This window comes from Arthrobacter globiformis NBRC 12137, assembly GCF_000238915.1.
Lineage (GTDB): Bacteria > Actinomycetota > Actinomycetes > Actinomycetales > Micrococcaceae > Arthrobacter > Arthrobacter globiformis.
This window is the reverse complement of record NZ_BAEG01000113.1, coordinates 55,066-104,579: the sequence shown is the minus strand read 5'-3', so window position 1 is coordinate 104,579 and position 49,514 is coordinate 55,066. Positions and strand designations below refer to the sequence as shown.

The following is a 49,514-nucleotide window of genomic DNA, read 5'->3' as shown; positions in this document are numbered from 1 at the left end:
GCCGTCAACCAGATGCTCATTGCCTGAAGGACCGCTCCGCCGCGGTAGGTAAGGGCGAGTTTGTCGTAGCGGGTCGCCAGGGCTCGCCACTGTTTGAAGATGTTGAAGTTGCGTTCGACGACGTTGCGACCTTTGTAGTCCTCTTTGTCGAAGGCCGGGGGTCGGCCCCCGGTTGATCCTTTTCAACTTGGACGCCGATCACAGTTCCGAGATCGACGAGGTTCGCCGAGCGGACTTGGACGAATAGATCCGTCCCCAAATCATGGTTACCGGTCTGAACAGGGCCCCACTGGAGCCGCTGAAAGAACTCGCGGTATCGGTGATCTCAGCACGGGGGTATTCGTGTTACCTGCTTGGGCGCGATGTGAGACCCAGGGTAGAAGCGCAGAGCGGCCTACAGCAGCGTCTCGGCAATGAGTTCGCAGTAGATGTGGCCAGTGCGAAAGACTGTTGCCGTGAGCAACTCTCCCCGCACCGGTAGTCAGACCCGCCAGCGCACCGGCCTTGCCGTGGCAGGCCTCAGCCTGGGCACGTCGCTGAACCCGCTGAACTCGTCGATGATCGCCGTCGCCCTGGTGGTGCTGCGCGAGGACTTCCGGCTCGACGTCGCCACAGTCACCTGGGTGATCACCGCTTTCTACATCACCTCGGCAGCGGGCCAGCCCCTGATGGGGCGGCTGGCCGACCGGTTCGGGCCGCGGAAACTCTTCATGCTCGGCATGGGGCTGGTTGCGGTGTCCTGCGCGCTGGCGCCCTTCTCACCCAACTTCGTGTTCGTCTGCGTCGCCCGCGCGCTCATGGCATTGGGGACGGCGACGGCGTACCCGAGCGCCGTCGTCATGGTCGGCACCCTCGCCAAACTGGCCGACACGACTTCAACAAGGCCGCTGGGCCGCATCCAGATGGCCAACACCTCCGGGGCGGCGGTGGGCCCTGTGGTGGGCGGGCTGCTGGTGAGCCTGGTCGGCTGGCAGGCGCTGTTCCTAATCAACGTCCCGCTCGCACTGGCCGCACTGCTCATCGTGCGGAAGGCCGCCCCACCGGACGAGCGCAGGGAACAGGGAAAAATCGCCACCCTGCTGCGCGATTCCGACATCCCCGGCATCCTCGCGTTCACGGGCGGTATGGTGCTGCTGCTCATGGGCCTGCTGAATGCACTGCCCGGGTCCCGCTGGTGGCTGCTGGGAGGAGCCATGGTGCTCGCAGTGCTGTTTGCCTGGCGTGAGCTGCGCTTCGACCGCCCGTTCCTGGACCTGCGGCTGCTCGGCAGGAACCGCCCTCTGCTGATGGTCTATCTGGGCTTCACGGTGTTCAGCGGCGTCTACTACTTCGCGTTCTTCGGCCTGCCGCAGCTGCTGCAGGAGGCTGCGGGCTACAACCCGGGTGTGGTGGGAGTGCTGATGCTGCCGCTGGCGGCGATGTCCGTCGTCGTCACGCCGCTCGCCGTGCGGGCGATCGACCGGTTCGGTGTGCGGCGGGTGCTGATTGCCGGCGTCGTACTTTTGACCGTGGCGGCAGCGGCACTGTGGCTGCTGACGGCGTCATTCGCCGTCCTGCTGGTGCTGGTGCTGACGGCCCTGATGGGCGTGCCGTACGGGTCGGTCAGCATCGCCTCCAACCAGGGGCTGTACCTCTCGGCCGCGCCGGAGGACAGGGGAGTGGCCGCCGGGATTTTCCAGACCTGCCGGTACGTCGGCGCCATCAGCGCCACGGTGATGATCGGCATCTTCTACGGCACGGGCGTCACCCAGGAGAACTGGGGCCGGATGGTGCTGGTGATGCTGGGCCTATGCGCCGTGACGTTCGTGGTGTCGTTGATGTGGCGGGAGCGGAAGGCGGCGTAGGGAAACGACGGTGGCAGGTACCGTTTGCCCCGTCGATCTAGTCACCCGGCAGGCGGTCGAACCCGGCGTGGAAGTCCCGTATAACGACCGTGGCGTCGCCGAGGAGCCTCGCCTTGGCCTGAAGCTGTGAGACGAGATCCTCGGTCGGGCGGCCAAACACTTCGATGGACCGCATCTTGACGAACGGGGCAATGGGAGGGAATTTGGGCCCTGCCACCTGCATGTGAAACTCCAGTGACGCCACGTCCGGATGAAAGTGCAAGACGCTCATCGTCGAGCCATCCGCGGAGAAATAGACGCGGTAGGCGAGGATCCGCGGCTCATTCAGCTCTACGAACGCGGCCAGATCAGCCATGGCCACCTTGAGCTCCTCAAGCTTCCCGGCCTGGACCTCGGATGTGTCCAGATAGGCGATGAAGTCGTCCATGGCAGGCCCTTTAGTGCCCCAGACGCCGGATGCGGGCCAGCCGCGCCAGCCGGCTGAACGCAAGGATGAAGACCACCTCGACCAGCACCATCAGCCCGAGCATCAGCCAGTGCCCCTGGGCGATGAACACCACGGCACCGGTGAGGACCAATATGCTCCCCAGGATCAGGGCATATACCGCGAACCCGAAGGCCACCCGCACGCTGCGTACGCCGGTGCGGAAGCCAAAGCCCTCTGGCTGTCCGCCGGGCAGTCCCGCGACGCGGTCAGGACCTGCGGGCGGGAGCCGGTCGAACTCCTGCCACAGATCCCAGTCGTGTTCCCTTTCGGTCATGCCTCCATTATCCGCGCGCCGCCGGTGGCGCCTGCTGGCGTGGAGTGCGGGCCGCCGTCGGCGATGCGGAGGGTGGGCGCAATGAGGACTCTTGTCTCCCGGTGCCCGTCGAGCAGCTACTTCGGGCCGGCTATGGCCGTTGTGGCGGTGCGGGCGGCAACGGCCAGGGTGAAGGCTGTGGCGAGGCCGAGAACCGTCCAGGCGTAAATTTCCCGGCCGGGGAGGTCGGTCGCCGCAAGCCAGCGAATGGCATAGTTCGTGGTTGCACCGACGGGAAACGTGAACACCCAAAACATTTGCGTGAAGGGAAGCTTGCGGTACTCGGGAAGGAGCATGACCTGCAGCAGCACCATGATCAGCAGCACGCCTGTCAGACCCAGCTGGACTGCCCCCAGGGGTCCTGGATGTGACACCATCCAGGCGATGTTGGCCGTTGCGGGCGCAGCCAGATAGGCGGACAGTCCGGTCTTGGCGGCTGCTGGCAGCTCGCCGCCGGTCATCAGGCGGACGGTGACGACGGTTCCTACGACCAGCCAGAAGAACGCGCCAATGCCGAACGCGGCGATGGCCGCATCGTGGGCGTGGATGCTTGAGAATCCGATGCTGGCAACAAAAGAGCCGGCCACGACGGGCAGCAGGTAGCCGGGATGAATGGACTGCATGGACACGCCGCCGGTGACCCAGTGGGCGAGGAGCTGCGCGGCGACGAGAGCAAGGGCGGCAATGAAAGCCATGCACAGCCAGGCGCCCCATGGCGGCAGGTACTGGCTGTAGTGCGCCGAAAGCAGGATCCCCACTAACGGGATGAAGGACGCGAAGGGCCCTGCCAGTTCGTGTCGCAGGTCGGCCCGGAATGCTCCTTTCCGGCGAAGGCCCCGGAACACGTAGACGGCCGTCATGATCAGCCACAGAGAGCCGGCCGCTCCGTACAGGATCTCCTCCGGCCACGCCGGGGATCCGAGTGTGCTCCTCGCGGCGGACCAGCCGCCGCCAAGGCCGGCCAGCCCCAGGGGAACGCCGAAGCGGCTCAGCGCCGGCATTCCCGAAGGTGCGGCCGGGGGCAAGGTGCGGTCCTAGGCGGCAGGCGGCAAGGCAACAGGGGTGGCGGTGTCAGTCATGTTGTCGGTCCGCTCTGTTGGTGGGTGAAGATGAGCAGCGTGCTCGTCGCGGTGGCGAGGAGTTCTCCGCTGGCGGTGCTCAGGCGGCCTTCGGTGAAAACCACGCGCGGGCCGGCTTTCACGACGGACCCCTCCGCGCGAAGAGCGCCCGTCCGGAGCGTGATGGGCCGCAGGTACCTGACCGCCAGGTCGATGGAGGTGTATCCGACCCCTGCTTCCAAGGTGGTATGTGCTGCGCAGCCGAGTACCGTGTCGAGGAGTGTGCAGGCCAGGCCGCCGTGCACCATTCCGAGGGGGTTGTAGTGGGCTTCTCCCGGCGAGCACTGGAACTCGACGTGTCCGTATTTCGCATCGACGAGATCGAAATTCATCAGGGAAGCGATCGGCGGGGGCGGGATGCTGCCGTCGCGGAGGCCGGAAAAGTAGTCCAGCCCCGACAGCCGTGGCAGCTGTTCGAGCGCGATTGCCGGATCCATCCAGGTAAAGGTTTCCGAGCGTTCCGCCGAGGCGTTGGTTGACACCGGTGTTTCCTCCTCAGGCTCTCTGCAAGGGTTCGTCGCCGTCATGCCCGGGCATTGGATGCCAGGGCCGGGTACAGATCCGCGATCGGGCCGGACAGGCCGAGCTTCACGCCGGCGCTGATGTCGTCCACGATGACCTCGTAATCACCCTGCTCGAGGCCGTCGAACGACTTCCGTGCCACTTCCTTGGGGGAGGCCTTCGGGGCATCGACGCCCTTGGCCATGGCGGTGTCCATGTAGCCGACGTGCACACCCGTGACCTGTGTGCCCTGCGGGGCCAGTTCCACGCGGAAGGAGTTGGTGGCCGACCACAGCGCGGCCTTGGATGCGCTGTAGGCGCCGGTGAGCGCGATCCAGCTGAGCACCGAGTGGATGTTGAGGACCGCTGATGTCCCGCTGGCGGCGAGTACCGGTGCGAATGCCGTGGTCAGGGCGACCGGTCCGAAGAAGTTGGTCTCCATGACCTCACGCAACTGATCGTCGGAGAGCGACAGGAAAGCGTCCGATTCGACGCTCGTGCCGGCGTTATTGATCAGCACGGTGACGTCCTGGGCCTGGGCAGCGGCGGCCCGAATCGAGTCTGGGTTGGTGATGTCGAGGGCGAGGGGGACGATCCGGGAGTCGTTCCACTCTTGCGGGCGGCGGGCTGTCGCGTACACCTTCGCAGCACCCCGGGCGAGGGCCTGTTCCACGAGCTCGCGGCCCAGTCCTCCGTTCGCGCCGGTGACGAGGACTACGGCGCCAGATAGCAGTGGCATGGATTCTCCTGATGTCGGATCGGGCGGCGACGCGGTTGTCGCGGCCTCAGAGCATCAGATTAGCTGAGTCGGTTGGATTTTCCAACTGACCTGTATACTTGGGGAAGAGCAGCGAAAGCAGGTGAATGATGGATCGGCCGACGGATAAGGCACTAGATGCGCCGAGGGCGTGTTTCATCGCGGCGGGCCTGGACGTGTTGGGGGAGCGGTGGGCGCTGCTGGCGCTTCGCGAAATGTCGTTGGGTGTTCACCGGTTCGATCAGATCGCGCGCAATACAGGCGCGTCCCGCGACATCCTGACGGGCCGGCTCCGCACACTCGAAAGCCGCGGCGTGATCGAGCGCGTCCAGTACTCCGAACGCCCCGCGCGCTACGAATACCACCTCACAACTTCCGGAGCCGAAGTCGCGCCCATTCTCATTTCACTCGCGGCGTGGAGCAGTACATGGATGCGCGACGAGACGCCCCGTGCCTCCTACAAGCACAGTTGCGGGGCTGACCTGAAACCGCTGGTCTTGTGCGCGGAATGCGGTGAGGAGTTCAAGCCGGGAAGTTTGATGCTGGGACCGCTTGTGTCAACGGCCGGCACGGACCCGGCGTCCGCCGCCCAGTAACCAGAGAACAGACAGCGGACGACGGCGTTACGTCCCGCCGTCGACCGCCGCAGCCCGCTCACCCCACCGGCACCACAGGAGCACTCAGCCTGCCGTCCCGCATCGTGGCGACGGCGTCGGTGAGGGGCACGAACTCGGTGTCGTGGGTGACCATGACCGTCGCCACCCGGAACTGGTCCGTGACCCTGCGCAGCAGCCGGACGACCGATTCGCTGCGCTCGTGGTCCAGGGCCGCCGTCGGCTCATCCACCAGCAGCACACTGGGGTCGCCCATCAGGGCGCGCGCGATGTTGACGCGCTGGCGCTGGCCGCCGGACAGCTGGTGCGGGCGCTTGTCCGCGCTCGCGGCGAGCCCGACGACGTCGAGCAGCTCGGCCGCTTTCCGGCGTGCGGCCTTGAGGGGCTTCCGGCGCAGGTGGTCACCGATGATGAGCTGCTCGGCGGCGGTCAGGGACGCGAGCAGGTTGGGCTGCTGGAAGATGATGCCCACCCTGTCGCGGCGCAGCGCCGTTCGTTCCCTGTCCGGCAAACCGGCAACGTCGGTGCCGCCGATGGCCACGAGCCCGTCCGTGGGACGGGTCAGTGTGGCGGCGACGGCCAGCAGGCTCGACTTGCCGGACCCGGACGGTCCCACCAGCGAGACCATCTGGCCGGCCTGCACAGCGAGGCTGACGGAGTCCAGGGCTCTGACCGTGCCGTCGCCGTCGGGGTACTCAAGTGTGACGCTGGCCAGGTTCAGGGGGAGGGGACGGGAAGCGGAAGGTACGACGACGGCGGCCGGCAGGGCGGGGAACGTGGAGGACATGCTGTGGTTTCCTTTGTCGAGTTTGGGCTGGTCAGGAGTGCTAGTTGCCGCCGAGGGCGATCAGCGCGTCCACCTTGGTGACGCGCCGGACGGCCAGTGCGGCGCCGGCCAGGCCGAGGACGATAATTCCGAGCACCGGGAGCAGTGTCGTGGCGGGAGTCAGCAGGAACGGCGCGGCCTGGGCTGCGAAGGAACCGCCCAGGATGCCGAGTGCGCCGCCGGCGCCGGCGCCGGCCAGCAGGACGATGGCCGCCTGCGTGAGGGCGTCCCGCAGGACGTAGGAAACGGAGCCGCCCAGGGCCTTCAGGACCGCGACGTCGCGGGTGCGCTGGACGGTCCAGACGGTCAGGAAGGCCACGATCACCAGCGCGGAGATGCCGTATAGGAAGGCCTGCATCAGCATCAGTGAGCCGTTCTCGCTCTTGAAGGAGCCCAGCGCCTGGAAGGAGTCCGTGCGTGATGCGGTGACCGTGCGGGCTGCGGCGTTCGCCGCGGACTCGTCGACGCTGCTGCCGTCCCGGTAGCTGACGGCGAGGACCGTGCCCAGCTGCTGCGGATCCGTAATGTGCGCCAGACGGGACCAGTCGGGAAGGGCCGTCCACACCACGCTGGTGTGGGAATACCACTGGTCCTCAACCACGCCGCTGACGGTCAGATCGCTGCCGCCGACGCTGGCCGTGTCGCCCACTGTGAGTTCAAGGTCCCGGGCCACGGTACTGCCGACCACCACGGTGCCGGGCGCGACGGCGGCCGGCGCCAGCCCGCCGTCGGCCGCTACGCCGAACACCGCAACGTTCGCGGTGCCGCCCGCGGCGGACCCGGAGCCGCCGGCCTGCAGACGGGCCTGGCTGATCCCGACCGCCCCGGCGGCGTCCACGCCGGGGACGCGCTTCCACACGTCCAGCTGCGCCGCGGTGACCGCGCTCTCGGTGTAGGACGCCTTGGGTTCGCCGGCGCCGGGGGCGCCGAAAACGATGGTGTCCACCGGCTTGGATGCGCCGCCGGTGCCGGTGCCCAGTTTGGCGATGGCCGACGTCGACTGGTCGCCCAGCCCGGCAGTGAGCCCGGAGAGCATGACCAGGAGCAGCGTAATCAGGGCGACGACGCCGCCCATGAGGGCGAAACGGCCCTTGGCAAAGCGGATGTCGCGGAGAGCGAGGAACACGGTGACTCTTTCTTTCGGTGGGCGGCAGCGGGGCGAAGAGGCTGCTGCTTCCACTCTCCGGTGGGGGCAAGCCGCCGGCATGGGGGAGAAGGATGATCCGCGCGTGACGGGCGGTTGATTCCGGAGTCAACCGATCGGTTGATCCGGCCCGGTAGGCCGCGGCATATGCTGAAACAATGTCTGCCCCGCCGTCCGGTACCGCGATCCTGCTCTTCCTGCGGGTGACCCTCCACGTCGGCTTCGCCGTCCTGCTCGGGGTGGCCACCCTGGGGCTCCTGGCGGGCGGCGGCGGTCCCGGCGGCAGCCGGTACGGGTGGGTGGCAGCCGCCGCGGCGCTGGCGGGGGTTTACCTGGCCGGCACCCTGCTGGAGAAGCGCTTCGCCGCTGGCAGGTCCGGCTTCGACCCCCGTCGGTACGCGGTGCTGTGGCTGGGGATCGTCACGGTGCTGTGGGTGGTGCTGCTGGCCGGCAGCGCTGACTTCTCCTGGCTCGCGTTCCCGCTGTTCTTCCTGCACCTGCACGTTCTGCCGCGGCCTGTTGCACTGGTGACCATCGCGCTGCTGACGGCGGCGGTGATTGCATCCCAGTGGGCGGCGAGCGGCCAGGCCGCCCCGCACGTGGCCATGGTGCTGGGGCCGGTGGTCGGTGCGGCCTTCTCCGTGGTGACAGGGCTGGCGTACCGGGCGCTGTACCGGGACGCGGAGAACCAGCGCCGCGTCGCCGATGAGCTGCGGCGCACCCGCGCGGACCTGGCCAAAACCCAGCACGACGCCGGTGTGCTGGCTGAGCGTGAACGGCTCGCCCGGGAGATCCATGACACCCTGGCGCAGGGGTTGTCCAGCATCCTGCTGGTGGCCCGCGCCGCCGAGAAGTCACTGCGCGACGGCGACACTCCCGCAGCCGGGGACCGGCTGGCTTTGGTGCAGCAGACCGCTGCGGAGAACCTGGCGGAGGCGCGCCACTTCGTCCGCGGCCTCGCCTCACCGCAGCTGCAGGAATCCTCCTTGGTGGAGGCACTGCGCCGGCTCTGCAGCGAAACCGAGGCGCTCGCCGCCGCCCGGGGATCGGGACTGCGGTGCCGGCTGCAGGTGGAGGACGTCCCGGCGGAGCTGCCGCAGCCGTACACGGTGACGCTGCTGCGGGCGGCGCAGGCGAGCCTGGCCAACGTGAGGGAGCACGCCCACGCGGGTACCGCCGTGGTCACCCTGGCGTTCCTGGGTAACGAAGTCACGCTGGACATCTTTGACGATGGTGTCGGCTTCGACCCAACGGAAAAGCAGCCAGCGCAGGACGGGAGGACAGGCAGCCGGCCGGAGGGGCGGCCGGACGGGCGCGGATTCGGGCTGCGCTCGCTGCGGGAACGCGTGGCCATGCTGGGCGGCTCGCTCGACTTGGAGTCGGCGCCGGGTGAGGGAACAGTCGTGGCAGTCCGGCTGCCGCTGGATCCTGCTGGGACCGGTTCGGAGAAGCCGGCATGACGGGCGATATCCGGGTGCTGCTGGTGGACGACCACCCCGTGGTCCGCGCCGGCCTGCGGGCGATGCTCACGGAGTTCGACGGGATCTCGGTGGCGGCCGAGGCAGCCCACGGCGAGGCGGCGCTGAAGGAGCTCGCGCGCCTGCACGCCCACGGCGAGCGGGTGGACGTGGTGCTCATGGACCTGCAGATGGGCGCCGGCATGGACGGCGTGACGGCGACGTCGAGGATCCGGCTGCTCGATAAGGCGCCGCCGGTGCTCATTCTGACCACCTACGACACGGACGCCGACATCCTCGCTGCCGTTGAGGCCGGTGCCAGCGGCTACATGCTGAAGGACGCGCCGCCGGAGCAGATCCGGCAGGCGGTGATCGCCGCCGCGGCCGGGCAGACGGCCCTCGCCCCGAGGGTCGCCGCGCTGCTGATGGGCCGGATCAGTAGCCCCGCCCCCGCTCTCACGCCGCGGGAGGTGCAGCTGCTCGAGCGGCTGGCCACGGGGCTGTCCAACCGTGCCATCGCCAAGGAGATGTTCATTTCGGAGGCCACGGTGAAAACCCACCTGGTGCACATCTACGAGAAGCTCGGCGTGGACAACCGCACGGCAGCGATCGCCGTGGCAGCGGAGCGGCGGATCATCCGGGGACGGGGTTCGCGGTGACGTCGGTGGTTGAGCCTGCCGGAACCTGGCCGCGGTGCCAGCCCGTTCAGAAAGCCAGCCCGTTCAGAACGGCAGCGCCACCAGGGCTATCAGCGGAGGGACGGTCGAACCGAGCGTGCCGGGGATGCTGTCACCCTTCCTCGGGTAGTGGCCCAGCCAGTCCGCCAGCCCCATGGTGGCGCCGCTGAGCACCATGTTGGCGCAGCAGTACACCACCAGGGTGTAGCCCACCACCACGTGGCCCGTGTTCACTGCGACCACGCCGGCGATGTTCCCCAGCCCGATCAGGAGGTTGCGGAACCCGGTGGGGATGGCCCACATCATCACGGCGGGCACGTTCTGCGCGGGGGTGCTGAGGAATTTCTGCGCCGCCGGGTGCCGCAGGAAGAAGCTTTCCAGCGGGAACACCACGATGTAGATCAGGGCGGCCAGCACCGCGAAGAGCTGGGATACGGCGTTCATGGGGGAAGAGTACGACGGCGGCGCGCGCCGCCGCGATCCCCTCACCAGGGGTTCCGGGAGACTTCCTCAATCCCCGGTTTGGGGGATTGCGGTCCGGCCTACCGGCCGGATACTGGACGTATGTGGGAGGAACGCGCCGAGCGTGCCCGCCGCGAGATCGCGGACCTGGCCGGCGGCGGACTGGACCTGGCTGAGCTGTACGCCGCGGCGCTGGCGGTGGTACGGCGGTCGGTGCCGTTCGATCAGGGCTGCTGGGCCGGCGTCGACCCGGACACGCTGGGGATGACGTCCGTGACCAATTGGCGGCCGTGGCCGGTGACGGACGAGTATGCCGCCCGCTTCGCCGAGACCGAGTACACCGGTGCCGAGCCGAACACGTTCAGGGAGCTGCTGCGGCGGCCGCGGCCCGTGGCCAGGATTTCTGACGCCCCGCACCGGGACGTGGTCCGCAGCGTCCGGATCAACGACCTGCTGGCTCCCCAGGGTTTGCATCATGAGCTGCGCGCGGCGTTCCGGGTGGACGAGGCGTGCTGGGGTGTGGGAAGCATCTTCCGGCAGGCCGGGCAGGACTTCTCGGACCGTGAGGTGGAATTCCTGGATGCCGTCACCGCCACGTTGGCTGCTGCCACCCGGGTGGCGGTGCGGGTGCAGCGCGGGGCTCGCCCGGCGGCGGGTGGCCCGGTGATCGTGATCGCCGGGATCCATGGCGAGCTGCGGGCGGCCACCCCCGCTGCGGTCCTGTGGCTGGCGGAGGTGGAGGATGCGGCGCCGGGCGGTTTCACCATGGTGCTGTATTCCGTGGTGGCACAGGCCCACGCCTCCGTCTCCGGCACGGCCCGGGCCAGGATGCGTGACGCCACCGGAAACTGGGTGGTGCTGCAGGCCAGCCGTCTGATCGCGGGCGACGATCCGGAGCAGATGGTGGTCACCGTGGAGCCGGCCGGCTCGCACGACGTGGTCAGCCTCCTGCTGGCGGCCTACGGGGTCTCGGCCCGGGAGCGGGATGTCTGCCTGGAGGTCCTCTCCGGGAGTCCGACGGCGGACATCGCCCGGAATCTGTTCATCTCCCCGCACACGGTGCACGACCACCTGAAGGCTCTCTACGGAAAAGTGGGCGTCGGCAGCCGCGGGGAATTGGTGGCGAAGCTGCTGGTTTAGCCTTTTGTGGTTGAGCCGTCGGTGGTTGAGCCTGTCGAAACCCGAGAAGGGCAAACACCATTTACCGCGTCCCCCGGAAGAAATAGGATCGGGCCGTAACTTACGGCACCGAAGGAGACCGCCATGGAGTGCATCGTTTGGTCTGCCCCGGTTCTGCCCGGCAAGCTGGAGGCCTGGAAGGCATTCGCCCAGGGCACAAAGACGGGGGAGGACTATGACCGGCAGCGCAAGCGCATGGGAATAGTCCGGGAAGTTGTATCACTGATGCAAACCCCGGCGGGTGACGTCGCCTGCATCTTTCAAGAGGCCAAGGATCTCGCCAGGGCCTTCCAAGTGCTCGCCCAGTCGGACGATCCCTATGACGTGTGGTTTCGGGACCAAATTATGGAGCTCCATGGACTGACACCGGAAATGCTGCAGGCACCCCCGCCGGCGATCGTCGCCGTCGACTATCACAACGACGAGGGCTAACCGACGCTTAGGGCCCCAGGCGCCGGATGCGGGCCAGCCGCACCAGACGGCGGAACGCAAGAAGGAAGACCACCTCGATCAGCACCATCAGCCCGAGCATCAGCCAGTGCCCCTGGGCGATGAACACGACGGCTCCGGTGAGGACCAGCACGCTTCCCAGGATCAGGGCGTAGACCGCGAACCCGAGGGCCACCTTTGCGCTGCGCACGCCCGTGCGAAAGCCAAACCCCTGCGGCAGTCCGCCAGGCAGTCCCTGAACGCGGTCGGGCCCTGCGGGCGGGAGCCGGTCAAACTCCTGCCACAGATCCTCGTCGTGATCCCGATCGGTCATGCTTCCATTATCCCGCGCAGTAAGGGAGTCCGCTGCTCCGCGCGCAGGCCCAGCCGGCTGTTGGGCCGCGAGGGTGACGCCCCGCTTCCGGGGCATCTAGGCCCTCCCGCTTACGGCGCTTGCTTGGTCGGCCCGGCCGTATCGGACGGACCGGGCCAAGGATTGGATCGACTCCAATGAGTATTGGCGGCAGATGTACCCTCAGTGTCCGTATTCGACCCGCACCGTGTCGTTATCTGGCAGCACCACAACGGTCCCGTTCTGAACTGTCCACCCGTTGGGCAGGAAGAACAGGCGCCCGCCGCTGACATCCAGGAGGCGCAGCCCGTCGTAGCGGTAGACCGGCGCGGCGTCAGTGCCAAGCTTGGCTTCGGTAACGGCCGGCGCACCGATTGCCAGAGGCTTGAAGCTGTACAGTTCCACGCGCGGGAGAGCAGCGAGGTTTTGCTCGATATCCAGGGCAGCTCGCCGGCCGACAGCGTCGGCGTGGTCGCCCGCGCCCCAAAGCAGCAGCAGTGTTACCAGCCCGGTCAAGAGCGCGCCTTGGCCTACGCGATGTCCAATTGACAGAGCCTCTGGCTTGCCTGGATGGGCAAGCCAGTGCAGCCTCATTGCGCACGCGGCGAGCAGCACGCCGGCGGCGATCACGTAGGGGGCATACAGGACGGTCCGGCCGGGCTGGAGCACCACCACCAGCAGCGCGATGCCGGCTACCAGGACGCCGACGACGGCAACGGCGCCGGCTGCACGGCGCACGGTAGGGCCGTTGCCGGTCTCGATGCGGCGGCGCAGCCACCTGTCTAGCCCCATCACGCAGATGCCTACGGCGAAAAGGCATGTCAGAGGGGTGAACAGGTTGCCCACGCTGAACCGGATATAGTCCTGGTCGGTAAAGCTGAACAGGGCCACGTTCAAGCCCATGTACTTGGCCAGGGCAGTGGCTTGAGACCAGCCGAAATAGGCCAGGACCGCGCTGATGACGGCGATCGGCGGCCCGATGGACGCGATGACGTCTAGCAGGCGGGGCTTCGTTCTGCCCCCGGCATCTGTTGTCTGCGTCACAACACTCCTTCCTGTTCAGGTCTGACCGATCCGCGGGACCGGGGAGGACCGGGCTGGCGGGTCGGCAGAGGGCCTGCGACCGGGCTGGAGCTGCCTCCGGCCACGGCTTCGTCCGGGGCTCTGTCCGAGGGGCTGATGTGCGAGCTGCGGAGGCCCACTCCCGGCCGGCGCCGCTAGGGCCCGGCGCGCTGCAGTGGTGGGGCGGTCCACTGGCCGGTGAGCGCTTCGTCTTTCGGCCAGTAGAGGCGCATGGCCATCATGAATGGCCCGGTGGGGGCGGGCAGCCAGTTGGCTTCGTGGTCCGGGCCCGGGGAACCATGTTGAATTATCAGGGTCAGGCCACCGTCGGGATCCTGCGCCAGCTGGGGCAGCATGGCGGAGTTGATCAGGTAGCGGTCCAGCTGATTGGCTACGAGCAGGCTTTGTGGCAGCTCGTACATCGTCACTGACCAGAACGCGTTGACCGGCGGCAGCCCGCCGGGGGCGAAACGCAGGGCGTAGCGGTTGGCGCCGTCCAGCGGCTGGCCTTCAGCGTCGGTGCCGTAAATCGGGTACATTGCTTCCGCTTTTGAATTGCCAAAGATGCCCAGCTTCGCGGCTGCCATGCGGTAAAGATAGTTGTTGTGCAGGTACTCCCGGCTGCCGAACAGCTGTCCTGAGGTGACTTCTCCCGCGTCCACCTGATTCTTCAGTTCGGCGAAGTCCTGCCAGGCGTCCTGGATGCCTTGCTCAAGTCCTTCCCTGACGTCGGGGTCCAACGTGTTGAAGTCAGTGCTCCGGCCGGGGGCGATGCCGATCCGGGCGAAGCGCGACCTCAGTTCCACTTCTGACGGGTGCGTTGGAGAAAATTGCAGGAGGAAGCTCAAAAGGTTGAACGCCTCCAGTGAAGTCTTCTCCTCCTCGGCCGTGAGCGGTTCGAGGAAATCGATGGGAAGCGCGGCCGGAGTCGAGGTCTGGCCAAGGAACGCGGAGAGCGGCCGGGCGTTGTAGCCGCTCTGGACCTGCTTGACGTTGACAAGGTCGTCCGGGTTAAACAGCTGGGTGCGGTAAATAGCGAGCGCAAGCTCGGTTTCCACGTGGAACACCGCGGTGATGCCGCCGGGGGTTTCGCCCGCCCAACCCGGTCCCGCGATCAGGAAATCGCCGCCGCCGTTGCTAGTGGCGCGGGTGCCAATGTAGGCGAAGTTGTGTGTATACAGGTCGATCAGCTGGATGCTGAAATAGCGTTCCTGCTCAATCTTCGGCACGCTGAGCACCAGTGGTTCGGCGCGTAAGTCCAGACCAAGCATCGAGTAGGGCGTGTCCGAGTTCGGCGTCTGTACCGCCGTGTCCTCCGGCGTGTACACCCGCGGTATGTTCTTGAGCTGGTTCCAGGGTGCCTTGAATTCCGGGCTCCCGCTGTCGACGAAATAGGCGTGCATGATGCGGTAGCCGTCCCCCATCGGGAACCCGTAAATATAAGCTTCCCTGGCGATGGTGCGTGCCTCGGCGGGACTAACCTCGGCCTGGGCCGACGGTGCTGATGGTTGCGTGGTATTCATGACTTGCACCTCTTTGTACTAACAGGATGAAGCTGGCTGCCTGACCGGCGGGACGTACGCGCAGGGAGTGGACTGGGCAAAGGCTGCACTGTTTCGGGACCTCGCCCGGGCGTAGTCTTGCATGACCTTCTCCGCGAAGACCTGGCCATTGCCCGTCGGGGGTGCTGATGAATCTTGAAATCAGGCTGCAGTTCTTTCAGGCTGCCGCTACGGTCCTGCCGTCCATCTTTGTCGCCTTTGCGCTCACCAGCCATTTCCTGGATCCCGTCAGCAGGCGGAACCTGAAGATTCAGTTCATTGGGCTGTCCGGGAGGCGCGGGATTGTCGCGGTAACTGTCGTGATCATGGGTTTCATTGCCGCTGAGTTGCTGACCCTGATCGTGCTCGCCACGAACACCCCTTCCTTCCCGGTGTTCGTCGTGGTCATCTTTTATGTTTTTCTGTTTGCCTGGTTTGTCGGAATTCAGGCCTTGAATCCCATGCTTCAGGCCGCAGTCGCGGCGGCGGAGGAAGCCGCCCCGGACGATAAAGCCAAAGCAGACGTGATCCGGAGATACCGGCGGTTCGGGAACATGATTATCACGGGTTCGCTGGCCTTCATTGCCGCTGTAGCCGTTACTTTCTTTGCGCTGAGAGCAGGCTGACCGCACCAAACGAGGACCGTATGGTTTCACAATTCCTGCAGACGCCGGCGAATTCATCGGCCTTCGGCGGGGACGTCTGTTTCAGGGTTTTGCCAGGGCCAGCGTCCGGTCATTTCAAGTTCCAGGGTGAAACTGAGGAAGGTGCGGATCAGGACGATGAGTGCGAGGACGCCCAGTGATTCAAACGTCGGGGTCACAGCAACGGTGCGGATGATGTCGGCGGCCACCAGGAGCTCCAGTCCAAGGAGGATCGAACGGCCCAGACGCTGCCGGTAGGTATCGTAGGTGGTGCCTTTCCGGCCGCGCAGCAAAGCCACGGCTGCCAGAAGCGTCGCCACGATGGCTCCGATGACTATTGCCAGAACTCCGGCGGCGTCCATGGCTTTGCCAACGCTATCCATGATCGATTCATTGTCCATTGGCTTGATGTTCCCTTCTCTCAGGGGCCGCCCGGCAGAGCCGCCGGCAGGATCAGTCCCGGTGGCTTGTGGCCTGCAGGGCGGTGGCGCGCTTCTGCACCCACTTCACGTAGGGGATGCACACGATCGCGCCGATCAGCAGATACAGGATGATGACGGCCCCGAACTGCAACGATGGGAAGTTTGCGGTGGTGATCGCCAGGGCGATGCCCGGGTGCCGTAGTGCGCTGGCCAGGGCCAGGACCTGCGAATCGCCCGGGGCCGGGCCGGCCATGATGTGGCCAAAGACCAGTCCGAGGGCAGTAAAGGCAACAAAGGCCGCGACCGTGTTGAGGGTGAAAACATCCCTGAGTTGGGGGAATGCCGCGACGATCAGGATCGCCACCGCGGCAAGCAGCACGACATTCGCCACTAACGCGAGCGGCTTTCCCACGCTGATAGCGAGCCGGGGCAGGAACGCGCGCACCAGCATCCCCGCTAGCAGGGGCAGCACCACGGCCACCAGAACCTGGCCGGCGACTGCGGTAAAGCTGATGTTGAACGGCTGGTCCGTAAGATTCCCCAGGAACGCCACCAATGCCGGGACGAGCACGATCGACAGGACAGAGACGGCCGCGGTGAGTCCGAGTCCGTAGGAGTCCCGCCCGTCGCCGTCGTGTTCTTTGCCCAGCAGGGTCGGCGGAACCGGTGAGAGCGACAGAGCCACCAGCGCCACCAGCGCGACTTGCGGGGGCGAGATGACCATGGCCAGGACCAGGGCGATGAAGGGCATCACGATGAACATTGACACCAAAGAAATCACCAGCACCCGCGGACGGCGGACGACGAAGAGGACATCTGCAACGGTGGCCCGCAGGCCGAAACCGAAAACGGTCACCATGATGCTCGTCTGGAAGGCAAGCACTAATATTTGCGAGGGGTCCATGCTAGCCCACAGCGTGGAGGTGATCGGCAGTCATAATTGGCTCCTGCCCTGTTTCGGGACGAGTGACCCCGATGACCGCGGTCGCAGGGGATGGAACCGGCGCCGTCCCGGACCGACGGACGGTGCCGATGTCCGGAGACCCTATGCGGTCCTCCGGACGTGACTGAATAAGCGCGAGTGTAGACCGTGAACGGATTCATGGCTACATCCAGCGGCTACACACCGGAATGACTCCGGCAATTCGCTCTCCTGCCCAGAGAACAGATGTCTGCAGGCCAGAAACCGGGTAACCCAAGTCGCGGGTATTGCCCCCTACCGTGATAAGGATCCTTGTGCTACGTTGACCGCACAATCTGTCGCTGGGGGGCGGAGTCGCCACAGGATCTCCTACTGAGGAAGTCCCGGAGCGGAGCAGATATGACCGAAACTTTTCCCCGCCTCGAACTCTTCTGCCACGGCGCGTACGAGCCGTTGGCTGTCCGCTGCAACAAGTTGGCCGTCCGCTGCAACAATTCGAATGATCCCGGGAACATCCCTTGGATGCCCCGGGCTTCTCCGTCCACGTCGCGGGACGGGTTTTAGCCGTGCTGACCGCAGCGGCCACTGGTTGGCTTGGTGCTGCCGGCGGCCGCGCCGTGCCAAGGCAGGTAGCAGCACATGAACCCTGCTGAAGGCATCAGACCCGCCGCCGCAAATGCACCGGCCGCGTCCAGCCGCGGGGCGAGTTCAGAATCGGTAGCGAACCCAGCACTGCAACCACTCGCACCGAATATGCTTTGGGTGCCCGGCGGCACCTTCCTGATGGGCTCCGATGGCCACTATCCGGAGGAGGCCCCCGCCCACCGCGTAACGGTCAGCGGGTTCTGGATGGACCGGAACACAGTCACCAACCGGGAGTTCGCCCGGTTCGTCGCCGAAACCGGACACGTCACCCTGGCCGAACAGGTGCCGGACCCCGCCGACTATCCCTACGCAAAACCAGAGCTTCTGGTACCCGCCTCGTCGGTGTTTCGCCAACCGACCCAGCGGGTAGACCTGGGTGACCCGTACAACTGGTGGACCTACGTACCGGCAGCCAACTGGCGACAGCCGCAAGGGCCAGGCAGTTCACTGAACGGCCGGCAGGACCACCCCGTCGTCCACGTCGCCTGGCCCGACGTCGAGTCTTACGCAGCCTGGGCGGGAAAGTCGCTGCCCACCGAGGCCGAATGGGAGTTCGCCGCCCGCGGGGGCCTGGACGGGGCTACGTATGCCTGGGGCGACGAATTCACCCCCTCCGGCCGCTGGATGGCCAACACCTGGCAAGGCGAGTTCCCCATCCAGAACACCGAACAAGACGGGTACGCAGGGACCGCACCAGTCGGCTCCTTCCCGGCCAATGGCTACGGCCTGGCGGACATGATCGGCAACGTCTGGGAATGGACCTCCGACTGGTACCAGGCTCACGCTGAAACCGCCCATTCCTGCTGCACCGTGAAAGATCCGCGGGGCGGGGAACAGAACCGCAGCAACGATCCGCACGACCCGGTGCGGATACCCCGCAAGGTGATGAAGGGCGGGTCGCACCTGTGCGCGCCGAACTACTGCCAGCGCTATAGGCCGGCAGCACGGATGCCTCAGGCTATCGACACCGCTACCTCTCACCTCGGTTTCCGCTGCATCATCCGCACTTGAAAGTCCCTCACCGGCGAAGCCGCCTGGAAGGAATATCAGTCATGCACAAGATTTTGGTCCAGTTACCCCGGGCCCGCCGACCGTGCGGGGCCTCCCAGGGCTGTTACGTAAATAAGGGCCTGCCTCTGGCCGCAAGCTGCCGGGAGTGCAAGCTGCCGATACTCCTTTGAAGTTTCCAGGAGGTCCGGTCCCAGCAAGGTGCCGGCTGGGTTGAATTCAAATTTAGGAAGCCAAAGTCATGAATAGTCAACAGCCAACATCCGTCTCACTCCCTGCGCCGGACCGCGGATACCGGGGATTCTTGCCCTACGATGCCAGGGATCCGGACTCGAAATTCGAGGCGATTCAACCGACGCAGCCGCCGCGCGGAGCGCCGAATGTGCTCATCGTCCTGCTCGACGACGTGGGTTTCGGCGCCTCCAGCGCCTTCGGCGGTCCCTGCGCGACTCCGACAGCCGAGCGGCTCGCCGCTGCCGGCCTGAAGTACACGCGCTTCCACACAACGGCGCTGTGTGCACCCACCAGGGCGGCACTGTTATCGGGAAGGAACCATCACACCGTCGGGATGGGAACCGTCACCGAAGCCGCGACCGCTGCGCCCGGCTACACCTCCTCGCGGCCCAACACCACGGTGCCGCTGGCCGAAATTCTCAGGCTTGCGGGCTACTCGACGGCGCAGTTCGGTAAATGCCATGAGGTCCCCGCCTGGGAGACGAGCCCGGTTGGCCCCTTCGACCGGTGGCCCACCCGCTCGGGATTCGACTACTTTTACGGCTTCGTCGGCGGCGAAACCAACCAGTGGTACCCGGCCGTCATCGAAGGGACGACCCCGGTGGAGGTCGGCCGGCCCGAGGACGGGTATCACTTCATGGCGGACATGACCGACAAAGCCATCATCTGGAGCCGGCAGCAGAAGTCGCTGGCGCCGGATCGGCCGTTCTTTATGTATTTCGCGCCCGGCGCCACGCACGCACCGCATCACGTGCCGGCGGACTGGATCGCCAAGCAGAAGGGACGCTTCGACCAGGGCTGGGACGCGGTCCGGGACGAGACGTTCGCGCGCCAGAAGGAGCTCGGAGTAGTTCCTGCCGAGGCGGTCCTCACCGAGCGGCCTGCTGAAATTCCAGCGTGGGACGATATGCCGGCGGAGCTCAAACCGGTCCTGGCACGCCAGATGGAGGTTTATGCGGCGTTCCTTGAATTCGCCGACCACCATGTGGGACGCCTGATCGATTCCCTGGAAGCGGACGGCCTTTTGGATGACACCTTCGTCTACTACATCATTGGGGACAACGGGGCTTCCGCGGAGGGATCGCTCAACGGCACCTTCAATGAGATGACCTACTTCAACAAGGCCAGCGCACTGGAGACGCCTGAATTCCTGATCGAACATCTCGATAAGTTCGGCGGGCCCGAGTCCTACAATCACTTTGCCGTCGGGTGGGCGCACGCCATGGACACGCCCTACCAGTGGACCAAGCAGATCGCCTCGCACTTCGGCGGAACCCGCAATGGCACCATCGTTCATTGGCCCATCGGCATCAAGGCCCGCGGCGGAATCCGCCACCAGTTCCACCACGTGATCGACATCGCCTCCAGTGTTCTGGAGGTTGTAGGCCTGCCAGAGCCGGACACCATCAACGGCGTGACCCAGAAGCCCTTCGAGGGCACTTCGATGCGCTATTCCTTCGACGATGAAGCCGCCCCCGACACCCATACCACCCAGTATTTCGAGATGATGGGCAACCGGGGGATCTACCATAACGGCTGGACCGCGGTGACCCACCACAGCACGCCGTGGAAGGCGGACCCGCCCGTCGCCTTCGACGACGACGTGTGGGAGCTCTACGACACCACCACCGACTGGGCCCAGGCCCACAACCTCGCAGCCGAGCAGCCCGACCGCCTCCACGAACTCCAGCGGCTCTGGCTCATCGAAGCGGTCCGCCACAACGTGCTCCCGCTCGATGACCGCACCGTGGAACGGATGAACCCGGACATCGCCGGACGGCCGGAACTCATCAAGGGCAAATCCCAGCGGTTCTTCCGCGGCATGACGGGCCTGAACGAACACACCACCATCAACACCAAAAACAAGTCCCATACCGTCACCGCCGCCATTTCCGTCCCTGAATCCGGTGCGAACGGCGTCATCTTCGCCCAAGGCGGCCTAGGCGGCGGGTGGGCACTCTCCGTGGATGACGGGAAGCTAACCTACACCTACAACTTCCTGGGGCTCAGCACTACGCACATCACCGCACCAGAACCACTGGCCTCAGGCGATCACCAGGTGCGCGCTCAATTCGCATACGACGGCGGCGGCTTGGGCAAGGGCGCCGAGGTCACCCTTTTTGAGGAGGACAGCCAGCTCACCACCGGGCACATCGAAACCACCCACCCGATAATGTTCTCGGCCGACGAAACAGCCGAGGTGGGCCTGGATGCCGGATCCCAGGTCTCCGACCGGTATTCGGACAGTGGCAGCAGATTCACCGGGGACATCGAATGGGTGCAGATCGACCTGGGCGATGACAGCCACGACCACCTCATCACCCCCGAGGACCGGATGCGGGTGGCCATGGCGAAGCAGTAAGGCCCCGCTGTCCACCACAGCACCGAACACCCTTAGCGCCGGTCGCTGAGGGTGTTCGCCTGCCGAAGCCGTTAAGCGGTTGAAAACAGCGCGGATGCTGGGAGCAACCTCGAAGAATGAGCGTAGGGCTGCTTCCGGGACCCTTGCGGGCAGAGGGGCCTGCTTCAGTTCTTCATATGTACCCGGATAGTGCGCAGGACCCGGCGTTGTAATGCTCTGATGACCGGGCCGCCCAACCAGATCAACGGGACAGCCCAGGGGCGTGCTCCAACGGCCAGCGTCCACGTGAGGCGGGAGCCGGAGGGTGTGGACTCGATGACCCAGTCCTCCGCCACATTTCGGAGGCCGGGAAGAGACGCCTCCAGACCGCTGAACGAAAATCGCTTCCCCTCGACCCAGCGGTAAAACCGCTCACGGACAGTGAGCACCACCGCCAACGTGACCGCGCGTTCTGTCCCCACGCCCAACGGCGGCGAACCCCAGCGGAGGCCGGTCCACACCGGTACCCAATGGAGCAAATCGTAGCCGGTGATCACCTCCCAGATCCGTTCGGAAGGGGCCGTGGTCTCCACGGACTGCACGTAGCGAAAAGGCGCGGACTTCAGGAAAGCGTCATCACACTCGACGAGCGGAAACCAATGCCGAGAGACGAGTGCCATTGTCCCCTCCTCCGGGCGCACCGTCTGGCAACAACGGATGGCAAGCCCTGTGATTCAGCCAGCAGCCATGGGCTACCCTGCGCAAAGCGACGCAGCGGGACCCAAACCTGATGGTACTGGTCGGGGTGACCCTGGACCAGAGTGATGGGGGCATCTGTGCCTGGGCGGGGGTGTCCTTGATCTACGACAATGAATCCGACGGCCCATCAAGGGACAAACTCTTGGGCGATCGAGCGTCTCATCCTCCACCCGGACCTACCCAGGCGCTGAAGTCACCCCTCCGTCCATCGCCGCGTTCGTCGTCATCCTTGCCACATCGGCGACAGCGCTTATACACGGTCCCGTCGTCGGCATGTTCGACATGCCACTCGTGCCGAATGTTGAGTTTGCACAGCAGGGCCTGGATCATGACAGCCTCCGGTTCGAATCGCAGTGCTCTGTGCCACTAATGATGGCCTTCCCGCCCTCCCACAGGTATTGGCAGGTGCTTCTTGACCGGCGCCACGACGAAGATCAACACTCGTACGCATCCCGCCGCGCATCTTGGTTCGGACCGAGAAGCTCAGCCAGCAGCTCAAGTGTGGTGAACAGGAGTCACCTGTCGCCTGAACAGGGGCCAGCAACCCGCGGAAGCGGACGACGGCGGAGGCCCGCTCGTGTGAATACGCTGCGGTTTTCGTTGTTGTGTCAGAAGGCCAGTGGGAAGATGGTCGGAGAGTTGGGCACTTATTGGGGGTGCCGGCAGAACGGCGGCGCGTGTCCAGTCCAAGAGACAGGGACGGTGACCGAGCCATGACAGAGCACCATCTGCAGCAGCGGCGGCTGCGCGTGTCCGACGTCAACGTCGTCAATCACCGGACGCTGCGGAAAGCGCTCGGCGGCACTATCGTCGGCAACACGATGGAGTGGTACGACGTCGGGGTGTTCGGTTACCTGATCACCACGATGGGGCCGGTGTTTTTGCCCGAGGCGGACAGGGCCGTGCAGAACCTGTTCCTGCTGGGAACCTTCGGCGCCACGTTTATCGCCCGGCCATTGGGCGGCATCTTCTTCGGCTGGCTGGGCGACAAGATCGGCCGGCAGAAGGTGCTGGCCATGACGCTGATGATGATGGCCGCGGCGACGTTCGCCGTCGGGCTGCTTCCCGGGTACGCGGTGCTGGGCATCTGGGCTGCGGTCCTGCTGGTGGTCACCAAGCTGGTGCAGGGCTTTTCCACCGGCGGCGAGTACTCGGGTGCCACCACGTTCGTCTGCGAGCATTCACCGGACCACCGCCGTGGCTTCTTCGTCAGCTTCCTCGACATGGGCAGCTACCTCGGCTTTGCGCTCGGTGCCGCGCTCGTGTCCGCCCTCCAGCTGATCCTGGGACAGGGGCAGATGGAGGCGTGGGGCTGGCGCATCCCGTTCCTGATCGCGGGGCCCCTGGGCATCGTGGCCATCTACTTCCGGATGAAGATCGAGGAGTCGCCCGCCTTTAAGGCCACGCAGGAAGCCGAAGCCGTGGCCGCCAAGCACCATGAGACCGACGACGACCTCCGTCCCGTGGGCCCGGTCGGAATCTTCAAGGACCACTGGCGCCGCATCCTGTTGGCCATGATCCTCGTGGCCGCCGGAAACACCGTGGGCTACGCCCTCACGTCCTACATGCCCACGTATCTCACCACCAACAAGGGCTACGACGAGATCCACGGAACGCTGCTGACCGTTCCGGTGTTGGTGGTCATGTCCCTGTGCATCCCGCTGACGGGCCGCCTCTCAGACAGGATCGGGCGGCGACCTGTGCTCTGGATCGGGGCTATCAGCACGGTGGTGTTTTCACTTCCCGCGTTTCTTCTGATCTCGATCGGAACCGTACCGGCCACGCTCGCCGGCCTCGCACTGGTCGCGTTTCCCGTGGCATTTTTCGTGGCCATTCTCGCGTCGGCGCTGCCTGCACTGTTCCCCACGGCCCACCGCTACTCCGCGATGGGCATCGCCTACAACTTTGCCGTGGCGATCTTCGGCGGCACCGCCCCGTTCATCATCGCCGCCCTCATCCAGGCGACAGGCAACGACCTGATGCCGGCGTTCTACCTCATGGCGACGTCGGCCATCGCCGCGGTCGCCATCTACTTCCTGCCGGAATCCGCGCAGCGGCACCTGCCCGGCTCCATGCCCAGCGTGGACTCGGACGAAGCCGCACGCGAGCTCGTGGAGACCCAGGACCACAACCCGCTGCTGGAGATGGACACGCTCCCGTTCGACAGCAGCTACGAGGAGGCGCGGGCGTCGCATGGGGACCGGCCTGACAGGCCGACGGTGATGTGAGCAGACGACTCATCAGACCCAAATCGGCATTAGCAATTCTGTTTCAGTTGAACATATTGGCTGGATATCTCGTTCCAGAGTCAGAGCTCCTGCGGCTCACGAGACCGGCCACGTGTTCCGCTCTGTCGGCCCGATGGGGATTTTCAAGGACCACTAGCGCAGCATCGTGCTGGCTTTCAACTGGACGGCCAGTCCGCGGCGCCAGGTCCGTCGAACAACGCGCTGGTGCTGCTCCGGGGGACCACCACGTGGACGGCGTTGCGCTGGACGGTGAAATCGGCGGGCGTGCTGGTGGCGATCTCGCCGTCGAGGTTCACGCCCAGCGGCTGCTCGGTGACCAGCCGGACATGTCGGCTGGTCAGGTGGTACACCCGGTCGTGTTCGATGAAGCTTCCGTCCTTGAGCAACCGTGCGATCTTCACGTGCTCCCGGAGCGGCGCCGCCAAGATGCCGTAGATGTCAAGAGTGTGATCGTCTATCCCTGCGGTGGGGGAGACCGTGTTGCCGCCGCCGTAATGCCGGCCATTGCCGACGGCCACCTGAAGCAGGTTTTCGAGCTCCATCGGCTCGTGGTCCCCCTCGGGAAACTCGAGACGGGCCCGGAACGCCTTGTGCCCGGCATAAGCCCGCAGGGTGGCAATGCCGTAGGCCAGCGGTCCGATGTACCGCTTCAGGCGTGGGCTGAGAGCTTCGGTAACAGCCACCGACAGGCCCACGGACGCGACGTTGAGGAATGGCTCACCGTTCGCCCGGCCCAGGTCGATGTCCACCACCTTCCCGTCCGCGACGGCAGCGCACGCCTCGGACAGATTGTTGGGTATCTCCAGCGTGCGGGCGAAGTCGTTGGCGGTGCCCAGCGGAAGAACGCCGAGCACAACGTTGGTGCCGGCAACTCGCCCCGCGGCGTAGGACACGGTCCCGTCGCCGCCGCCGACAACCACCAGGTCGTGCCCGTCCGCAATCACTCGATCAAGCGTCCCGGCCAGATCGCCCCCGGACAGCACGTGGTGCACGGAGGAGATCGGCACGCCTGCCTTGCGCATCGTGTCCACCGCAAGTTCGTGCGCCGCACCTCGGCGTGATCCGGCGTTGATCACCACGGCGGCAGAGCGGGCGTCCCGAGCAGCCTTCATGGAGGACATGTTAGGTGCTGGACCTGTGAATTCTCCTAGCCCGCGGGCCGCTGGCTATGCGTCGGGATCGGCGTCACGTTTCGTCGGCCGGTAGCCGGCAAGTTCGGCGCGGATGTCGCCCTCCTCGTGCCCGCCCTTCTTCTTGCCGAACGGCAGCGCTTTGAGCAGCGGATGCACGATAGCCATGACGACGATGCCCCAGGCGAGTCCGATGACTGCCGAGCACAACGTGTTCACGAGCCAGGCTAGGAAGCCGCCCACCACCGCGATTCCTTCGACCGGGTGCTCGAGGACATGGACCAGGTCATACGGACCGTGCCAGCCGAGGTCATGGGCCCCCTGCAGCATGATGTGGCCGCCAACCCACAGCATGGCGATCGTTCCGATGAAGGTTATCCCGGCCAGCACGGCGGGCATCCCCTTGACGAGCAGCTCGCCGAAGCGCTGGGAGCCTGGGGAATCTTTAGCTGCCAGGTGCATCCCGATGTCGTCCATCTTGACGATGAGAGCGACGGCACCATACACGGCCACCGTAATCACGAGGGCCACGACCACCAGGATGATCGCCCGTGACAGCAAGGAATCCTGGGCCACCTCGTTCATCGAGATGACCATGATCTCGCAGGACAGGATGAAGTCGGTGGTGATGGCGCCCTTGACGACCTTGGCCTCGGCCTCCGGGCCGCGTTCAACCGCCGGCGCATCTTCCTCTGCCGTGTGGTGGCCGCGGAGCTTGTGCCAGACCTTTTCGGCGCCCTCGTAGCAAAGGTAGGTGCCGCCCAGCATGAGGATGAACGGGATGGCCCAGGGGACGAAGGCGCTGACGAGCAGCAGGGCCGGCAGGATGATCAGCAGCTTGTTCCGGAGCGATCCCCAGAAGATCTTCTTGATCATCGGCAGTTCGCGTGACGGGTCCGCGCCGGACACGTACTGCGGGGTGACGGCGGCGTCGTCGATCACCACGCCGGCGGCCTTGGCCCCCGCTTTGGCCGCTCCGGCAGCGACGTCGTCCACCGAGGCGGCCGCTATACGGGCAAGGGCTGCGACGTCATCCAGCAGGGCGACGAGACCGCCGCTCACAGATCGCCCCAGCGCTGCTCAAGGGTGGACGGCTGGGTGTGGCTGCCTATGTCGAGGCGTGTGATTGGCATGTTTGGAGTATATCGACGGCGGACATTAGCTAGCCCGTTACCGCCGCCTTTGCGGCCTGCATCCATTCGCTCAGCAGACGCTGACGGCTCGGAGAAAATGGCAGGCGGTCGAACCCTGCGTGAGGTCTCGGACAATGACCGTCGCGTCGCCCGGGCCCTGGATCGGGCCGTCAGCACGGTGGTGTTTTCACTTCCCGCGTTTCTTTCTGATCTCGATCGGAACCGTACCGGCCACGCTCGCCGGCCTGGCCATGATCGCGTTCCCGGTGGCGTTCTTAGTGGCCATTCTCGCGTCGGCGCTGCCGGCACTGTTCCCCACGGCCCACCGCTACTCTGCCATGGGCATCGCCTACAACTTTGCCTGACAGGCCGACGGTGATGTGAACGGTTTGCCGCCCTCCGCTGGGTCAAGGCCGCCGGGGTGACTGCCGGGGCACTAGACGCTAAGCCGCCAGCCCGCTCCGCACCTCCGCCATGTCCTGCGGAACCCGGGTGGCGGCCAGCCGCTTCGCCAGGTACCTGGCGTCCCGGCACACGCCGGGGAGGGTTTCCGATGCTGCCGCGTAGAGGAGGTCCTGCCCCAGCAGGTACAGGCCCGGCAGGGCATCCACAATGCCGCGGTGCTGCTGCTTCCGCCAGTCCGCGGGCAGCGCCGGGATGTCCAGCCACGGGTAGGCCTCGGTGGAGCCGGTGCACCAGATGACGTTTGCCACCGGAAGGCTCCGGCCGTCGTCGAGCACTCCTTCGCCGTCCTGGACGCCGGCGACCCGCGGCACCAGGTGGACGCCGGCGGCCCGGAGGTCCGCGGTCTTGGTGCGGATCAGCGGCCTGCCCATGCCGGCCAGCTTGGGCAGCACCCTGCGCCCAACAGGCGTGCTGTAGTTCAGCACGTGCATCCCGGCAAAGCGGACCATCGGGATGAGGAACCGGGCGGCGGTCCGGCCGTGCCGGAACGGGATCTCGCCGGTCGCCCTGCCGGCCAGCCAGGTTTCATGCGTGCGGCTGGTCTCCAGGGCGATCTCCGCCCCGGAGTTGCCCGCCCCCACCAGCAGGACCGGGCCGGGCTGGAGCTGGGCGGGGTTCCTGTAGTGGTGGGAGTGGAGCTGGACGACGTCGGAGGGCAGTTCCGCCGCAAAGCCCGGCGTCTTGGGCAGGTGGCAGGCGCCGGTGGCGAGGACAACGTTCGCCGCCGTCCAGCGCTGCGCGCCGGCGGTGACCTCGAACCGGTGCCCGTCGTGGGTCAGCCGGGTGACGGCGGTGCTGGGCCGGACCGGCAGGTGGAACCTGGCGGCATAGTCCTCCAGGTAGTCCGCCTGCTCGTCCTTGGTGGGAAAGGCGAGCCGGTCGCCGGGGAAGGGCCGGCCGGGCAGGCCGTTGTACTTGGCGGGGGTGAAGAGGCGCAGCGAATCCCAGCGGTTCCGCCACCCGTCGCCAACCCGGGTGCCGCCGTCGAGAATCACAAAGTTCCGGTGCTGCTGCGCCAGGTAGTAGCCCAGCGCCAGGCCGGCCTGTCCGGCGCCGATGATGACGGTGTCGACGGCGGCAGTTCCGCCGGTCCCGACGGCGTCAGTTGCTGGGGTGGTGTTCATGGTGGTGCCTCCTTGGTGATGCAGGTGCGGTTGGGTTGTTGTGAACGCTGAAGCGCAGGTACCAAATGAGCAGCAGCGCGGAGGCGGCGACGTAGAAGCAGTGCAGCAGCCAGATCGGCCCCAGCGGGAGGCTGAAGACGTACACGGAGTGGACTGCGTTGGCGACGTTGCTCAGCGTGAGGTAGCCGAGGCTGTAGGAGTCGAGGTCCCTGGTGTGCAGGGCCTTGAGCAGCATGGGCAGGTAGCTCATCGCGAAGAGGACGGTGGACACCGTTCCTGCGAGCACTGAAACGTTCATGCCACTAACGCTATTTTCCGGCGCGGCGCGGCGAATCGGGCGAATCACCCATTTCCGGAGCTGACTCCGGCGGGCGGGGAATGGGTAATTTCATGCAGGGGAGAGGTCAGGCGAGTCCATGCCGGTAGGCGTACGCCGTGGCCGCGGAGCGGGAGGTCAGGCCCAGCTTGGTGAAGATGTTGCTCAGGTGCCGGGCCACCGTTTTCTCGCTGATGAACAGCTCGACGGCGATGTCCCGGTTGCTCAGTCCGTCGGCGACAAGCCGGATCACCTCAGTTTCGCGGGCGGTGAGCGGCCCGGCGTCGGGGGAGTGGCCGGCGTCGTTCCCGGAGGCTGGCACCGGGACTGTCCGGGCGTCCGGTCCAGCCGGAACCGGTTGCTCCGGCAGCGGCTGTTCCAGCGCCGAAAGCGCCGGCGCGGCGCCCAGCTCGGAAAAAACTGCCCGGGCCGCCTCGCGCTCCAGCCGGGCGGATTCCTCGTCGCCCAGCGCGGCGCAGAGGCTGGCCAGAAGGGCGCGGCAGCGGGCCGCTTCGAACGGCGCGTCGAGGCCGAGCCAGCGGGACCGCGCGCGGCGCAGCAGGACCATGGCAGCCTGCGGGTCGCCTTCCTGGAACAGGACGGCGGCCTCGGACTGCTCGGCGAGGGCGTGCAGCATGGGCATGTCGATCGAGGCGCAGAGCGAGGCCAGTTCCTCCACGGCAGACCGTGCGGCCGGTACGTCGCCTGCGGCCAGTTCGATCTCCACGCCGGCGGCAAGCATCAGGCGCCGGTAGTCGAGGCCCGCGCCGTCCATGGCCTGCCGGAGCAGGGTCCGGGCCTGATCCGGCCTGCCCTGCGCCAGGCGGAGGAGCGCCAGCCCGGGCTGCGGCGGGAAGCCGGTCTCCTGGGCCTTCAGGTAGGCGGCCTCGGCGGGGTCGAAGTCGCCCCGGAGCCGGTGGATTTCGGCCTCCTGGTAGAACCCGCCGTAGGTGGCCATCCGGTCGCCTAGGAAGGCGAGGTCCTGCGCGGCTTTGGCCGCGTCGAGTGCCTCTGCCCAGGCGCCGTGCAGCCGGTACAGCTCGGCCCGGTGCATCTGGCACTGGCCGCTGAAGAACACCAGGTTCTGTTGCGCGTTGCACCACCGGTCCAGCGCCCGGGTCCACTCGTGGGCGCGGTGCAGGTCGAAGGCCAGGTGGCAGGTTTCGATCACTGCGCAGTAGATGATTCCGGCGGGGACGGGGGAGATCTCCCCGACGGTGACGGCCACCATGGCTTCGTCCAGCAGGGCCAGGCCGTCGTCGAGCTGGCCCAGCAGGATCTTGGCCTGCCCGAGGCCCAGGGTGCCGAGGGCCGCCGAGTCGGCGTCGCCACGTTCCCGCCCGAGGTCGGCGGCCCGGGTGAAGGCTTCCGCGGCGGCGGCGCCGTCGCCTTGGTAGAGGGAGTTCAGTCCGGCGGGGACGGACAGCAGGCCCTCGAAGGGGCACGGCTCGGGCACGTCCTCGACGATCCGGCGGGCGCGGGCGAACCAGCCGGCGCCGCGGGCGGGTTCGCCCAGCAGGACGAGGTTCATCCCAATCCAGAAGGCGCAGCGGCCGGCGGCGGAGTAGTCGCCGTCAGCGAGGTACTTCAGGTGCGCCCGGGCCAGGATGTCCACACCTTCGGAGCCCCGGCCGGTGAGGATGACGGAGGTGGCCAGCTGTTCCAGGTCGCCGGCCGGAAGTTCGATGTCCTGGTCGGCGGCGGTGTACTGCCCGATGGCGTCCGGCCAGCGCCGTGCGGCGTAGGCTTCCCGGCCCTGTGCGAGTGTGGACATCGCGGCTTCCGTTTCCGGTGGCGGGTCTGAGCCTGGGGCGCATGCCGGACCCGGCACCCTCGGATCCGGTGGTGGGCGCGGCCCGTCATCTGTTTTTCAGGCTACCGCCGGGGTTGAGAGGGCGGCAAGGTGCGGGGGAGAGGCTGCCGCCGGCCTCCGCCGTCCGGAAATCGAAAATTGCAGGCGAGGCCGCGACGTCGGCCCACTTCGGATCTGATGGGAGGCCGACGGCGGGCTGACGGTTCGCGGTGTCCACTCAGTTAGCCCTCCGTCCGAGGGTCTATTAAGCAGCCCATTGACTGTGGCCCCCGTGCGCCTACGATGAGCCGCATCAGAACATTTCAAGGAGGAGATGTGTGATGTCACGTGCTGAAGTAGAGCAGATCGACGACCGCGGAATGGCGGCCTGGGACCAGCATGACACGGCGGCGTTCGCCGGCCTGCTGGCCGATGATTTCACCTTTGAGGACGTCATGGCGCCCGAGCCGTTCCGCACCCGGGAGCAGGTGAAGGCTTACATGGACGCCTGGTTCGAGGCGTTCCCGGACATGCACGCCAGAACCACCAGAAGGGTGGTCAGCGACGACGAGGTGGCGGCGGAAATCGAATTCACCGGTACTAACACCGGACCGCTGCACATGGGGGACAAGGAAATCCCTGCCACGGGCAAGTCAGTGGTCGGGTCCGGGACGTACTTTGCGTCCGTCAGGGACGGAAAGATCGTCTCCTTCCGGGCCCATCCGGACGTCGCCTCCATGATGGGGCAGCTCGGGCTGATGCCCGGAATGTAAGCCGGTGACGCGGATCTGAACAAAGGGGGCCGACGCCGGCCTCCTTTTCAGTGCCCGACCGACGGTTCCGCGGTTGCAGCTTGATATTGGACGTTAAACGAAGCTAGGCCCCCGGTGGTGCACCGGGGGCCTAACGTTTTCCTTGGGAGTATTACTTGACGGCTACGAAAACCTTGTCGGCCACCATGCCCGGCCTAACTGCAAGGACGCCCTTGCCAGCAGTAGCGGTCGGCACCTCGATGGCGATATTGCCCGTTGCGGTGCCGCCCTTATAGAGCGTGCTCGAAGTATCGAAGGCCTTCGGCGCGACGACTGACTTGTCGAGTCGATTGACGGTCGTCCCATTCGCCGTGACGTAGTCGACCGAAACGAAAGCAGGCATCTGGCCGTCAGCGTCATCGCCGACATAAGTAGCGGAGTAATTGATCAGGGCGTACTCGGACCCCTTAGCGGGCGCCTCGTTGAATTGGTTAGCCGCAACTACCGATTCCGTAGCAGCGAGCTTGACGGAGTTGATCACGACGCGCCAGTCGTCAGACTCAATGACGGAGCCTATTGGATACGGGTTTTCACGGGTTCCGGCGTTGGCGGCAGGATCTTCCTTTGCCGCTGCCTGGTCCTTCGCTCCTGCGTCCCCAGAGGGCGGAGCGACTGTGGTATCGCCGCTGCCGAAAGCGTTGTCAAACGACGTCGCGACGACGGAAGAGAAGACGACAAACCCGACGATCGTGCCCACGATCGAGACGATCAGAGCGGTGACGCCAGTCCACTTGGCCTTGCGTTTAATAAAGAGCGAAACGATAGCCAAAACGAATGCGATCGGCAGCAGTACCCAACCGACGATCAGGGCACCGGGCATGCAGGCGAAGATGAACCCTATCGCCGCCGCGATAAGCGCGATCAACCCGACGACATTCGATTGTTTCTTCGGTTTTCTTGGCCGGGGCGCGCTTGCCTCTAGTGGCGCACCATAATTCGGTGGTGCGGGAGGTGATTGCTGTGGCTGATGGGGGGAAGTCTGCACTGAGCTTGCCCCCGGAAGCTCTGGTGTTGTCATTGCTTAACTATGACAGAAATGCCGGGACTTCAGCACCTTATGCTCCTGCATTTGTACCAATTATTAAGGGTGATAGTTGATTTGCGTCAACTGCATCAAGAACAGCTCAAGTGTTTCGCAGATTTAACGCATTAGTGACGATGATTTCGCTCTTGGACGTAACCAATTTAGCAAAGCAAAAGGCGGGATGAATTTCCGGGCTTTTTCTTTTGACGGAGTCGAAGTACGAGACACCAGTGAATTCTGCTGCCCCACGCCCTCGCAATCTCCTTTGCCGGTTTGGATGCGGGTCGTGCGCAGCAACCTGAGGATGACTCCAGCCGCTGAGGGTGGCTGCTCAGGCTTGCTGCAGTGCTTGGAGCGCCGTCGCCCCTGTGCTGCGAACGTGAGTCACGCAGTCCCGCGAACGCTGGCGGGAAGGTGACGGGCGGGATCGAAGACGTCAAAGGATGACGTTCCGATCAGGAAGATGCCCCGCTGGGGGGACCCAGAAATCGCCCAGCCTGGTCTGGACGTGCAAGGGCCGCAGGCTGCCCAGGTCCTCACCGTCCACGGTGGCAGAGTTTCGGAAGACGAGCCACATCCGGCGCGGCTTCGCACGGAAGCCCTGCCTGTTGGGGACGTTGCCTGTCAGTCCGAGCCGTCCCGCCCGCAGCACCGGTCCCACGGCGGCGCCCATGATTCTGAGGAATGTCCTGCTCTCCAGGAGGGGAGCGGGCAGCGCGCCGACTACTGCCGACATCGCCGGGTGATGGCGGTTGTCCCCATCTCGAGCTCCCAGGTCAGGTCCACGTCACCGCCGACGGCCACCCTGAGCGTGGTGCCGCCCGTCCACGCAACGGTGACGGGGCACTGCACAGCGTCCTGCAGGGCGGCGGCCAAAGTACCGGGCGCAGGAAAGTTCGGCCGGGGCATCGGCGTAGATGGTCCAGGAGACTGAGGTCCGGCGCAACCACACCGACGTGTAGTCGGGGCCAACACTTGGTCACGGGAAAACGTCGCATGGCCAGCACATATGGCCGGAACTGAAGGACAGCCCCATGACGCCGTACCCCGAGAACTGCTCGTCGGCTCCGAGCCCAAGTTTGGCGTTTTGTTCAGCTTCGAGGACCTGGGCTCGGATGCTCTTCATGCCTGCTGCCTCCACCTTCCACGGTGGCGCTGAGTCTACGCTCGGCCGGTCGGAGCCACAGTGGATCGTCCGGGCAACCTTCCACGTGCCGGGGCGCCTGAACTGATAGGTATTTGGCAAGACCTATCAGTGCTGGGACACCGGCTCCTTGAGCTCCGGCTCTGACCATCCGCGCTCCTTGGGGCCTGGCGGATAAGCGTGTCGCCTGCCCGCCAGCGTAATGACAAGGGCGACGGCGACCGGCAGCGCCGCGGCGACGGGCACCGTGAGTGGGCCAGCGAGTACCAGAACCGCGGAACCGTAGAGGGCTCCGATGGTGATGCCGACCTGGATGGTCAGGACCGTGAGGCCGTTGGCCGCGTCCCTGTCCTCGCGCCCGGCGCGCAGGATGGCGGCCTGGTTGTAGATGCCGATCGCGCCGATGCCCGCGCCCCAGACTGTCATGAGAATCATGGCGCCGGGCAGCGTTCTGCCGCCGAGCGGGAGGAGGATCATTGCAACGGCGATGGCCGCCGTCGTGATGATCAGTGAGCGGCGGGGGCGGGAGTCAACGGTGATACCGGCGATCCAGATGCCGATGAGGCCGGAGGCGCCGAGGACGGTGAGGGAGAGGCTGATGGCGTAGTCGGGCAGGCCGGCTTCGCGGATGAACGGCGCGATGTAGGTGAAGAGCGCGAAGTGTGCCAGGACCAGCAGCGGCCAGGCGACGGCCACGGATTTCACGCCGGGCTGTGCGATGGCCTTGCGCATCGAGGGGCGGACGGCGTCGGGGACCCGGCGGACCTGTGGAAGCATCCAGACGGCAAGACCCGTAAGGAGCAGGCTGAAGCCGGCCTGGAAGAGGAAGGCGGCACGCCAGCCGAGGAACGCACCGAGCGCGGTGCCCACGGGCGCACCGATAGCCATGCCCAGGCTGTTGCCGCTGAAGACGATGGCCAGGGCCTTCCCGACTTTGTCGGCCGGGACTACCCGGGAAACGAACGGTGCGACGGTGGTCCAGAGCAGGCCGTGCGCCAGCCCGCCGACGAGCCGTCCGCCCATGGCAGCTGTGAAATTGGGTGCGAGGCCGACGAGGACGTTGCTCAGCGCGAAGGTGAGGACGAGCGAGATGAGCAGGGTCTTCCGCGGAACCCTGGCCAGCAGCCGGGCGGCCGGGATCACGGTGACCACGATGACGGCGGCGTACGCTGCGGCGAGGTAGCCGGCAACGGCCTCGGAGATGTTCAGGCCTTCACTGATCTGCGGCAGCAGGCCGGAGGGCATGAGTTCGGTGGTGATGGCTGTGAATGTGATAGTGGCAAGGACCAGCATCGCGGCGAGCGGGAAGCGCTTGGGCGCTGGCAGGGGCAGGGCGGAAGACATGGGAGAGCGGATCCATTCGAAGGGGAGAAGCGGAAAGGGACGTCGCTGGCCCGGAAGTTCCGACAAAAAAGTTACCGGATTTATTCTGCGTGGGGCAGGGTCTGCCAGACCCTGTTAGGGAGCACTCCGTGTACGGCACCTCACGGGAGCAGTTACAAAAATTGCATAGCCCTGCGAGTTTTTTTTGTAAGGGCTGCAGTTGTCCGTACCCGGGGATACATTGCAGCCATGACCAATGAAGTGAAGCCTGCAAGGAAGCGGGAAGCCGTCCGTAATTGCCCGGTGTGCCGCCACGAGTCGTCGCGGATCGCATACGGCATGATGCCGTCCGACGCAGGGGCCGAGCATCCGAAGACGGAGTTCGCGGGGTGTTGCGTGACGTGGAGGAAAGGATCTATCCCGCCAGGCAAGGTGGAGATCGGGGTGCCGGAGTGGGCGTGCTAGAACCCGGAGTGCCGGCACCGCTGCCGGTGAGGATCAGTATCCTGCCGAGGACACGCATGGGGTCCGCCACGACCTGGGGTGTGACGCATAGGATCTGTTTGGGGCAGAGTGGTTGCACGATTGTACGTTGGTGTATCCGCATATCTTGTCCGTCGCCAATTGTTCTCTGCTCGTAGAAGGATTCCACCGATGCTCGAGTCCAAAGAATCGTCCGGGTCGCTCCGTCCCAAGGCTCGATTAGTGCACACTCTGGGAAGCGAACTTATCAGCAGCGAGGATGTGGCACTCGTGGAGCTGGTAAAGAATGCCTACGATGCGGACGCGACGCAGGTCACGATTCGATTTAATGGCCCGCTGAAATCAGGTACAGGTTCGATCGAGGTGTGGGATAACGGTCATGGGATGACTGCTGACACCGTACGCAAAGTGTGGTTGGATATAGCAACTCCGTATCGCAAGGAAGTCATTACTAGTGAGAGCGGTAATCGACGCGTCCTCGGTGAAAAAGGGATTGGCCGTCTAGCAGCCTCCAGGATTGCGGAGCATTCTGTCATCACCACGCGTCGTACCGATGGAACCGAAACTACTTTCCGCATCGACTGGGGGCAGTTTCACCGCGATCTCTACTTAGATGAAATAGAGGTGGCGGTTGTTGAAGAGCAACCTAAAGTCTTTGTTTCTCACGGAGAGGCGTCAGTAGTTCAAGGAGAATCTTTGACGGAGTCTGGAACTGTCGTTAAGATGGAGAGGCTCCTTCGAGACTGGCAGTACACTGATATCGCTAATCTTCGTCTGATGCTCGAGCGAATGATCCCGCCGCTTCCCGAGGGCGTCATCGATTCGGATCTACAGGCTGTTTTCAGTGTTGAGTTGATCGTTCCTGACGAGATTTCCGAGCTTGGGGGCTCGGTTTCGCCCAGCGATATATTGATGCTTCCTGACTACAAGATGGCTGGTAACGTCAGCAGTGATGGTATTGCTCATCTGACCTATATTGAGCGGCGCACTGGTGCCGTCGAAGAGATAACCATAAATCTGCGAGTTTCTGATGATTTGGGGGATGCCACTCGTCTTCCTAGTTGCGGACCACTAACAATTGACTTCCGTGCTTGGGATCTTGACCGCGAAGCGTTTGAAGCGATAAAGCCGGAGTTGAGTCAATCAAACATCGGAATTCGTGATTATAGGAACCAAATAAAGGATCACGCCGGTCTCGCACTGTTCCGCGACGGATTTCGAGTGCAACCTTTTGGTGAACGTGGATATGACTGGCTAAATCTTGACTTGCGACGCGTCAACAGCCCCTCCTTGCGCCTGTCGAACAACCAGGTTAGCGGGTTTATTTTCTTGACTGCTGATCTAAATCCTGGGCTTAGAGATAGATCCCATCGGGAAGGTTTAATTGACACTCCCGAATATGAGGATTTGAAGCAGGTTTCTCTGCAGATTTTGGCCGAGATGGAGAGCCGTCGGTATAAATTCAGGAAGAGGCTCGGATCCGGCCGTGAACGTCGAAGCCCTGGAAGCGGTCTATTTGAGAAGTTCGACCTGTCGGGTCTGGAGGCGCTTGCTGCCTCTCGTAAAGCTGACAAGGAACTTGTCGCGGCCATTACGGAGACAGCTAAAGAGGTCCGCGCCGCAACTTCCGATCTACAAGAGATTCTTCTACAGTTCGCGAAATCTGCGACCCTGTCCACGCTCGTTGACATGGTGTTGCACGAGGGTCGGACTGGGTTGATGGACGTTGATAATGGTGTCCGTAAACTAAACATCGTACGGCAGCGTTTAGATACATTTGACTTGCCCGAGGTAGAAAGACGAATTGGGGATAGTCTTGATTCCCTAGGGAACGGACGTGCTCTAGTCGGTAGTTTGTTTGATCGTCTAAGTCCGCTAGCTGGCCGTAAGCGCGGGCGACCGCAAAAGGTTCAATTGTCGAGCCTCACGAACCCTGTTAGCCAGATATTTGCTGCTGAGCTTGCTCGACAATATACGACTCTCTCCGTTGAAGTTGACGATGCCACAGTAAGCGTTGAGCCGATAGAGTTTCAGCACATTCTCATCAATCTGGTGAGTAATGCCATGTATTGGGTTCGCCAGCGTCCTGACTCAAAAAGGAAAATCTCGATACGCGCCGGTCGAGATGACGGCGGATCGATAGTCATTTATGTCAACGACTCTGGGCCGGGTGTTCCGGAGGATAAAAAGGATCTCATTTTCGACGCTTATGTGTCCACCCGTGAAGGTGGTATGGGGCTCGGCCTCTCCATAGTCCATACTATTGCTGTGGAATACTACGGTGGTGCCGTAAGTGTCGATGATGACGGGGCGTTGCCCGGGGCGAATTTTCGTGTTGTTCTGAAGAAGCGAGTTAGCTGATGTCGGTGAAGTTTAGAGTTCTGGTCGTAGATGATGAGCCCAAAGCTCACGACACTGTGGCGACGGTGATTGATGAGGAGTTTTACGATGACATCATTGTGGAGCTGACGCATCTTGACTCTTTTGATGAAGCGGAAAGTTTGCTTGGGTCGCCAGCATCGCAATTTGATTTGGTCGTTCTTGACGTTATGGATAACGGGCCCCTCGGTGCCAATAGTGTTAGGACGAAGGGGACTGATTTATATTCTAGAATCCGCAAAATCCGATGGGTGCCCGTGATTTTCTTTACTGCGATCAAGGAAGATCTAGGATTTGAGAGTGAGCCTCCGCTTAGGACCATTTTAGGCAAAGACGAGTCAAGCGAGTTGGGCGCTGCAATCCGCAGGGCACTCGAGTCCAACGCCGCAGGCACTGCCCGGGAACTGGTGGAGACGCTGGATCGAGAGACCCGTATGTTCCTAGACCGGAACGTCGCGCCCCACTGGGACGCGTATACGCAGCACGAGCCAGAGTCGCTTCGTCGTTTGCTTGTCAGTAGACTTGCGGCGTGGCTTCGTGACTGGGAAACGTCATCGACAGCGCAACTTGAAGCAATTAGTGAGCATGTTCCCTCTGCCTCCTTCTACCTTGTACCCCCTGTAGGGAAATCTTGGCGTGCCGGCACCATACTGCGTGATCCTGCTGGTGACTACTGGATAGTCCTAACGCCGTCTTGCGACCTTGTGCTCGGCAGAAACGCCGACGGTAGAGGCGGTCCCAAGGCAGCTCGCATACTCCTGGCACGTTTGGTCCCAGTCGACGGCCATGGCTCCGTCGCAAAGGCCTTGCAGGATGGCCCAGTTAGCAACAACGTGCGCGGCCCTGCTGTCCAGATACTAAGAAATCGAAATGATTTCCGGTGGTTCTATTTGCCAGAGTTCTTGGGTGTGCCGGACAGGCTCGTGGACTTGGAACATCTAGTCACTCATGAGTACGACGCTGTTTCTGCCTGGGAACGCATCGCTGACCTTGATTCTCCGTTCGCGGAGGAGTTATTGGCGCGGCAGAGTCATTGGAGGGGCCGCATCGGTACGCCCGAGCTAGGCTTGGACGATTCTGCTCTTCTCGATGGGCTTCGTGCTCGGGTCAGATTCCAGGCCTCAACTGAAAGTGCCTCAAACTAACTTTCATTTGCCGGCACTGGATACAGGCAGGGCTGAGCATGAAAATCTAGTAAACCTGCGAGGGCCTAAGCTCGTCTGTGGTAAGGATGAAATCTGCCGTTCTTCCAGTGTCGTGAACGGCATCAGCGTGATCCGTTATCGCTTCAGCCGACTCCGCCCCCGAGGTCCCTACCGTCCCGGTTCCTGACGTTCGGTGATGGCAAGCCAGCGCTCAGCGTAGTGTCTGAGAGCCCGAAGTCTTTCGCAATCTGCGCCAGTGGCGCCTGGCCCTTAGGGCACATTCCATCCTGGCGGAACTCCGCCTCATACAGCGTGGGCATGGTCAACGTCCTTCCACGAGCACAAGCTCGCACTCCAAAACCTCAACGCTCGACTCGAGGATGGGTTCTAGGGTGCGGCAGACCGCGCCATCGCTTTGCACGCTCCCTGTTCGGCGAGTTCTGCCCGGACGGGCGCTGAAGCGCGGCATTGTGTCTCCGCTGGGTAGTGCAGCTAACATCTGACAGAGTTCGGTAAATCACACATTAGGAATATGGGGTTAGGTATGGGGGCACCGGAGTACTCCGACGCAGACGTCGAGAGGATGGCGGACACAGTGGCCGCACTAGTAGCAGGCGGCATGACACTTCAGGGGGCGCAGACCGCCTTGGCGTACGCGCCCGGCGAATTAGTTCATGCCGGTCGGTTGCTCTACGAGAACCGACTGAACCTCATCAAAGACTTTCCCGACCCCGAAATCTTGGCGGAAAAGGAGCGGAGAGCCGGCTTTTGGTATTCCGGTCCTCGCAACGATGATGTGGTCTGGCCGACGCTGAAATCCAGGCTGCTTGAGGAACTGCCTGAGGCTGCCGTTGACGGCGTGGACGCGGCGTCCTCCAAGGTGATTGGTCTAGGCAGTCCTCCGGGCAAGGAGTCCATCAAAACCAGGGGGCTTGTGCTTGGCTACGTTCAGAGTGGCAAGACGACGAACTTCATGTCTGTTGTTGCGAAGGCTGCCGATGTGGGGTATCGGCTCATCATTGTTCTCACTGGAACAACCGAAAACCTGCGAACGCAGACGCAGGACAGGATCAACGACTACTTGATCAAACCCTGCAATTCCATCTGGAACCCCTTGACTTCAGTCGACCTGGACTTCAGTATGACCACCCCTGCCGATGCCATTCTCAGCAATACGTCCATGCGATCGATTGCTGTTGTCAAGAAGAATCCCGCCAGGCTTCGGCGCCTCCACAAGTGGATCAAGACGGCATCCGTGACTACGCGTCAAAATTGTCCGATTCTGATCATCGACGACGAGGCTGACCAAGCGTCCATCGACGTAGGAACAAAGCGTCAATCGACAATTAATGGTCTAATCCGCGACCTCCTATCAAACCCGAAGGCGGCATACATAGCCTATACGGCGACGCCTTTCGCGAATCTTCTTATCGATCCCAGCGTCGAGCATGACCTTTACCCGCGCGACTTCATCGTGGATCTGCCCCGTCCCGATAACTATTTCGGTGCGGAAAGAATCTTCGGTCAGCTTGAAGGGGAGAGTCTCGAGGATTCCGTGGATGATGGCTTGGATGTGGTCCGGTTGATTTCCGAGTCGGAGGTTGACGGCGTTCGTCCGCCGAGGAACAAGACCCTTCTGGAACAGTGGTCCCCTGAGGTGCCCGATGCAATGGATGCTGCAATCCGCTGGTTCCTTCTGGCCACCGCGGCCCGGCGCCTTCGCGCTGGAAAAGTTGCGCACTCTTCCATGCTCATCCACACGTCCATGTTGGCAGGAGCCCATGAGAAGACGGCGGAAGCTGTCGTCGACCATTTGGACGGGCTTAGGGCGGGGCTGGTCAACGAGGCCCCAGCGGCCTTCGACATATTTCGCGACCTTTGGGACTCCGAGTCGGCACGTGTGACTGCAGACTCATTTGGCAATCAGCCAATCGCATTTGATGATCTGATGCCGCATCTTATCGAGACAGCTCGCGCGTCTAAAGTCATTGTGGACAACTATCAGTCCAACGACCGATTGGAATACGACAAGGACCACCCTCAGACCGCCATCGTCATCGGCGGCAACACACTCTCCCGTGGACTGACGCTGGAAGGCCTGACGTCGAGCTACTTTGTTCGGGCTTCATCGGCTTACGACACGCTACTCCAGATGGGACGCTGGTTTGGGTACCGAGTCGGCTACGAAGACCTAATCCGTATATGGATGAGTTCTGAGCTGAAGAGTTGGTTCTTCATGCTGTCAGTTGTTGAAGCAGAAATTCGCGCCGAGATCCAAGTCTACGAGGCCGAGGGCAAAACGCCTGCGGAACTCCCGGTCAAAATCCGTACGCATCCTCAAATGTCGGTGACGTCTGCCGCCAAAATGCGTTCCGCTGTCAAAGCGCAAGTAAGTTATTCGGGACGACGTGTGCAGACAATCATGTTCAAAGAAGACGATCAAGGGTGGTTGAAAGAAAATATAACCGCAACCAAAACCCTATTCGAGCGGCTTATTAGCGAAGGCCACGACGAAAACGAACTCGATGCCTCTCGACGCGGATTCCGAGACGTTTCGGCCGACCATATTCTGAACCTCTTGGCGAGCTACCAGGTCCACGAAGCGGCGAAATCCATCGACAAGGACGCCATCCGCCGCTACATCGAAAAAGAACGAGCCGAGGGTGATCTGAAACGCTGGGATGTTGTGCTCATGGAGCCTTACAACGGCGAGGAGGAGCTGGACCTCGGACTCAAGGGGAAAGTGCGGCTTTTGCGCCGCAAAAAGATGTACATCCCCAGCGACGATGGGACGGCTAATCTGAAGGCGATTGCATCAACATCTGACCGCGTCGCTGACCTTGGAGTGGACTTGGATTTCCTCCGCAAGTCGCTGAACCTAAAGTCCACAGATAAAATTACAGACCGGCAGCTGCTGCAATTCCGCCAACTGCGGCAGACGGAACGAACGGGCCTTCTGTGCATATACCCCATCGGCAAGGAGTCGGACCCCGATCCCGGCAAATCCGCCCAAGGACCCGTGGAGAACCGGCGCGTTCCGCTGTCCGCAGCGGCCGATGTGATTGGGCTCTGTTTCATGTTTCCTGACTCACGCAATCCCCGATCAGCTGTTGACTACATCGCAGCCAAGGTCGACGCCGAATATCTCGAGGCCCTGGAAGAGGAATTGGAAGCAGCCGATAAATTGGACGAAGCGAAGGCTGCTGAAGACGAACTGGTCACCGCATGAGGGAGTCGTCGGCTTCGGTGTTCGATTTCTTGGCCAAAGACGTATCGGCTGCTGGAAGCTTCCATTCCCGGAAGACTGGCGTTCTTGCGGCAGACGGCGAGGTACTTTGCGCCGTGGATGCCAGTGGGCGGCCAACGGTACTCGTCCCGTTGGGGACGCTAAAAGACGGTCCGCTGGACTGGCATAGTAGATCTTTGTCCATGCAGACGCTCGAGCTCACAGTTGATGGCATCCAGCAGCCCTATGTGATCCTCAGATGCATCGACGCAAAGCTGCACCACCAATTCGGGCTGCTGGCAGACGATGTTCTGGAGGCGGTAGAACTCGATCCCGGAAAGGCGTCAGCCGCCATATCAGTAACCCTTGAACGATGGAGAAGTCTCTTCGAGACGGATAGGGGAGCCCTCCTCGGACCTGCACAGCTGGCAGGAATTATGGCAGAGCTCATCGTCCTTCAGCAGCTGGTTGAATGCCACGGATCACAGGCGTTGTCGTCTTGGCAGGGCCCCGAAGGGAACCGTCACGATTTCGTGTTCGCTGATTGTTCGGTTGAAGTAAAGGCCACAACCAACCACAACAACATGGTGGTGACCATCCATGGTGGCCGTCAATTAGCTGCACCGAACCAAGGGGAGCTGTACCTTCGCGCTCTTCAACTAGAGCGTACTCCGAACGGAACGTCCGTTCCTGGCAAGGTACGCCAGTTGGTAGAACTAGGAGTTTCCCGTCTAGGACTTCTGACAGCGCTTGGCGGGGCACGCTATTCGGACGCTGATTCGTCGGTATACGAGGAATTCAAGTATTCAACTCTGTCTGACAGTTCGTTCCTGGTAGACGACACCTTCCCCCGCATTACCGCTGAAACCCTACGTCCGACAGGAACAATCGAACGGCTTGGCGACATTTCTTACTCAATCGATTTGGGCCACATGACGAAGGCCAACTTGGATTTGTCGCACGTCACGCTGGCCAACGGCGGGCAGGAATGACGCTGTCGTTGTATAGGCAGCAGTACGGTGCAGACGGAGGTTTGGATGCGCGGTCCGCGGATAACGCCATCGGGCGTACCTCACTTGGACTATGGGATCTTGTACTGCGGGAGTCTTTACAGAACAGCTGGGATGCCAGGGCCGACAGAAACGGCCACATCTCTTATTATGTAGATGAATATGAAATGTCGAAGGACCAAACTCGCATTTTGACTAAGGATGTCTTTGGAGAGCTTCCTCCGCATTGTAGATCAAGTCATCTGAGCAACCACGTTTTTGGCAATCGAATTCGCGTTTTGGTTATTTCCGATTCAGGTACGCGCGGCTTGGGAGGCCCCATCCGGGCCGATGTTTCGGGAACTCCAGGAGAGCGTCGAGACTTCGTGGATTTCGTTCGAAACCTTGGCCGTTCAACTTCCAAAGGCCTCGAGGGCGGAACTTATGGTCTTGGCAAGGGTGTCCTGTACAGGGCCAGCCAAGTAGGTCTTTGCCTCGTCTATTCCCAAGCGCACTGTGGCGGTGCCATTGAACCACGCCTGATCGGTGTTTCCGGAGGTGACGGCGACTACGACGACGGCAAGAGCCGTTACACGGGGCGAAACTGGTGGGGAGTGCCCGGCGCTGACGGGATTGTGGATCCGCTCGTGGGTCCGAGTGCTCGCGCGCTAGCCGAAAGCCTGGGCATGCGCATCCCAGCCCGTGAAGACACCGGTACGAGCATCATGGTGATCGCGCCGGAGTTTGCGGGCGTCCAGAACGGGCGTGACCGAGTAGCGACAATTTCGGAAGCCGCTTTAAAATGGGCGTGGCCGCACGCTTTGGATCTTGGAAAAGGTCCGAATATTCAGTTTGGATTCACGGCAGACGGCGCCTCATTGCCCAGCCCACAGCCGTTAGACCATCCCGTCTACCGCGAGTTTGCCTCGGCCTACGTCGAAGGACGCAAGCGGATTCTTTCTCCCGACTACGAGAGCAACTGGCAGACGACGTTTACGCCCATTCAGAGCAAGAGGCCTAAACGTCACTTGGGTCTGTTAACTCATCGTGTCAGCCACACTCCCTTGGCTACGGGATCTGAACTTGAGAACTCAGTGGCCCTTCTGCGAGATCCGAGAATGGTTGTGAAATACCTTCCTGTCGCCTCCCAGCCGAACGCGGTTCCAATCTTTGGCGTGTTCATTTCGGCTCCTGATATGAACACGACATTTGCAAAATCGGAACCCGTAACTCATGACGACTGGGTGTATCAGAAGGCTGCCGCCGAAAAGGGTGCACCAAACCCGGTGCGAATTTCCTTGGACAATATTCGGGAAACCTTTCGAAATCTTGCCGCACAAGGCGCAAAGCCCGGCAACGGAGTTGCCACTAAGGGCGCTTCCCGTGTGGCGGCAGCGTTGGGCAACCTGTTGTCCGGCTTCGCGGGAACGGGCGCTGAAGAGCAACCGCCTACGGTTCCAAGTGGTCCTGGGACAAGGCGACCGAGAAAGGCCTCGGTGCGTCAAGTTGCCCAAGCGTCCCTTGACCTCTTGGATGGAGCCATGGTCGCGAAGTACACCTTCGCTCTGAGCGGGGGGCGGCCGGGAAATTCCTTGGCGGTTAGAGTCGCTGCACGCGTTGTGACTGAGTCAGGAGGGAACGAAGCGGAGCGCCCAGTAAATGCTGAGATTCCTCGTTTCGCTGGCTGGGTATCATCCTCGGGTCAACTGTCGTCCCAAGAGGTCATGACCGTTCCGGTGCCCTATGATGACGAGATTACCGCCATATTCACACAGCCTTCTGACGCTGCCATCCGCGTCACAGCTGTGGTAGAGGAGCTCGAAATTGCAGGCAATTAGCCTAGGGCACCTAACCCTGCCAGTCGACGACGTATCTACGCTTGCATGGGAGGTTTCTGCCGGTGATACACCGCTAGCCGATGGCGAATCCTCGGCAGAAGACTGGACCTATTACGACGACATCTACGTCAAGTGTTCTTTCGAGCTTGATCTTGAAACAACATTGAAGCGCCTAAGACTTTCGGCTAATGCGCGCCTTGGCGCCGTCATCATCGCGCGTCCAACAGGCACACCGCTCATCATTACGTCGGACGTTCGCGATGTGCGGAGTGGCCGGCAGCAAATCTATCTGACTGTACCAGGCAGCCAGATTTCAGGGGCCTTGTGGCTTGAGTTCCAGATCTCGCTGCTAGACGCTGATCATAGTGACAGCCCTTTCGCACCAAAGAGGCTTGGAAACACGGTATTTAGGGTCGAACGGAAAATCACCTTGGAAGGTGTAGCGCCGAGGCTTCCAATGCTGCCAGTCAGCTTCGCTGACCACGGCATTGTAAGCTCCGATAGCTCCCTTTGGTGGCTTCGACTCACAACGCGTGATCTGGCGGCCAGCGCCTCGGCAGCCATTTGGCTGTGGCTGAATGTGGACAACTCATCCATTTCCAGAATGCTGGAAGACGCAGATTCGACGGAATCAGAGATATGGCTACGGTTTCTCGAAATTGACTTCATGCGTCAGCTGCTTCGGGAAGCGCTCAGTAACGATGAGTTGAGCCTCCAGATTGCATATCCGGAGGAATCACTCGGACATGTCCTGAGTAGTGTGATCCGGCTTCTGGGCGATTCCCTGGACCAAGTTCAGCAGCGGTATCAAGAAGATCCGGGACGGCTCGAAGCAGAACTGCAAGCGAAGGTTGGTGGAAAGTAGTATGGGGGAGCCGCAACTACTGCTTTGTTATCCCCGTATGCCGTTATATGAAGCATCACTGGCATGGGAACAGCTGCGTTCGCAGAGTTTGTCGGAGATTGGTGCCTCGATAGATCTGACGAAAATTCAGGCGCAGTACTACCCGCTTGCGCGGCAGCGCGCTGCTGCAGTGGAGCTCATGAGCCTTAGATCGAAGATTCATGGTATAGCCGAAGAATACGGCTTCCCGTCACATGTAAGCAGCAAAGTCCTAGTCGAGTTCGACCGAAGCGTCGGTCCGGAGATCCACGCCCAGATGGCAATCCTCCCCGCAGACGCGTCGTCGATCGATGTATGGAATTTCATCAATACGGCGGTGGTGCCAGACGTGGTTCTGTGGCGTTATGGAAGATTCAACAGTCAGAACAAGAAGTGGAGCATTTCCGAAGAACGCTTGTTTGACATGACCAGGACAACCATTGGACGACTGTGGTGGCGAGTCCATCTCTTGGGAGTGGAGCTGGCAGGCAAGCTAGGCGAAGACGAGGTTGTCAACTTGCTGGAGAAGCCGCGCATAGGCGGCTACCCGCTGCTCTCTCGAGCCCTAGGAAATCGATTGTTAGCGTTTGCATCCGAATCCAACATGAGCCGACGGATGGTACTTTTCCGAGACGTCACCAAACGACTACTGCGCAGGATGGCAATCCAGTCCGTCTTCGTAATGACACCTGAACAAATAGACGAGTTCGTCGCGTCGCTATTTTTGGAGTCTGCAGAGGCCCTCGACTTGCCGGGCAAGGCAACGCCGTCCGCGAAGAGAGCCCAAGAGAAAAGTGACCAAGAGAAGGCATTCGCAACGGACTGGCCAATCTTCTGATGAAGCAGTTGAACACAGCGCTTCCCGCCCCTCAGAGCAGGAACTCTGGACTCCGGCCAGGCCTCAAACCGCGCGGTTTACCAACTCTGTAGTGGACCAACCGTGAACGTTCGCCGTTTCTTACTCGTCGAGAAAGCCCAGCATTTCCGCTACGACGTCGCCAATTTGCTTTGACAGGAGAGGTGGCACTGCGTTGCCCACTTGATGGAACTGCTGCGTGCGCGGCCCTTCGAAGAAGTAATTGTCTGGGAATGACTGCAGACGGGCAGCTTCTCGAACGGTGAAACTACGAGTCTGCTCAGGATCCGGATGGATGTAGTAGTGCCCGTCTTTAGAGATGTGTGAAACCACGGTGGTGGATGGAGCATCCCAGACTTGCACCCTGAAGCGGTCCGTGAAAGGCGTCCCTTCACGAGTGATGTTCTTGTGCTCAGGGTGGAGTGCAGCTGGCAGATCCGTGTACTTTGGGCTCTTACCCAAAAGTCCGGCTAGTTCGGCCATTACACGGTACCTAGCCAAGTCTGAGACCATGTGTGCACGTGGAACGTGCTGAATAGGGGTATCGAGTGCCTCTTCGCTGATCCACGATTCGTATGCATCGATAGCTAGGGTCCCAGACTTGACGGGTTCAACCTTGTTGGTGATCTCAGTCAATCGCACTTCGTTCAAGGCTTGCTCTTGAACTGCTTGCCAGTCGAGCTCGATTTTCGGGCGACGGGAAGACGTTGCTGCACGCACACTGGGCATCGTTTGCAGTGCAGCGCGAACTGTCACGGCGCCATCCGCCTTTTTGAGGATGCGTCGCGGTACCCGGGGAGCGACGTCGCTCCTCACACCGAGCAAGATGACGCGGTGGCGTTTCTGTGGGACGCCGTATTCTTCCGCTCTGATAATGAAGTCTGAGGGCTCCAGGTTTGCTGGGTCTGCATCGACTACAAGTGAGCGGATCTGGTAGTGAGTGCCGCCTGGGAGGTTGGCAAGGTCTCCGAGGATTGTTTGAAACATGCTGCTTTCGCCGTTCTTGGACGAGAGCAGGCCTTTCACGTTCTCCATGACGAATACGGTCGGCTTGAACTTGTCGAGGATGTGGAGATACTCGCGATACAGGAAGTGCTTGTGATCCGATACAAAGGTTTCGTCACCTTTGCGACGCGATCGGCCAGCCAACGAATATGCTTGGCATGGAGGCCCGCCGATCAGGGCCCAGTGCCCTCGGTTGGATTCGGAGCCAAGTTGCTTCTCGATGAAGTCATCTACTTCAGGCCGGTTCTCTGCACCCAGTTCGACTTGATAAACGTGAGTCTTCGCAGCGAAGTATGCATCCCTAAAGTCACCGGTGAGAATGGACTGCCAACTCTTCTTACCTTGGATGTAGTCAAAGTAAGGCCCAAGGTCCCTCTCTGACCGAACTAACTCCCTGTAGGTGGCACGCAAGCGAAGGGTCTGGCAGGCGAAGCTGTCCATCTCGAACGAGGCCAAGGTCTTATATACGAAGGCACCGTTCTCGTCCCGTACGCTAGAAAATCCTTCGTTCAGGCCTCCCGGCCCAGCGAAGAGATCAATGATTGGAAACACGTGCACCCCTTGATATTCGACACTCCAGGATACCAAGTTCCACGGACAAAGTAGGTACGCCCCTCGCTCAGTCCTTGTCGCCGGACGGCGGGCCAGCGAGCTGTGGCTGTGGGACTCGTTTACTATGAGCTGCTTGTGCCCTGCAACTACTGCCGCACCTCCGACGGTACTGATATCTGTTGCCCGATGTGGAAGCACAGCCGTTACGACACCTGTCTGGAAACCTCGCAGCCTGCAGGGCTAACATGACGTGAAATGCCTCATCTTGATCACGGCCAATCGCCATCACGGGGAATCCGGTAAACCTTTTGGCATGCAGCATGCCTGGATTATCAATCGGATCGAAAATGTGTTCGGGGCGCCGCAACTGTTCGATCTTTCAGACCTTTTGAAACTAAGATGACCTCCGCTGCTGAGAAGTCCGAGCTACGTCCGTGGGCGGCAAAGATAGCATGCCACACGAACCGGACTGTTCGGTTCACTTTGGTATGAGGCCACCTTTGTCGAAGCCGTGCCTTAGCCCCTGTACATTCAAGTGGATGATCCGGACCGCTCACACTGACTAATTTCGACAGGCTCTAACATCACGGACTACAGCTGCCGCCGAAACACCCAAAGCAAAATGTTCTCGCCGGACACATACCAGTCTCGCTCCGGTGCGCGGCGAAAGCCCAGAGACCGGTAGAGCTTGTGGGCGCGTTCCATGAACGTGGCGCTGGTGATGCTGATCGCCTCAATGCCGTTCAACTGCCGGGCGTGCTCCACAATCTGACGCACCGCCGCGCGGCCCACGCCGCCGCCCTGATGCGCCGGGTCCACCGCCAGCATCCGGAACTCCAGCTCCCCGTCCTGGGCGATCTCGCTGTACGGCTGGCCGGCGAACGTCACCGTCACCGCCGCCACCACCTTCCCGGCGGCCTCCGCCACCCAAACCTCCGCGTGCTCGGCGCGGTGCTCCACGTCCTCCAAGACGCTCATGTAGGGATGGTCGGCAGCGAAGTGCCCGGCCCGCAGGTACGCCTCGCGGGTGATGCGCCGGACCTCGGGGAAGTCAGCAGGGACTGCCCGCCGCAGCATGACAGTCGCCGGCAGCGCGACACTCACCGTGCGTCCGGGTCCGGAGCAGTACGCTCCAAGTAGTGGTGCAGCTGGGCCAAATGCGGTTGGGACGACGGGTCGCCCACGGCGTCGGCACCCACTGCGTTCGCCACGGCCAGAGAACGTGTGTAGTCCAGATCGCTCCGCAGCGCCAGGACCAGCGCCGCGCAGAACGCGTCACCCGCGCCAATCGTGTTGGCGACCGCCACGGAAGCGGCAGGCGCCTGGGCCACCTTCCGCCCGTGCTCGAACATCGCCGAGCCGACCTTCCCGTACGTCACCGCGACGAGCTTCGCCTCGGCCAGCGCCGGGATCAGTTCGAACTCCGTCTCGTTGACGATCACCAGGTCGCACCGCTCCAGCAGCTCCGACGGCAGGTTCATCGCGGGCGCGGCATTCAGGACGAAGAACCCGGAGGACTTCCTGGCCGCCTCCAGCGCCACGGGCAGGCCGACCTCGAGCTGGCACAGCACGACCTCGTCCGGCCCAAACTCCACTCCCTCCAACGAAAACGCACCATTCGCGCCCGGGCACACCACGATCTGGTTTTCGCCCTCACGGTCCACCACGATCAGCGCGGTACCGGTCGCGTCGCCGTCGAGCACCGCCACGTCCGAAGTGTCCACGCCAGCGCCGGAAAGAGCCTCCAGCATCAGGCGGCCCTGGGCATCATCGCCCACTGCACCGATCATCCGCGAACTCCCGCCGAGCCGTGCGGCGGCCACGGCCTGGTTGGCGCCCTTGCCGCCCGGCTGCTGCTGCAGCACGCCGCCGCCGACGGTTTCGCCGGCGGTGGGGAGCCGGTCGGTG

At 63.1% G+C, this 49,514-nt stretch carries 46 protein-coding genes and 2 pseudogenes (1 of these 48 running past the window's edge); 19 read left to right on the top strand and 29 right to left on the bottom strand.

Translation table 11 applies throughout. The annotated features are described in order from the left end of the window. Positions 1 to 182, bottom strand: a pseudogene (locus ARGLB_RS22965) (transposase); the annotation flags it as partial. A gap of 246 nt (positions 183 to 428) precedes the next feature. Between ARGLB_RS22965 and ARGLB_RS21260 the strand changes: the two are divergent. Then, positions 429 to 1,844: an MFS transporter gene (locus ARGLB_RS21260; RefSeq protein ID WP_003806195.1), complete on the top strand. Its 1,416-nt coding sequence runs from the start codon at positions 429 to 431 to the stop codon at positions 1,842 to 1,844. A gap of 37 nt (positions 1,845 to 1,881) precedes the next feature. Here the strand turns inward: ARGLB_RS21260 and ARGLB_RS21255 are convergent, their stop codons facing one another. The 5 genes from ARGLB_RS21255 to ARGLB_RS21235 form a co-directional block, all read right to left on the bottom strand. Beyond that, positions 1,882 to 2,271, bottom strand: coding sequence for a hypothetical protein (locus ARGLB_RS21255; RefSeq protein ID WP_003806194.1), 390 nt, complete (start codon positions 2,269 to 2,271; stop codon positions 1,882 to 1,884). A 10-nt stretch (positions 2,272 to 2,281) separates the two neighbouring features. Further along, positions 2,282 to 2,605 carry a hypothetical protein gene (locus tag ARGLB_RS21250; RefSeq protein WP_003806193.1) on the bottom strand — a complete coding sequence of 108 codons (324 nt, stop codon included), beginning with the start codon at positions 2,603 to 2,605 and terminating at the stop codon, positions 2,282 to 2,284. 116 nt (positions 2,606 to 2,721) lie between these two features. Continuing rightward, positions 2,722 to 3,669, bottom strand: a complete 948-nt coding sequence (locus ARGLB_RS21245) for an SLAC1 family transporter (protein ID WP_003806192.1) — start codon at positions 3,667 to 3,669, stop codon at positions 2,722 to 2,724. 50 nt (positions 3,670 to 3,719) lie between these two features. Further along, a complete protein-coding gene (locus ARGLB_RS21240) occupies positions 3,720 to 4,244 on the bottom strand; it encodes a PaaI family thioesterase (RefSeq protein WP_003806191.1) in 525 nt (174 codons plus the stop codon). A 41-nt stretch (positions 4,245 to 4,285) separates the two neighbouring features. Next, positions 4,286 to 5,002: an SDR family oxidoreductase gene (locus tag ARGLB_RS21235; protein ID WP_003806190.1), complete on the bottom strand. Its 717-nt coding sequence runs from the start codon at positions 5,000 to 5,002 to the stop codon at positions 4,286 to 4,288. A 125-nt stretch (positions 5,003 to 5,127) separates the two neighbouring features. On the opposite strand from ARGLB_RS21235, the gene ARGLB_RS21230 reads away from it, so the two are divergent. Further along, positions 5,128 to 5,616 (top strand): winged helix-turn-helix transcriptional regulator, encoded by a 489-nt coding sequence (locus ARGLB_RS21230; RefSeq protein ID WP_003806189.1) that lies wholly within the window; start codon positions 5,128 to 5,130, stop codon positions 5,614 to 5,616. A 58-nt stretch (positions 5,617 to 5,674) separates the two neighbouring features. Here the strand turns inward: ARGLB_RS21230 and ARGLB_RS21225 are convergent, their stop codons facing one another. Both ARGLB_RS21225 and ARGLB_RS21220 read right to left on the bottom strand, forming a co-directional pair. After that, positions 5,675 to 6,421 (bottom strand): ABC transporter ATP-binding protein, encoded by a 747-nt coding sequence (locus ARGLB_RS21225; protein WP_003806188.1) that lies wholly within the window; start codon positions 6,419 to 6,421, stop codon positions 5,675 to 5,677. A 40-nt stretch (positions 6,422 to 6,461) separates the two neighbouring features. Further along, entirely contained in the window at positions 6,462 to 7,586 is a 1,125-nt protein-coding gene (locus tag ARGLB_RS21220; RefSeq protein WP_003806185.1) for an ABC transporter permease, read from the bottom strand. 176 nt (positions 7,587 to 7,762) lie between these two features. Between ARGLB_RS21220 and ARGLB_RS21215 the strand changes: the two genes are divergently transcribed. Beyond that, positions 7,763 to 9,064 (top strand): sensor histidine kinase, encoded by a 1,302-nt coding sequence (locus ARGLB_RS21215; protein ID WP_003806184.1) that lies wholly within the window; start codon positions 7,763 to 7,765, stop codon positions 9,062 to 9,064. Further along, complete coding sequence (locus tag ARGLB_RS21210; protein WP_003806183.1) at positions 9,061 to 9,720, top strand: response regulator; 660 nt, start codon at positions 9,061 to 9,063, stop codon at positions 9,718 to 9,720. The genes ARGLB_RS21215 and ARGLB_RS21210 overlap by 4 nt, the downstream gene beginning before the upstream one ends. A 63-nt stretch (positions 9,721 to 9,783) precedes the next feature. On the opposite strand, the gene ARGLB_RS21205 is transcribed toward ARGLB_RS21210, so the two are convergent. Beyond that, complete coding sequence (locus ARGLB_RS21205; protein ID WP_003806182.1) at positions 9,784 to 10,182, bottom strand: DUF1304 domain-containing protein; 399 nt, start codon at positions 10,180 to 10,182, stop codon at positions 9,784 to 9,786. A gap of 120 nt (positions 10,183 to 10,302) precedes the next feature. Between ARGLB_RS21205 and ARGLB_RS21200 the strand changes: the two genes are divergently transcribed. Both ARGLB_RS21200 and ARGLB_RS21195 read left to right on the top strand, forming a co-directional pair. Then, positions 10,303 to 11,340: a helix-turn-helix transcriptional regulator gene (locus ARGLB_RS21200; RefSeq protein ID WP_003806181.1), complete on the top strand. Its 1,038-nt coding sequence runs from the start codon at positions 10,303 to 10,305 to the stop codon at positions 11,338 to 11,340. Between the two features lie 123 nt (positions 11,341 to 11,463). Next, a complete protein-coding gene (locus ARGLB_RS21195) occupies positions 11,464 to 11,811 on the top strand; it encodes a DUF6176 family protein (protein ID WP_003806180.1) in 348 nt (115 codons plus the stop codon). Between the two features lie 7 nt (positions 11,812 to 11,818). On the opposite strand, the gene ARGLB_RS21190 is transcribed toward ARGLB_RS21195, so the two are convergent. The 3 genes from ARGLB_RS21190 to ARGLB_RS21180 form a co-directional block, all read right to left on the bottom strand. Beyond that, a complete protein-coding gene (locus ARGLB_RS21190) occupies positions 11,819 to 12,142 on the bottom strand; it encodes a hypothetical protein (protein WP_003806179.1) in 324 nt (107 codons plus the stop codon). Positions 12,143 to 12,343: 201 nt separating this feature from the next. Next, complete coding sequence (locus ARGLB_RS21185) at positions 12,344 to 13,204, bottom strand: hypothetical protein (protein WP_003806178.1); 861 nt, start codon at positions 13,202 to 13,204, stop codon at positions 12,344 to 12,346. A gap of 173 nt (positions 13,205 to 13,377) precedes the next feature. Beyond that, entirely contained in the window at positions 13,378 to 14,745 is a 1,368-nt protein-coding gene (locus ARGLB_RS21180) for a DUF1254 domain-containing protein (protein ID WP_003806177.1), read from the bottom strand. Positions 14,746 to 14,912: 167 nt separating this feature from the next. Between ARGLB_RS21180 and ARGLB_RS21175 the strand changes: the two genes are divergently transcribed. Further along, entirely contained in the window at positions 14,913 to 15,389 is a 477-nt protein-coding gene (locus ARGLB_RS21175; RefSeq protein ID WP_003806176.1) for a hypothetical protein, read from the top strand. 53 nt (positions 15,390 to 15,442) lie between these two features. On the opposite strand, the gene ARGLB_RS21170 is transcribed toward ARGLB_RS21175, so the two are convergent. After that, positions 15,443 to 15,808, bottom strand: coding sequence for a DUF1622 domain-containing protein (locus tag ARGLB_RS21170; protein ID WP_003806174.1), 366 nt, complete (start codon positions 15,806 to 15,808; stop codon positions 15,443 to 15,445). Positions 15,809 to 15,860: 52 nt separating this feature from the next. Beyond that, positions 15,861 to 16,733: a bile acid:sodium symporter family protein gene (locus tag ARGLB_RS21165; protein ID WP_003806173.1), complete on the bottom strand. Its 873-nt coding sequence runs from the start codon at positions 16,731 to 16,733 to the stop codon at positions 15,861 to 15,863. Between the two features lie 657 nt (positions 16,734 to 17,390). Between ARGLB_RS21165 and ARGLB_RS21160 the strand changes: the two genes are divergently transcribed. Together ARGLB_RS21160 and ARGLB_RS21155 are read left to right on the top strand one after the other, a co-directional pair. Next, positions 17,391 to 18,407 (top strand): formylglycine-generating enzyme family protein, encoded by a 1,017-nt coding sequence (locus tag ARGLB_RS21160; RefSeq protein WP_003806172.1) that lies wholly within the window; start codon positions 17,391 to 17,393, stop codon positions 18,405 to 18,407. 238 nt (positions 18,408 to 18,645) lie between these two features. Then, the gene (locus ARGLB_RS21155; RefSeq protein WP_003806171.1) at positions 18,646 to 21,000 is read left to right on the top strand and encodes an arylsulfatase; all 2,355 of its coding nucleotides are present in this window, start codon (positions 18,646 to 18,648) and stop codon (positions 20,998 to 21,000) included. A gap of 164 nt (positions 21,001 to 21,164) precedes the next feature. Here the strand turns inward: ARGLB_RS21155 and ARGLB_RS21150 are convergent, their stop codons facing one another. Beyond that, positions 21,165 to 21,659, bottom strand: coding sequence for an SRPBCC family protein (locus ARGLB_RS21150; protein WP_003806170.1), 495 nt, complete (start codon positions 21,657 to 21,659; stop codon positions 21,165 to 21,167). Between the two features lie 792 nt (positions 21,660 to 22,451). Here ARGLB_RS21150 and ARGLB_RS21145 point away from each other — a divergent pair. After that, positions 22,452 to 23,966, top strand: a complete 1,515-nt coding sequence (locus tag ARGLB_RS21145) for an MFS transporter (RefSeq protein WP_003806169.1) — start codon at positions 22,452 to 22,454, stop codon at positions 23,964 to 23,966. A 176-nt stretch (positions 23,967 to 24,142) separates the two neighbouring features. On the opposite strand, the gene ARGLB_RS21140 is transcribed toward ARGLB_RS21145, so the two are convergent. Both ARGLB_RS21140 and ARGLB_RS21135 read right to left on the bottom strand, forming a co-directional pair. Next, positions 24,143 to 25,099: a lipid kinase gene (locus tag ARGLB_RS21140; RefSeq protein ID WP_003806168.1), complete on the bottom strand. Its 957-nt coding sequence runs from the start codon at positions 25,097 to 25,099 to the stop codon at positions 24,143 to 24,145. A gap of 54 nt (positions 25,100 to 25,153) precedes the next feature. Next, positions 25,154 to 26,179, bottom strand: a complete 1,026-nt coding sequence (locus ARGLB_RS21135; protein WP_003806167.1) for a DUF808 domain-containing protein — start codon at positions 26,177 to 26,179, stop codon at positions 25,154 to 25,156. 205 nt (positions 26,180 to 26,384) lie between these two features. Here ARGLB_RS21135 and ARGLB_RS21130 point away from each other — a divergent pair, with 205 nt between their 5' ends. After that, the gene (locus ARGLB_RS21130; RefSeq protein ID WP_003806166.1) at positions 26,385 to 26,615 is read left to right on the top strand and encodes a hypothetical protein; all 231 of its coding nucleotides are present in this window, start codon (positions 26,385 to 26,387) and stop codon (positions 26,613 to 26,615) included. A 78-nt stretch (positions 26,616 to 26,693) separates the two neighbouring features. On the opposite strand, the gene ARGLB_RS21125 is transcribed toward ARGLB_RS21130, so the two are convergent. From ARGLB_RS21125 to ARGLB_RS24240, 3 genes are all read right to left on the bottom strand, one after another. Continuing rightward, entirely contained in the window at positions 26,694 to 27,839 is a 1,146-nt protein-coding gene (locus ARGLB_RS21125; RefSeq protein WP_003806165.1) for a flavin-containing monooxygenase, read from the bottom strand. Further along, positions 27,817 to 28,137: a hypothetical protein gene (locus ARGLB_RS21120; protein WP_003806164.1), complete on the bottom strand. Its 321-nt coding sequence runs from the start codon at positions 28,135 to 28,137 to the stop codon at positions 27,817 to 27,819. The genes ARGLB_RS21125 and ARGLB_RS21120 overlap by 23 nt, the downstream gene beginning before the upstream one ends. A gap of 106 nt (positions 28,138 to 28,243) precedes the next feature. Beyond that, positions 28,244 to 29,929, bottom strand: a complete 1,686-nt coding sequence (locus ARGLB_RS24240) for a helix-turn-helix transcriptional regulator (RefSeq protein ID WP_003806163.1) — start codon at positions 29,927 to 29,929, stop codon at positions 28,244 to 28,246. A 359-nt stretch (positions 29,930 to 30,288) separates the two neighbouring features. Between ARGLB_RS24240 and ARGLB_RS22550 the strand changes: the two genes are divergently transcribed. Then, the gene (locus ARGLB_RS22550) at positions 30,289 to 30,720 is read left to right on the top strand and encodes an ester cyclase (RefSeq protein WP_050934445.1); all 432 of its coding nucleotides are present in this window, start codon (positions 30,289 to 30,291) and stop codon (positions 30,718 to 30,720) included. A gap of 151 nt (positions 30,721 to 30,871) precedes the next feature. On the opposite strand, the gene ARGLB_RS21105 is transcribed toward ARGLB_RS22550, so the two are convergent. The 5 genes from ARGLB_RS21105 to ARGLB_RS21095 form a co-directional block, all read right to left on the bottom strand. After that, on the bottom strand, positions 30,872 to 31,777 hold the full coding sequence (locus tag ARGLB_RS21105) for a hypothetical protein (RefSeq protein ID WP_245531585.1): 906 nt from the start codon (positions 31,775 to 31,777) through the stop codon (positions 30,872 to 30,874). A gap of 442 nt (positions 31,778 to 32,219) precedes the next feature. Next, positions 32,220 to 32,519 (bottom strand): hypothetical protein, encoded by a 300-nt coding sequence (locus tag ARGLB_RS24235; RefSeq protein WP_245531584.1) that lies wholly within the window; start codon positions 32,517 to 32,519, stop codon positions 32,220 to 32,222. After that, the gene (locus tag ARGLB_RS24230; protein WP_245531583.1) at positions 32,507 to 32,692 is read right to left on the bottom strand and encodes a hypothetical protein; all 186 of its coding nucleotides are present in this window, start codon (positions 32,690 to 32,692) and stop codon (positions 32,507 to 32,509) included. The genes ARGLB_RS24235 and ARGLB_RS24230 overlap by 13 nt, the downstream gene beginning before the upstream one ends. A gap of 70 nt (positions 32,693 to 32,762) precedes the next feature. Then, positions 32,763 to 32,909: a hypothetical protein gene (locus tag ARGLB_RS24225; protein ID WP_245531582.1), complete on the bottom strand. Its 147-nt coding sequence runs from the start codon at positions 32,907 to 32,909 to the stop codon at positions 32,763 to 32,765. A 126-nt stretch (positions 32,910 to 33,035) separates the two neighbouring features. After that, entirely contained in the window at positions 33,036 to 34,271 is a 1,236-nt protein-coding gene (locus ARGLB_RS21095; RefSeq protein WP_003806158.1) for an MFS transporter, read from the bottom strand. A gap of 633 nt (positions 34,272 to 34,904) precedes the next feature. Between ARGLB_RS21095 and ARGLB_RS21090 the strand changes: the two genes are divergently transcribed. After that, entirely contained in the window at positions 34,905 to 37,094 is a 2,190-nt protein-coding gene (locus ARGLB_RS21090) for a sensor histidine kinase (protein WP_003806157.1), read from the top strand. Further along, positions 37,094 to 38,257 carry a response regulator transcription factor gene (locus ARGLB_RS21085; protein ID WP_003806156.1) on the top strand — a complete coding sequence of 388 codons (1,164 nt, stop codon included), beginning with the start codon at positions 37,094 to 37,096 and terminating at the stop codon, positions 38,255 to 38,257. The genes ARGLB_RS21090 and ARGLB_RS21085 overlap by 1 nt, the downstream gene beginning before the upstream one ends. 174 nt (positions 38,258 to 38,431) lie before the next feature. Here the strand turns inward: ARGLB_RS21085 and ARGLB_RS23425 are convergent. Further along, positions 38,432 to 38,577, bottom strand: a pseudogene (locus ARGLB_RS23425) (transposase); the annotation flags it as partial. 275 nt (positions 38,578 to 38,852) lie between these two features. Between ARGLB_RS23425 and ARGLB_RS21075 the strand changes: the two are divergent. The 5 genes from ARGLB_RS21075 to ARGLB_RS21060 are packed head-to-tail and all read left to right on the top strand — an operon-like array spanning position 38,853 to position 46,031. Beyond that, complete coding sequence (locus tag ARGLB_RS21075) at positions 38,853 to 41,486, top strand: Z1 domain-containing protein (protein WP_217491557.1); 2,634 nt, start codon at positions 38,853 to 38,855, stop codon at positions 41,484 to 41,486. Beyond that, complete coding sequence (locus ARGLB_RS21070) at positions 41,483 to 42,475, top strand: PD-(D/E)XK motif protein (RefSeq protein WP_003806153.1); 993 nt, start codon at positions 41,483 to 41,485, stop codon at positions 42,473 to 42,475. The genes ARGLB_RS21075 and ARGLB_RS21070 overlap by 4 nt, the downstream gene beginning before the upstream one ends. Further along, the gene (locus ARGLB_RS23420; RefSeq protein ID WP_139023439.1) at positions 42,472 to 44,310 is read left to right on the top strand and encodes a hypothetical protein; all 1,839 of its coding nucleotides are present in this window, start codon (positions 42,472 to 42,474) and stop codon (positions 44,308 to 44,310) included. The genes ARGLB_RS21070 and ARGLB_RS23420 overlap by 4 nt, the downstream gene beginning before the upstream one ends. Then, positions 44,297 to 45,175, top strand: coding sequence for a hypothetical protein (locus tag ARGLB_RS21065; RefSeq protein WP_003806151.1), 879 nt, complete (start codon positions 44,297 to 44,299; stop codon positions 45,173 to 45,175). The genes ARGLB_RS23420 and ARGLB_RS21065 overlap by 14 nt, the downstream gene beginning before the upstream one ends. Position 45,176: 1 nt before the next feature. Continuing rightward, on the top strand, positions 45,177 to 46,031 hold the full coding sequence (locus ARGLB_RS21060; RefSeq protein ID WP_003806150.1) for a DUF6339 family protein: 855 nt from the start codon (positions 45,177 to 45,179) through the stop codon (positions 46,029 to 46,031). A 120-nt stretch (positions 46,032 to 46,151) separates the two neighbouring features. On the opposite strand, the gene ARGLB_RS21055 is transcribed toward ARGLB_RS21060, so the two are convergent. From ARGLB_RS21055 to ARGLB_RS21045, 3 genes are all read right to left on the bottom strand, one after another. After that, entirely contained in the window at positions 46,152 to 47,606 is a 1,455-nt protein-coding gene (locus tag ARGLB_RS21055; protein ID WP_003806149.1) for a DNA cytosine methyltransferase, read from the bottom strand. 591 nt (positions 47,607 to 48,197) lie between these two features. Further along, on the bottom strand, positions 48,198 to 48,683 hold the full coding sequence (locus ARGLB_RS21050; protein ID WP_043420139.1) for a GNAT family N-acetyltransferase: 486 nt from the start codon (positions 48,681 to 48,683) through the stop codon (positions 48,198 to 48,200). A gap of 23 nt (positions 48,684 to 48,706) precedes the next feature. Beyond that, positions 48,707 to 49,514 carry the 3' portion of a ribokinase gene (locus tag ARGLB_RS21045; RefSeq protein WP_003806146.1) on the bottom strand. 62 nt of this gene lie beyond the right edge of the window, so only the last 808 of its 870 coding nucleotides appear in the window; its start codon lies off the right edge, out of view; its stop codon occupies positions 48,707 to 48,709.

Bases quoted from the DNA above. Each gene is read 5' to 3' on its own strand.
- ARGLB_RS21105 (WP_245531585.1), bottom strand. From the start codon at position 31,777: ATGACAACACCAGAGCTTCCGGGGGCAAGCTCAGTGCAGACTTCCCCC.
- ARGLB_RS21145 (WP_003806169.1), top strand. From the start codon at position 22,452: ATGACAGAGCACCATCTGCAGCAGCGGCGGCTGCGCGTGTCCGACGTC.
- ARGLB_RS21155 (WP_003806171.1), top strand. From the start codon at position 18,646: ATGAATAGTCAACAGCCAACATCCGTCTCACTCCCTGCGCCGGACCGC.
- ARGLB_RS21195 (WP_003806180.1), top strand. From the start codon at position 11,464: ATGGAGTGCATCGTTTGGTCTGCCCCGGTTCTGCCCGGCAAGCTGGAG.
- ARGLB_RS21235 (WP_003806190.1), bottom strand. From the start codon at position 5,002: ATGCCACTGCTATCTGGCGCCGTAGTCCTCGTCACCGGCGCGAACGGA.
- ARGLB_RS21090 (WP_003806157.1), top strand. From the start codon at position 34,905: ATGCTCGAGTCCAAAGAATCGTCCGGGTCGCTCCGTCCCAAGGCTCGA.
- ARGLB_RS21190 (WP_003806179.1), bottom strand. From the start codon at position 12,142: ATGACCGATCGGGATCACGACGAGGATCTGTGGCAGGAGTTTGACCGG.
- ARGLB_RS21250 (WP_003806193.1), bottom strand. From the start codon at position 2,605: ATGACCGAAAGGGAACACGACTGGGATCTGTGGCAGGAGTTCGACCGG.
- ARGLB_RS24240 (WP_003806163.1), bottom strand. From the start codon at position 29,929: ATGTCCACACTCGCACAGGGCCGGGAAGCCTACGCCGCACGGCGCTGG.
- ARGLB_RS21205 (WP_003806182.1), bottom strand. From the start codon at position 10,182: ATGAACGCCGTATCCCAGCTCTTCGCGGTGCTGGCCGCCCTGATCTAC.
- ARGLB_RS21095 (WP_003806158.1), bottom strand. From the start codon at position 34,271: ATGTCTTCCGCCCTGCCCCTGCCAGCGCCCAAGCGCTTCCCGCTCGCC.
- ARGLB_RS21210 (WP_003806183.1), top strand. From the start codon at position 9,061: ATGACGGGCGATATCCGGGTGCTGCTGGTGGACGACCACCCCGTGGTC.
- ARGLB_RS24225 (WP_245531582.1), bottom strand. From the start codon at position 32,909: ATGAAGAGCATCCGAGCCCAGGTCCTCGAAGCTGAACAAAACGCCAAA.
- ARGLB_RS21130 (WP_003806166.1), top strand. From the start codon at position 26,385: ATGACCGTCGCGTCGCCCGGGCCCTGGATCGGGCCGTCAGCACGGTGG.
- ARGLB_RS21150 (WP_003806170.1), bottom strand. From the start codon at position 21,659: ATGGCACTCGTCTCTCGGCATTGGTTTCCGCTCGTCGAGTGTGATGAC.
- ARGLB_RS21060 (WP_003806150.1), top strand. From the start codon at position 45,177: ATGGGGGAGCCGCAACTACTGCTTTGTTATCCCCGTATGCCGTTATAT.
- ARGLB_RS22550 (WP_050934445.1), top strand. From the start codon at position 30,289: ATGTCACGTGCTGAAGTAGAGCAGATCGACGACCGCGGAATGGCGGCC.
- ARGLB_RS21085 (WP_003806156.1), top strand. From the start codon at position 37,094: ATGTCGGTGAAGTTTAGAGTTCTGGTCGTAGATGATGAGCCCAAAGCT.
- ARGLB_RS21170 (WP_003806174.1), bottom strand. From the start codon at position 15,808: ATGGACAATGAATCGATCATGGATAGCGTTGGCAAAGCCATGGACGCC.
- ARGLB_RS23420 (WP_139023439.1), top strand. From the start codon at position 42,472: ATGACGCTGTCGTTGTATAGGCAGCAGTACGGTGCAGACGGAGGTTTG.
- ARGLB_RS21125 (WP_003806165.1), bottom strand. From the start codon at position 27,839: ATGAACACCACCCCAGCAACTGACGCCGTCGGGACCGGCGGAACTGCC.
- ARGLB_RS21215 (WP_003806184.1), top strand. From the start codon at position 7,763: ATGTCTGCCCCGCCGTCCGGTACCGCGATCCTGCTCTTCCTGCGGGTG.
- ARGLB_RS21230 (WP_003806189.1), top strand. From the start codon at position 5,128: ATGATGGATCGGCCGACGGATAAGGCACTAGATGCGCCGAGGGCGTGT.
- ARGLB_RS24230 (WP_245531583.1), bottom strand. From the start codon at position 32,692: ATGCCCCGGCCGAACTTTCCTGCGCCCGGTACTTTGGCCGCCGCCCTG.
- ARGLB_RS21200 (WP_003806181.1), top strand. From the start codon at position 10,303: ATGTGGGAGGAACGCGCCGAGCGTGCCCGCCGCGAGATCGCGGACCTG.
- ARGLB_RS21175 (WP_003806176.1), top strand. From the start codon at position 14,913: ATGAATCTTGAAATCAGGCTGCAGTTCTTTCAGGCTGCCGCTACGGTC.
- ARGLB_RS24235 (WP_245531584.1), bottom strand. From the start codon at position 32,519: ATGTCGGCAGTAGTCGGCGCGCTGCCCGCTCCCCTCCTGGAGAGCAGG.
- ARGLB_RS21165 (WP_003806173.1), bottom strand. From the start codon at position 16,733: ATGGACCCCTCGCAAATATTAGTGCTTGCCTTCCAGACGAGCATCATG.
- ARGLB_RS21225 (WP_003806188.1), bottom strand. From the start codon at position 6,421: ATGTCCTCCACGTTCCCCGCCCTGCCGGCCGCCGTCGTCGTACCTTCC.
- ARGLB_RS21160 (WP_003806172.1), top strand. From the start codon at position 17,391: ATGAACCCTGCTGAAGGCATCAGACCCGCCGCCGCAAATGCACCGGCC.
- ARGLB_RS21260 (WP_003806195.1), top strand. From the start codon at position 429: ATGTGGCCAGTGCGAAAGACTGTTGCCGTGAGCAACTCTCCCCGCACC.
- ARGLB_RS21140 (WP_003806168.1), bottom strand. From the start codon at position 25,099: ATGAAGGCTGCTCGGGACGCCCGCTCTGCCGCCGTGGTGATCAACGCC.
- ARGLB_RS21050 (WP_043420139.1), bottom strand. From the start codon at position 48,683: ATGCTGCGGCGGGCAGTCCCTGCTGACTTCCCCGAGGTCCGGCGCATC.
- ARGLB_RS21180 (WP_003806177.1), bottom strand. From the start codon at position 14,745: ATGAATACCACGCAACCATCAGCACCGTCGGCCCAGGCCGAGGTTAGT.
- ARGLB_RS21255 (WP_003806194.1), bottom strand. From the start codon at position 2,271: ATGGACGACTTCATCGCCTATCTGGACACATCCGAGGTCCAGGCCGGG.
- ARGLB_RS21120 (WP_003806164.1), bottom strand. From the start codon at position 28,137: ATGAACGTTTCAGTGCTCGCAGGAACGGTGTCCACCGTCCTCTTCGCG.
- ARGLB_RS21070 (WP_003806153.1), top strand. From the start codon at position 41,483: ATGAGGGAGTCGTCGGCTTCGGTGTTCGATTTCTTGGCCAAAGACGTA.